This is a genomic window from Paraburkholderia nodosa DSM 21604 (genome assembly GCF_000519185.1).
Taxonomy (GTDB): domain Bacteria; phylum Pseudomonadota; class Gammaproteobacteria; order Burkholderiales; family Burkholderiaceae; genus Paraburkholderia; species Paraburkholderia nodosa.
The window spans coordinates 56,850-113,498 of record NZ_JAFA01000011.1; the positions used below are offsets into that span (position 1 = coordinate 56,850).

The 56,649-nt window shown below is 65.1% G+C and carries 50 protein-coding genes and 1 pseudogene (2 of these 51 running past the window's edge); 30 read left to right on the forward strand and 21 right to left on the reverse strand.

The window, feature by feature from the left end:
• On the forward strand, positions 1–95 hold the final stretch of the coding sequence (locus A3CW_RS46720) for an MFS transporter (RefSeq protein ID WP_051481553.1). It extends 1,264 nt beyond the left edge of the window; 95 of the gene's 1,359 nt are visible here — the last part of the coding sequence; the start codon falls outside the window, past its left edge; it ends in the stop codon at positions 93–95.
• Here A3CW_RS46720 and A3CW_RS46725 read toward each other — a convergent pair.
• The gene (locus A3CW_RS46725) at positions 92–700 is read right to left on the reverse strand and encodes a cysteine dioxygenase family protein (protein WP_051481554.1); all 609 of its coding nucleotides are present in this window, start codon (positions 698–700) and stop codon (positions 92–94) included. The genes A3CW_RS46720 and A3CW_RS46725 overlap by 4 nt on opposite strands.
• 125 nt (positions 701–825) lie before the next feature.
• On the opposite strand from A3CW_RS46725, the gene A3CW_RS0117950 reads away from it, so the two are divergent.
• On the forward strand, positions 826–1,287 hold the full coding sequence (locus A3CW_RS0117950) for an Lrp/AsnC family transcriptional regulator (protein WP_028204798.1): 462 nt from the start codon (positions 826–828) through the stop codon (positions 1,285–1,287).
• Between the two features lie 95 nt (positions 1,288–1,382).
• Positions 1,383–1,577, forward strand: a complete 195-nt coding sequence (locus A3CW_RS0117955; protein ID WP_028204799.1) for a hypothetical protein — start codon at positions 1,383–1,385, stop codon at positions 1,575–1,577.
• Positions 1,578–1,597: 20 nt separating this feature from the next.
• Here the strand turns inward: A3CW_RS0117955 and A3CW_RS0117960 are convergent, their stop codons facing one another.
• Both A3CW_RS0117960 and A3CW_RS46730 read right to left on the reverse strand, forming a co-directional pair.
• On the reverse strand, positions 1,598–4,129 hold the full coding sequence (locus A3CW_RS0117960; RefSeq protein ID WP_028204800.1) for an FUSC family protein: 2,532 nt from the start codon (positions 4,127–4,129) through the stop codon (positions 1,598–1,600).
• Between the two features lie 122 nt (positions 4,130–4,251).
• Entirely contained in the window at positions 4,252–4,923 is a 672-nt protein-coding gene (locus A3CW_RS46730) for a VC0807 family protein (protein ID WP_051481555.1), read from the reverse strand.
• Between the two features lie 232 nt (positions 4,924–5,155).
• On the opposite strand from A3CW_RS46730, the gene arfB reads away from it, so the two are divergent.
• The gene (gene arfB / locus A3CW_RS0117970; protein ID WP_028204801.1) at positions 5,156–5,560 is read left to right on the forward strand and encodes an alternative ribosome rescue aminoacyl-tRNA hydrolase ArfB; all 405 of its coding nucleotides are present in this window, start codon (positions 5,156–5,158) and stop codon (positions 5,558–5,560) included.
• Between the two features lie 21 nt (positions 5,561–5,581).
• Here arfB and A3CW_RS0117975 read toward each other — a convergent pair whose 3' ends face one another.
• The 4 genes from A3CW_RS0117975 to A3CW_RS0117990 form a co-directional block, all read right to left on the reverse strand.
• On the reverse strand, positions 5,582–6,100 hold the full coding sequence (locus A3CW_RS0117975; protein ID WP_028204802.1) for a hypothetical protein: 519 nt from the start codon (positions 6,098–6,100) through the stop codon (positions 5,582–5,584).
• An 89-nt stretch (positions 6,101–6,189) separates the two neighbouring features.
• Positions 6,190–6,450: a hypothetical protein gene (locus tag A3CW_RS0117980; RefSeq protein WP_028204803.1), complete on the reverse strand. Its 261-nt coding sequence runs from the start codon at positions 6,448–6,450 to the stop codon at positions 6,190–6,192.
• Positions 6,451–6,754: 304 nt separating this feature from the next.
• Entirely contained in the window at positions 6,755–6,982 is a 228-nt protein-coding gene (locus A3CW_RS0117985; protein ID WP_028204804.1) for a hypothetical protein, read from the reverse strand.
• Between the two features lie 159 nt (positions 6,983–7,141).
• Positions 7,142–7,864, reverse strand: a complete 723-nt coding sequence (locus A3CW_RS0117990; protein ID WP_245623680.1) for a YdcF family protein — start codon at positions 7,862–7,864, stop codon at positions 7,142–7,144.
• A gap of 285 nt (positions 7,865–8,149) precedes the next feature.
• Between A3CW_RS0117990 and A3CW_RS0117995 the strand changes: the two genes are divergently transcribed.
• On the forward strand, positions 8,150–8,464 hold the full coding sequence (locus A3CW_RS0117995; RefSeq protein WP_028204806.1) for a hypothetical protein: 315 nt from the start codon (positions 8,150–8,152) through the stop codon (positions 8,462–8,464).
• A 238-nt stretch (positions 8,465–8,702) separates the two neighbouring features.
• Here the strand turns inward: A3CW_RS0117995 and A3CW_RS0118000 are convergent, their stop codons facing one another.
• Together A3CW_RS0118000 and A3CW_RS0118005 are read right to left on the reverse strand one after the other, a co-directional pair.
• On the reverse strand, positions 8,703–8,990 hold the full coding sequence (locus A3CW_RS0118000) for a hypothetical protein (RefSeq protein WP_028204807.1): 288 nt from the start codon (positions 8,988–8,990) through the stop codon (positions 8,703–8,705).
• A 288-nt stretch (positions 8,991–9,278) separates the two neighbouring features.
• Positions 9,279–9,674: pseudogene (locus A3CW_RS0118005) on the reverse strand (transposase); the annotation flags it as partial.
• A 425-nt stretch (positions 9,675–10,099) separates the two neighbouring features.
• On the opposite strand from A3CW_RS0118005, the gene A3CW_RS0118010 reads away from it, so the two are divergent.
• The 9 genes from A3CW_RS0118010 to truB all read left to right on the forward strand — a co-directional run bounded on the left by A3CW_RS0118010 (position 10,100) and on the right by truB (position 22,543).
• Positions 10,100–11,002 carry a LysR family transcriptional regulator gene (locus tag A3CW_RS0118010; RefSeq protein ID WP_028204809.1) on the forward strand — a complete coding sequence of 301 codons (903 nt, stop codon included), beginning with the start codon at positions 10,100–10,102 and terminating at the stop codon, positions 11,000–11,002.
• Positions 11,003–11,098: 96 nt separating this feature from the next.
• Positions 11,099–12,298 carry a pyridoxal phosphate-dependent aminotransferase gene (locus A3CW_RS0118015; protein ID WP_028204810.1) on the forward strand — a complete coding sequence of 400 codons (1,200 nt, stop codon included), beginning with the start codon at positions 11,099–11,101 and terminating at the stop codon, positions 12,296–12,298.
• Positions 12,299–12,656: 358 nt separating this feature from the next.
• Positions 12,657–13,628: an SMC-Scp complex subunit ScpB gene (gene scpB / locus A3CW_RS0118020; protein WP_028204811.1), complete on the forward strand. Its 972-nt coding sequence runs from the start codon at positions 12,657–12,659 to the stop codon at positions 13,626–13,628.
• Between the two features lie 61 nt (positions 13,629–13,689).
• Positions 13,690–15,483, forward strand: coding sequence for a 23S rRNA pseudouridine(2605) synthase RluB (gene rluB, locus A3CW_RS0118025; RefSeq protein ID WP_028204812.1), 1,794 nt, complete (start codon positions 13,690–13,692; stop codon positions 15,481–15,483).
• 495 nt (positions 15,484–15,978) lie between these two features.
• Entirely contained in the window at positions 15,979–16,437 is a 459-nt protein-coding gene (rimP, locus tag A3CW_RS0118030; RefSeq protein WP_028204813.1) for a ribosome maturation factor RimP, read from the forward strand.
• Entirely contained in the window at positions 16,434–17,909 is a 1,476-nt protein-coding gene (nusA, locus tag A3CW_RS0118035) for a transcription termination factor NusA (RefSeq protein WP_028204814.1), read from the forward strand. Before rimP ends, nusA begins: the two co-directional genes overlap by 4 nt.
• A gap of 155 nt (positions 17,910–18,064) precedes the next feature.
• Positions 18,065–21,022, forward strand: coding sequence for a translation initiation factor IF-2 (gene infB, locus A3CW_RS0118040; RefSeq protein ID WP_028204815.1), 2,958 nt, complete (start codon positions 18,065–18,067; stop codon positions 21,020–21,022).
• 163 nt (positions 21,023–21,185) lie between these two features.
• Positions 21,186–21,551 carry a 30S ribosome-binding factor RbfA gene (rbfA, locus tag A3CW_RS0118045; RefSeq protein ID WP_028204816.1) on the forward strand — a complete coding sequence of 122 codons (366 nt, stop codon included), beginning with the start codon at positions 21,186–21,188 and terminating at the stop codon, positions 21,549–21,551.
• An 8-nt stretch (positions 21,552–21,559) separates the two neighbouring features.
• On the forward strand, positions 21,560–22,543 hold the full coding sequence (gene truB / locus A3CW_RS0118050) for a tRNA pseudouridine(55) synthase TruB (protein WP_028204817.1): 984 nt from the start codon (positions 21,560–21,562) through the stop codon (positions 22,541–22,543).
• 105 nt (positions 22,544–22,648) lie between these two features.
• Here the strand turns inward: truB and A3CW_RS0118055 are convergent, their stop codons facing one another.
• The 4 genes from A3CW_RS0118055 to A3CW_RS0118070 all read right to left on the reverse strand — a co-directional run bounded on the left by A3CW_RS0118055 (position 22,649) and on the right by A3CW_RS0118070 (position 27,853).
• The gene (locus A3CW_RS0118055; RefSeq protein WP_028204818.1) at positions 22,649–24,214 is read right to left on the reverse strand and encodes a DHA2 family efflux MFS transporter permease subunit; all 1,566 of its coding nucleotides are present in this window, start codon (positions 24,212–24,214) and stop codon (positions 22,649–22,651) included.
• A gap of 110 nt (positions 24,215–24,324) precedes the next feature.
• Entirely contained in the window at positions 24,325–25,593 is a 1,269-nt protein-coding gene (locus A3CW_RS0118060; RefSeq protein WP_028204819.1) for an EmrA/EmrK family multidrug efflux transporter periplasmic adaptor subunit, read from the reverse strand.
• 65 nt (positions 25,594–25,658) lie between these two features.
• Complete coding sequence (locus A3CW_RS46735; protein WP_051481556.1) at positions 25,659–27,260, reverse strand: efflux transporter outer membrane subunit; 1,602 nt, start codon at positions 27,258–27,260, stop codon at positions 25,659–25,661.
• Positions 27,261–27,349: 89 nt separating this feature from the next.
• On the reverse strand, positions 27,350–27,853 hold the full coding sequence (locus A3CW_RS0118070) for a MarR family winged helix-turn-helix transcriptional regulator (RefSeq protein ID WP_028204820.1): 504 nt from the start codon (positions 27,851–27,853) through the stop codon (positions 27,350–27,352).
• 409 nt (positions 27,854–28,262) lie between these two features.
• Between A3CW_RS0118070 and typA the strand changes: the two genes are divergently transcribed.
• From typA to A3CW_RS0118100, 6 genes are all read left to right on the forward strand, one after another.
• Entirely contained in the window at positions 28,263–30,089 is a 1,827-nt protein-coding gene (gene typA, locus A3CW_RS0118075; RefSeq protein WP_028204821.1) for a translational GTPase TypA, read from the forward strand.
• A 337-nt stretch (positions 30,090–30,426) separates the two neighbouring features.
• Entirely contained in the window at positions 30,427–33,291 is a 2,865-nt protein-coding gene (locus tag A3CW_RS0118080; protein ID WP_028204822.1) for a 2-oxoglutarate dehydrogenase E1 component, read from the forward strand.
• 105 nt (positions 33,292–33,396) lie between these two features.
• A complete protein-coding gene (odhB, locus tag A3CW_RS0118085; RefSeq protein ID WP_028204823.1) occupies positions 33,397–34,668 on the forward strand; it encodes a 2-oxoglutarate dehydrogenase complex dihydrolipoyllysine-residue succinyltransferase in 1,272 nt (423 codons plus the stop codon).
• Positions 34,669–34,824: 156 nt separating this feature from the next.
• Entirely contained in the window at positions 34,825–36,255 is a 1,431-nt protein-coding gene (lpdA, locus tag A3CW_RS0118090; RefSeq protein ID WP_028204824.1) for a dihydrolipoyl dehydrogenase, read from the forward strand.
• 115 nt (positions 36,256–36,370) lie between these two features.
• The gene (gene zapE, locus A3CW_RS0118095; RefSeq protein WP_028204825.1) at positions 36,371–37,468 is read left to right on the forward strand and encodes a cell division protein ZapE; all 1,098 of its coding nucleotides are present in this window, start codon (positions 36,371–36,373) and stop codon (positions 37,466–37,468) included.
• A 199-nt stretch (positions 37,469–37,667) separates the two neighbouring features.
• A complete protein-coding gene (locus A3CW_RS0118100; RefSeq protein WP_028204826.1) occupies positions 37,668–38,129 on the forward strand; it encodes a transposase in 462 nt (153 codons plus the stop codon).
• Between the two features lie 120 nt (positions 38,130–38,249).
• On the opposite strand, the gene A3CW_RS0118105 is transcribed toward A3CW_RS0118100, so the two are convergent.
• Positions 38,250–38,714 carry a DUF2147 domain-containing protein gene (locus tag A3CW_RS0118105; RefSeq protein ID WP_035513239.1) on the reverse strand — a complete coding sequence of 155 codons (465 nt, stop codon included), beginning with the start codon at positions 38,712–38,714 and terminating at the stop codon, positions 38,250–38,252.
• 319 nt (positions 38,715–39,033) lie between these two features.
• Between A3CW_RS0118105 and A3CW_RS0118110 the strand changes: the two genes are divergently transcribed.
• On the forward strand, positions 39,034–39,783 hold the full coding sequence (locus A3CW_RS0118110) for a DUF2968 domain-containing protein (protein WP_028204828.1): 750 nt from the start codon (positions 39,034–39,036) through the stop codon (positions 39,781–39,783).
• A gap of 142 nt (positions 39,784–39,925) precedes the next feature.
• On the opposite strand, the gene A3CW_RS53340 is transcribed toward A3CW_RS0118110, so the two are convergent.
• Both A3CW_RS53340 and hfq read right to left on the reverse strand, forming a co-directional pair.
• On the reverse strand, positions 39,926–40,114 hold the full coding sequence (locus tag A3CW_RS53340) for a hypothetical protein (RefSeq protein WP_028204829.1): 189 nt from the start codon (positions 40,112–40,114) through the stop codon (positions 39,926–39,928).
• A gap of 236 nt (positions 40,115–40,350) precedes the next feature.
• A complete protein-coding gene (gene hfq / locus A3CW_RS0118120; protein ID WP_028204830.1) occupies positions 40,351–40,851 on the reverse strand; it encodes an RNA chaperone Hfq in 501 nt (166 codons plus the stop codon).
• A gap of 533 nt (positions 40,852–41,384) precedes the next feature.
• On the opposite strand from hfq, the gene A3CW_RS52390 reads away from it, so the two are divergent.
• The 5 genes from A3CW_RS52390 (at position 41,385) to A3CW_RS0118145 (ending at position 45,109) form a co-directional block, all read left to right on the forward strand.
• Positions 41,385–41,531 carry a hypothetical protein gene (locus A3CW_RS52390; protein ID WP_154677973.1) on the forward strand — a complete coding sequence of 49 codons (147 nt, stop codon included), beginning with the start codon at positions 41,385–41,387 and terminating at the stop codon, positions 41,529–41,531.
• Between the two features lie 12 nt (positions 41,532–41,543).
• Positions 41,544–42,107, forward strand: a complete 564-nt coding sequence (locus A3CW_RS0118130) for a sigma-70 family RNA polymerase sigma factor (protein WP_028204831.1) — start codon at positions 41,544–41,546, stop codon at positions 42,105–42,107.
• Entirely contained in the window at positions 42,104–43,003 is a 900-nt protein-coding gene (locus tag A3CW_RS0118135) for an anti-sigma factor family protein (RefSeq protein ID WP_035513240.1), read from the forward strand. The genes A3CW_RS0118130 and A3CW_RS0118135 overlap by 4 nt, the downstream gene beginning before the upstream one ends.
• A 25-nt stretch (positions 43,004–43,028) precedes the next feature.
• Positions 43,029–44,630 (forward strand): FAD-binding oxidoreductase, encoded by a 1,602-nt coding sequence (locus A3CW_RS0118140; RefSeq protein WP_028204833.1) that lies wholly within the window; start codon positions 43,029–43,031, stop codon positions 44,628–44,630.
• A gap of 92 nt (positions 44,631–44,722) precedes the next feature.
• Positions 44,723–45,109 carry a hypothetical protein gene (locus A3CW_RS0118145; protein WP_028204834.1) on the forward strand — a complete coding sequence of 129 codons (387 nt, stop codon included), beginning with the start codon at positions 44,723–44,725 and terminating at the stop codon, positions 45,107–45,109.
• A 28-nt stretch (positions 45,110–45,137) separates the two neighbouring features.
• On the opposite strand, the gene A3CW_RS46740 is transcribed toward A3CW_RS0118145, so the two are convergent.
• The 4 genes from A3CW_RS46740 to A3CW_RS0118165 form a co-directional block, all read right to left on the reverse strand.
• On the reverse strand, positions 45,138–47,018 hold the full coding sequence (locus A3CW_RS46740) for an AMP-binding protein (RefSeq protein ID WP_081771717.1): 1,881 nt from the start codon (positions 47,016–47,018) through the stop codon (positions 45,138–45,140).
• A gap of 209 nt (positions 47,019–47,227) precedes the next feature.
• Entirely contained in the window at positions 47,228–48,445 is a 1,218-nt protein-coding gene (locus A3CW_RS0118155) for an MFS transporter (RefSeq protein WP_028204835.1), read from the reverse strand.
• Between the two features lie 392 nt (positions 48,446–48,837).
• Positions 48,838–50,247 (reverse strand): glycosyltransferase family protein, encoded by a 1,410-nt coding sequence (locus A3CW_RS0118160; protein WP_028204836.1) that lies wholly within the window; start codon positions 50,245–50,247, stop codon positions 48,838–48,840.
• A gap of 194 nt (positions 50,248–50,441) precedes the next feature.
• Entirely contained in the window at positions 50,442–51,548 is a 1,107-nt protein-coding gene (locus A3CW_RS0118165) for a porin (protein ID WP_028204837.1), read from the reverse strand.
• A gap of 371 nt (positions 51,549–51,919) precedes the next feature.
• Here A3CW_RS0118165 and A3CW_RS0118170 point away from each other — a divergent pair, with 371 nt between their 5' ends.
• Positions 51,920–52,693, forward strand: coding sequence for an SDR family oxidoreductase (locus A3CW_RS0118170; RefSeq protein WP_028204838.1), 774 nt, complete (start codon positions 51,920–51,922; stop codon positions 52,691–52,693).
• Between the two features lie 81 nt (positions 52,694–52,774).
• Positions 52,775–54,490 carry a long-chain fatty acid--CoA ligase gene (locus tag A3CW_RS0118175; protein ID WP_028204839.1) on the forward strand — a complete coding sequence of 572 codons (1,716 nt, stop codon included), beginning with the start codon at positions 52,775–52,777 and terminating at the stop codon, positions 54,488–54,490.
• Between the two features lie 125 nt (positions 54,491–54,615).
• Here A3CW_RS0118175 and A3CW_RS0118180 read toward each other — a convergent pair whose 3' ends face one another.
• Complete coding sequence (locus tag A3CW_RS0118180) at positions 54,616–54,978, reverse strand: hypothetical protein (RefSeq protein WP_028204840.1); 363 nt, start codon at positions 54,976–54,978, stop codon at positions 54,616–54,618.
• Between the two features lie 249 nt (positions 54,979–55,227).
• Between A3CW_RS0118180 and A3CW_RS0118185 the strand changes: the two genes are divergently transcribed.
• Positions 55,228–55,947, forward strand: a complete 720-nt coding sequence (locus tag A3CW_RS0118185) for a GntR family transcriptional regulator (RefSeq protein WP_028204841.1) — start codon at positions 55,228–55,230, stop codon at positions 55,945–55,947.
• 343 nt (positions 55,948–56,290) lie between these two features.
• A protein-coding gene (gene oxc, locus A3CW_RS0118190; protein WP_028204842.1) for an oxalyl-CoA decarboxylase crosses the window boundary here: on the forward strand, positions 56,291–56,649 show its 5' end (the start). It continues 1,390 nt past the right edge of the window; the window shows 359 of its 1,749 coding nt (coding positions 1–359); its start codon is at positions 56,291–56,293; its stop codon lies beyond the right edge, outside the window.

Here is a 56,649-nt window from a genome sequence, read left to right on the forward strand (position 1 = left end):
TTCTCGAAGCGGCCCGGCGCGATGCGGCGCCGGTCAACGAGGGCGCACAGCAGCGCGCTATGGCGCCTTCGATGGATATGGGGCAATCGCGTTAAGACACGAGCGCCGTCTTGCGCACGAGCGGCAGCACGTCGTTGACCTGTGTGCCGATGTCCTCGGCGGCAACGCCGTAAACATGCAGCGAGACGGCCTGCGCGTCGCCGCCGTTCGAAAGCCGGTGAACGCTGGTGCGGCCGCGTCCGCCGAACGACACCGCGCCGCTCGCGCGCGGATGCGAGCGAACCACGTCGGCGCTTTGGCGTGCGTCGTCCCACGCGTAGAGCGTTTCGGTCAGTGTGCCGTCGAGCACGGCGTAACCGCACCAGGTGTGATGCGCATGGATCGGGCTTGCGTGGCCCGGCTGCCAGACCAGCGCCGCGACCGTGTAGCGGCCCAGGCTGTCGGCCGCGATGACATGACGCCGGTACGTGTCGGCGCTGCCTTCGCGCTGCGCGTGCGTGACGAGCGCCGGGTCGGCGAGCGCACGCGTGAGCGCCGCGCGCATGCCGCGCGCGAAGCGTGCGCAGCGCGACGGGTCGCCGGGCGTCGCGCAGGCATCGAAGGCGGCGTCGAGTGCGGCGGTGAAGCGCGCGACGGCGGCGGCGTGCTGCTCCGCGGTGTGGAAGGCGCTCAGCAGGGCGAGTTCGGCAGGGGCGTTCATGGCGTGTTCTTCTTGCGGTTTCTACAAGAAGATTTATAGCCGTTCGCGCCTAGAAAGAGTTTTCCTATTTTTTTCCCGTTTGCCCATCGTGTAGAATAAATTTCTACGCCTCGGGGAGTGCGGAAATGGATCTCATCGACAGAAAGCTGGTTGAGCTGCTGCAGCAGGACGCGACCATGCCGGTCGCGGAATTGGCGCAGCGCGTCAATCTCTCGCAAACGCCATGCTGGAAACGCGTGCAGCGCCTGAAGGAGACGGGCGTGATCCGCGCGCAGGTCGCGCTGTGCGATCCGCGCAAGCTCGGCGTGGGGACAACGGTGTTCGTCGCCGTGCGCACGAACCAGCACACCGAGGCTTGGGCGCAGACCTTCACGCGCGCCGTGCAGGAGATTCCTGAGATCGTCGAGGCGTATCGCATGAGCGGCGAGACCGACTACCTGCTGCGCATCGTGGTCTCCGATATCGACGACTTCGACCGCGTCTACAAGCAGCTCATTCGCGCCGTGCCGCTGTTCGACGTCAGTTCGAGCTTCGCGATGGAGCAACTCAAATATTCGACGGCGCTGCCCGTGCGCAGCGGCACGTAGCGCGGTACCGGGTGGCCCGCGGCGCAAGCCGTCTGCAAGGCATGGCGGCGTAGAATGCCCGTTCCTGTCATCCAATTCGAGGCTGGGCACGACCGATGAACGAACCGCGCAAGAAGAACCCCACCGTTGGCGTTGCCGTGCTCATCGTCGTGGTGGTGCTGTTCGTGATCGGCACCGTGCTGTTCAACGCGCTGAAAAGCAAGCGCGAGTACGACGAGACCGTGGGCGCCAGCGCGGCGCATGCATCGGCGAGCACGACCGCCTCGCAAGCCAGCGGCTCCACGCAGTGACGCGCCGGGCCGCCTCCTTCTTATTCCTCGGGTAGCCGGATGATGCTCGCGTCCCGGCGAATCAGCCAGGACGCCGTGATCATCTGCTTGCACTGGTGTGCGAGCAGCTTGAGTTCCTGGGGCAGTTCCGCGGCGGCGCCGAGCGCGCGCTCGGCTTCCACCACCATCGCATCGAGTTCGCGCGTGAGCTGCTTCGTGATGTCGGCCTGATCGACGGGCGCAGCCGTGCCCGCTTCGGCGCCGACGAGATTCTCGCGCACGCACGAAAGCGCGCTCTCGAGCGCGTCGAGCTTGACTTCCGGCTGGTCGGGCCGCGCCGTGCTGCGCAGGAGCGGGGCGGTGGCGGTGATCTGCGAGGCGAGCACGTGGCTGCGCACGAGCAGGTCGTTGAGCTCGGGCACGAACTTCTGCGCGGCCTTCGGTTCGAGCATCATGCGCTGGAACGCCTGGCCGAGATTCGCGAACGCGACGTGAACGTTCTTGCGCGCGAGCCGGTAGCGGAAGTCGCGCGCGAGCGACGGCGCCGCGGCGGCTGCGCCCGCGGTGGCCTGCGCGGTTTGTGCGGTGGCTTTCGCGCCCACGGCCGACACGGGCGAGCCGGGAGCGCCCACTGTGGGCGAGTCGTCGAGGGTCGCGGTGGTGGCGGCGACGAATTCGTCGGCGACGCTCGCCGCGTTCGCCGAAGCGCTCGCCATGGCGCTCACGCCGCCGGGCAGCGGATTCGCCATGCCGCCTGCATCGGCTGCGAGCATCGCCGTGGGCGCCGCATGGGCGGCCACGCGTGCGCCGGCCTCGCTCACCGCGGCTCCCGCGAACGCCGGCTGCGGCGCGCTCGTGCGCCCGCTCCACCACCAGCTCGCCTCGAGATAGCTGCGCGTCGCGGCGATCATGTCGTGCACGAGCTTGCCCATCAGGCGGTATTCCCAGTACGGGAACAGATGGCTCGCGGCGATGGCGATCATGCAGCCCACCACCGTGTCGATCGCGCGCTCGCCGATGATGCGCATGCTGCCCGGCGCGAGCAGATGGAACATCAGGAGCACGTAGGCCGACGTGAACACCACGCTCGCCGTGTAGTTGAAGAGCAGCAGGCTGTAGCTCATCACCATCGCCGCGAACATCGAGACGAGCAGCACGAGCGGCTGCTTCACGAGCAGGATCAACGCAATGCTCGCGATACAGCCGATCAGCGTGCCGACGATACGCTGCGCGTTGCGCTGGCGCGTGAGCGAGTAGCCCGGCTTCAGGATGATGATGCTCGTCATCACGATCCAGTAGGCGTTGGTGAGCGGCAGAAGCCGCCCGAGCCAGAAACCCACCGCCACCGCGATCGTCACGCGCAGCGCGTGGCGAAAGCTCGGCGAGGCCATCGTGAGGTTCGAGAAGATCTGCAGCCAGGACACGCGGCGGTTCGTCACGAAGCGTGTGAGCGCCTCGTCGATGCGCAGCTCGGTCTCGGTCGTCGGCACTTCGCTCGCGAGGTTGCGGCGCATGCGGTCGATCAGGCGTGTCGCGCTCCAGATACGCCGGAACGACGCCGAGATCGCCGCATAGGCCTCCGGGTCGGTCGCGGCCAGGTCGCGCTTTTTCAGCTGCTCGAGCTCGTATTCGATGGCGCGCAACTCGGCCTTCACGTTCACGCTCGCGCGCGGCGCCTCGTTTTGCAGCACCGCGAGGCCAATGTCTTCGAGATCGGCGGCGGCCTTGCGGATCAGGTCGCGGTAGAACACGAGCAGGTCGGAGCCGCCGAAGGTGTTGCGCACGAGCGGGTAGTCGGTGTGCGCGCCCACGAACAGCTCATGCAGATCGACCGTGTTGATGAACAGGTTGAAGTGCATCGCGCGCCGCGCATCGATCTTGCCGGCTCTGAGCCTGGGCAGGTTGCGCAGCACGATGTCGCGCGCCGCGTCCTGGCGCTCGACGGCGGCGATCTGCTTCGCGACGAGGTTGCGATAGCACTCGTCGAGATCGTTGTCGAGGTCGAAGAACTGGGCGCGCGCGAGCAGATAGTCGGCGCAGGCGAACACGCTTTCGGCGAGTGCCTGCTGCTCGATGCGATCGAGCATGAGCTGGCTGATCAAGGTCGACCACGCCGTGTACCAGAGGCCGCCCAGCAGAATCCACAGCGCATTGACGAGGGCGAGGTGCGGCGTGAAATGCTCCTCGAGCGTCATCACCATCATGAAGAGGGTGGCGAAGCTGATCTGCGGCCAGCGGTTGCCGTAGACCACGATCAGCGAGAGCACGAAGGTGAGCGGCACCACGGTGGCCCATAGCGCGATGGGACTGAAGGTGGCGAGGCCCGTGGCGTAAGCGGAGAGAAACCCGATCACGCTGCACGCGAGCATTTCGTTGCGCTTGTACTTGAGCGGCCCCGGCATGTCGACCACGCAGGCGCCGAGCGCGCCGGTCGAGATGGTGAAGCCCAGCTCGCTCTTGTGAAAGACGAACAGGCACAGGACAGCCGGAAGCGAGATGCCGATCGCGATGCGCAGGCCGCCGTAAAAGTACTGGCTATAGAGGAATTTCCTGATTTCTACGGAGTAGCGCATCGACTGCCGGGGAGTTCGAGAGCGGACGGTACGCCGCGGACTGTGGCGCTGAGTCTATCGTATTTCGGGCGCGATCTGACCGCCGATGCGTGCCGGACCGGGCCGAAGCCGGCGCCGCCGTTTCAGTCCACGCTGAGCGTGCTCGCGTTCGTTGCCGCGGCCGCGTCGCCGAGCAGGCCGTGCGTGCCGTGAATGCGCCGCATGCGCGTGCGATACCAGAAGGTCCAGGCCATCAGGCCGCCGAACACGCCATAACCGATGATCGGCGAGACGACGAGAAAGCGCTCGATCGGCCAGGTGGCGGCTAGATAGGTGCGCAGCGCGGAATCGAGACAAAGCCCGAAGCCCCAGATGAACGTGAGGAGCCGCATCGCTGCCGCGAAGCTCGCGTTTTCCTTCCAGAGCTGTTCGAGCCGCGCGACGCCCTCTCGGGTCTCGCGCGCGACCGTCGCGCGCGTGAGATAGAACACGAGCGGGCGCTTCGCGAGAAGCGAGATCAGAAACGCAACGCCGATCGCGCCCGAGGCGAGGCTTTCGCGCATCAACAGCACGCGCGGGCTGCCGCCGAACGCCACGGCGACGAGCGAGAGCACGATGCCGAGCAGAATGACGGCGGAGAGCGCATCCACGCGCCGAAAGCGCACCAGTTCGACGATGCTCCAGGCAAGCGGCGGCGCGGCCGAGGCAATGAGGCCGCCGACTTCGCCCCAGTGCGGCTCGGCGAGACGGTAGGCGACCCAGGGAAGCAGCAGGTTGACCGCCAGTTCGGCAACGAATGCGGGACGCAGCTTCATGGGGTGCGTGCTCCTGAGGGTTCGCCCAAGGGAATGTCGCAAGTATGGTTCATGCGCCCCGCGGCGGCAAACTGGCTGCGCAGCGGGGCGGCATTTCGCATGCCCGCGGCGGGTCGGCCTGCCGCTTGCGCCAGGAGGTGTCACGCCTGTGTCATACCTGTGTCGATTCAGCCGCGCTATGCGACACTGCCGCGTGTTCGGCCCGATGCGGCCTGCCTTTTTCTATTCGCCCATGACCGCACGCGCGCCCATCTCGTTGCAGGAAATCGAACTCGTCGCCGTTCGCGCACAGGGCGCGGGCGGCCAGAACGTGAACAAGGTGTCGAGCGCGATTCATCTGCGCTTCGACATCCGCGCCTCGTCGTTGCCCGAGGTGCTCAAGATGCGCCTGCTCGCGCTCGCCGACCGGCGGATTACGAGCGAGGGCGTCGTCGTGATCAAGTCGCAGGAATACCGCACCCAGGAACAGAATCGCATGGCTGCGCTTGCGCGCCTCGAGGAGCTGGTCGACAGCGTGAGCGTGACGCGCAAGGCGCGCGTGGCGACGCGCCCCACACGTGCCTCGAAGTTGCGCCGGCTCGACAGCAAGGCGCGTACCGGTGAGCTGAAGGCGGGGCGTCGGCGCGTCTCCGAATAGCGACGAGGACGGCGCGGCGGCTTAACCCGGCACGCGCCACGGGCGCTCGCGCGGCCCGGGCTCGGGCGGAAAGTCCGCGTACAACACGTGCGTCGCGCCGCCGTAGTCGAGCGCGATAGCGGCGGTGTAGCAGAGCTCGCCGTCGTTGAGCGAATCGTGCGGACCCGTCACCGCAACCCGGCCAAGCGCGGCGAGCCCGCGCCGGAAATACTCGCGGCGCGACCAGTTGCTGTCGGTGTCGGGATAGAAAGGTGCGAGGCGCGCGGGCGGCCCGACGCCGGGAACGGCAATCGAAGGCTCGTGCTGCTCGCCGTGTTCATCCGCGGTGAATACGCGCTGGGCGTGGCTGCCGTTGTCGCCAAAAATTGCCTCGGCGGCCGCTTCGAGCGTTCCGCCACCGGTGGGTACGCGCGCGCCGCGCAGGATGGTGTGCGAGAGCGCGCCGAAATTGACCTGCTCGATGATCTCGGTGCTGCGCTGATAATCGGCGAAGCGCCGCCACATTGACTGCGCGAGCGCGGGCGCGGCGAGGCATGCCATGGAAGGCGGGATGAGGCGATGCCGCGAATAGGCGCTCGCGGCGGGTGCGAGCGCCTCGCATGCCGCCTGCTGGCGGAACGCTTTGCCGGTCAGTGCGCCGTGTCGGGCACGTCGAGAATCAGGATGATGGTCCAGTCCGCGTCGCCCTCGTGATGGTATTGACGCTCTGCCACGATGAACGGCTGCTGTTTGCCAGCCGGGCCGAGAAACAGCACGTCGCCTTCCATCGGCAGGCATTCGACGGGGGGCAGCGCGAGATACGCGTCCTGGTTGCCGCCGCGCGGCATCAGTTTTTCGATCTTGCGTGAGGCCGCTTCGGTCCATTCGATGTCGAGCTGGATGTTGCTCATTGCGTTTCTCCGCGCGTGGCGCGCACAAAAGGTTGGGTCTATGCCGACCGCGTCTGGCCGACCGCGTCTCGCCGACCGCATCTAGCCGACCGCGTCTGGCCGACCGGGGCGTTTTCGAGGTGCGCGACTTTAGCATACCGCGCCGGCGCACCGGCGCGGTGGTGATCCGCGCGCGGGGCCATACACGCAGCGGCGCGGCGTGGCGAATAAAAAAGCCGATGGCGGCTCGACCGGCATCGGCTTCATTCCAGGGAAGGCGCTGCCCGCATGAGCAGGGCAGCACGTGGCCAGGCCTCGCCCGTTCTTACTGGGCGGGGGCCTTCTTGTGATGCGGATGCCCCGACTTGTGATGCATCATGGGCGCCGGCGCGGGCGCGGCTTCCTGTTGCTGCTGCAGGGCCTGCGCGCGTTGCAGGACGTCGTCGGCCTTGGCCGGGTCGGTGCTCATCGTGATGCCGTTATCCGACTGCGCATGCGCAGCGCCCGCCAGTGCGGAAAGTGAAATCAGGACTGCGAGGGACACTTTTTTCATCTTTACCTCCGAAGGAGCGGTTTATGGACCCAGCCGTTACCTGTCCAAGCAGGATGGACATGCCATTCTAACGATCAAATACTCGCGCCAGATGACATCGTGTAAGCCGTTCGCACGGGAGTTACATCTCGTTACATCTGGCGCCGCCTAACGGTCATACTAGAACCAGCCGATCATCCGATACACATAAAACTGCGCAACCCCAATCGATTCGTGGAGCGCTGTTTCGGCGGACTTGAGATTCGCGATGCGCGGGAGCAGGCCGCGCTCGACGCGGCGCACGCTGGAAACCGCAGGCAGCGGGTTCATGTCGAAGCGCCGGAAATCGAGCATCGCGCGGCGCATCTGGTACGAGGACGTCACGAGCAGGAGCGTTTCGTCGTTGCCGGCCCGGACGATGGGCGCGACGTTGCGCGCGTTCTGATACGTCGTAAGGCTCTGGTTCTCGAGCACGAGATCGGCGCTCGGCACGCCGGCGCGCAGCAAGTAGGGCGCGTAGTTGTCGGCCTCGGCGCTCGCATGGTGCTCCGGGTTGCCGCCACTCACGATCACGCGGCACATGCCGCCCGCGCGCGCGCACTGCGCGTACAGTTCGGCGGCAAGGGCAATGCGTGCGTAGACGTCGCGCGCGGGGAACAGTTGGCCGTGGCGAGATTCGGTGCCGCCGCCCAGCATGATGATGGCGGTGCGCGCACCGAAGCGCGCCGGGCCGATTTTCGCCTGATCGTAGGGAGTGCGATACAACTCCGGCTGGGCGATATCGAGCAGCACCCCGGTGAGCCAGCCGGCCGCGAGCAGCCAGAAGACCCCGGCCGCGCAGGCTGCGACACGCCAGCGCGCGCTGCGCCACAGCAGGCCGAGCGCAACAAATAGCACAAACAAAACGAATAGAATCAATTTGGATGAGGTAACGTATTGTTTTCGGGAAAATGCGCGTCCGACCGACCTCTGCGCCGCGAGCGTGGCGCGGCGTTGGCCGTGCGGGAAGCGGTGATGCTGCTTTCACGGGGCCCGGATAACCTGCAGTCCCTGCCGCTGCACAGCGCACGGATGGGGCGCGTGGGCCCGCCAGGGCACAGTCCGCGCCGTTCTCAGGTCCGCATTGCGCCGCAGCCGGCCCGCGCGAGGCTCAATGATCGCAGGACTGCATTTTAAGAAAGAAGTGAGATGACCACGTATTCCAACGAAGCAGTACTCGAAGCGCTGAGGCGGGTGCAGTATCGGCAGGTCCCGTGGGCGCGTCGTCCTGAAGTGTTCCAGTATTTGCGCGATCTCGGCATGATGGACATCGTCCGGCAGCGCACGGTTGCGCCGGCGCCGGGTTTTCATGCGCCGGTCGATATCGCGGTGCTGACCGATCGCGGCCGCGCCGAATTCGCCCGGCTCGCACGCGACGAGCGCACGCTGCAGTGGAGCGCGCATCGCGTGGCCGACTACGTCGCGGAGCGCGTGCCCCAATCCGGCCTCGAAGCCAGCCAGTAGCGCTGAATCCTCTTAGTCCCGCCAAAAAAAAGCCCGCATCGAAAGATACGGGCTTACCGGAATTACTGCTGCCACGCTGTGCTTGATGGCGTAAGGGTAGACCGCACATGAAGCGCGGTGGTTCCCCGGGGCAGGGTATATGCTGAGCCGCGACGTGCCGGGCGGTCTTGCCGGCGCCCGTCATCGCGGCGCTTTCATCGGTTCCGGCCGTCCCCTCGATGGTGTTTCGCTGGCCGGCTTACCGGCGTTGCGTCGGTTCCTGCTTCTGCGGCGCGCTGCGGCGGGCATTGTCCGCAATGTCGCCGCGCAAGTCGCCGCGCGGCACGGGCGGCTTGCCCGCGTTCGGGCCAGGCGCTACGGGCGGCATGGCGCGCGCGCCGGTGCGCGATATCGACCATGTCGGTGCGGAGGCATGCGGCGGCTGGGCCGCGGCGCTGAACGACACGAACGAGGCCGTTGGCGCGAAGAGGGCGAGGGTGGACAGCGAAACCATGATGCCCCGAATGTGCAGGTTCATGGATTTCATGGTGGTTCCCGTCAATCCGGTTGCTTGACGTTAGTGGACATGCTCCTAAGCTAACGTCAGCCGCGAAAGCGCGCTGTAAATATTGGTAAAGAGATGTATCGCGCGGTGCCGGTCGTCTGGTTGCGGACGCAGCAATGTCGATGCAGCCTGCATCGGCTGGAGAGGGGCGGCGCTATTGGCGCATGACCGGAAAGCAGTCTGCACTGACCGCGAAATGCGGAAGGAGTCAGAGAAAAACACGCCGGGCGCACGAGGCGCCCGGCGGAAAAGCAAGTGAAGCGTGGCTCAGGCCATCTTGACCGGCGCGCGCCACGATTCCGGATTGGTCCAGAACGCGCCGCGCAGGCGATCACGGCTGGGCGGCGCCGGCGGCTTGGTCGCCGTGGCGCCGATACGGCCGCGCAGCGAAATTTCACGTCCGCTCGTGCTAAGCCGCTTGACGATCTCTGCAAGCGTGCCGTCTGCCTGCCACTCGTCGAAACGACGGCGGCAAGTCGGCGGCGAGGGGTAGCGGCCCGGCAGCTTGGACCAGCCCTCACCCGTCGAAAGCACCCAGAGCACCGCGTTGACCACAGCACGCGCTTCGACGCGAGGCCGTCCGCGCCGTTCGCTCCGTGCCGGTTCGGCACAGAACAACGCCTCGACCAGCGCCCATTCGTTGTCTCTCAAATCGTCGAACAGCATCATGTTTCACCTCAGCGAAGCTATCTCCGGTGCGCTGCCCCGCGCTGCGCACTCTTCATGTACTCCCGGCCGGATGCCGGAGTACCAGGCGGGCCCGGCTGGATCGTCCCGGACTCCATGCTTCCGGTACGTCCATCGAACCTGTGCGTGCCTTAATGCGAAAACCGTGCCAGCACGTACGTTCTCGTCTTGAAGCCGCGTGGCGCCAAGCCCGCGCGGGAGATTGCCAGGGGCGTATAAGACTCGAAAACACTTATCGAGAAAATCGGGAGAATCACCAATCTTGTGCAGGCAAGCCCGTCCGACGTGCGTTTGCGCCGTATTGCTGCATTGCGGCGAACAATGGGCAGTGAGGGTCATCGACCCGTAACAGTGGGTGTCCGGCATAGAATTGCATGAAAACGGACAATTCATGAGGCGAGTGGATGAATGTGACGCTGCGGCAGTTGCGGGTGTTCATCGAGGTCGCCCGGCTGCAGAGTTTTAGCCGGGCAGGGGACGAAATCGGGCTCACGCAGTCTGCGGTGAGCCGCTGCGTGCGCGAGCTCGAAGCCGAGATTGGCGTGAAGCTCGTCGACCGGACCACGCGCGAGGTGCAGCTCACCGATGTCGGCGCGAACCTGATCGCGAGCATTCCGCGCCTGCTCAACGATCTCGACGACGCCTTGCGCGAGATTCGCGAGATCGGCGAGCAACGGCGCGGCCGCGTCGTCGTGGCGGCCAGTCCGACGGTCGCGTGCCGCTTGATGCCTCAGGTCGTTGCCGCGTGCGGGCGGCAGTTTCCCTACATTACGCTTGGATTGCGCGACGACGTGCAGAGCGACGTCGTCCGCAAGATCCGCTCGGGCGAGGTGGACTTCGGTGTCATCATCGGACCCTTTGCCGCTGAGGATCTCGAAACGGAATGCCTGACCACGGACTCGTTCTGCGTGGTCGTGCGCGGCGATCACGCGCTCGCGTTGAGCCAGGAAGTCCCGTGGAAGGAGCTGGACGGCGAGCGTCTGGTGATGCTGGACTACGCCTCGGGCAGCCGCCCGCTCATCGACGCCGTGATGAGCGAGCAGGGCGTGCGCGCACGCGTGGTGCAGGAGCTGGGTCATCCGGCCACGGTCTTCGGCCTCGTCGAGGCGGGCGTGGGCATCAGCGTGCTGCCCTGGCTCGCGCTGCCGGTGCCGGCGGGCGCGCCCCTGCTTGCGCGGCCGCTCGTGCCGCGCGCGGAGCGCACCGTCGAGCTCGTGCGGCGGCGGGACCGCTCGCTTTCGCCTGCCGCCGAAGCCGTCTGGTCGCTGATCCGTCAACTTGCCGGCCAGCCCGAAGCGCAACGCTGAAGCCGCTGCGCTGACGCTTGCAGGCGCGATCCTCATCGCGCGGGGCCGCGCGCTACACTCCATGTTTTCCCACATTCTGTGCCACCCGGAACCCCGATGAGCGATTTCGACCCGTCGTCCTCCATCTCCCTGCCGCGTGAAGCAGTGCGTGCGTTGCGCTCGTCGCAGATCCGCGAAGTGGCGAACGCCGGCTTCGGCGTTCCCGACGTGCTGCCGTTCTGGTTCGGCGAGTCGGACCGCGTGACGCCGCCGTTCATCCGCGAGGCGGCCGCCGAGGCGCTGGGGCGCGGCGACACGTTCTATACGCACAACCTCGGCATCGCGCCGCTGCGCGAATCGCTCGCGCGCTACGTGAGCGAACTGCACGGCGCGACGTCGGTGGACAACGTGGCGGTCACGAGCGCCGGCGTCAACGCGCTGATGCTCGCGGCGCAGCTCGTCGTCGGCGCGGGCGACCGGGTGGTGGCGGTGACCCCGCTGTGGCCGAACCTCGTCGAAATCCCGAAGATCCTCGGCGCCACGGTCGAGACGGTCGCTTTGAGCTACGGCGAGCGCGGCTGGACGCTCGATCTCGACCGGCTGCTGGCGGCGCTCACGCCCGGGACGCGCCTGCTCATGATCAACTCGCCGAACAATCCGACCGGCTGGGTGATGACGCGCGACCAGCAGCGTGCGGTGCTCGAGCATTGCCGGCGTCTCGGCATCTGGATCGTCGCCGACGAGGTCTACGAGCGCCTTTATTACGGCGACGCGAGTGAGCGCACCGCGCCCTCATTCCTCGATATCGCGTCGCGCGACGAGCGCCTGATCTGCGTCAATTCGTTTTCGAAGGCCTGGCTCATGACCGGCTGGCGGCTCGGCTGGATGGTCGTGCCGCGCACCTTGACCGACGATCTCGGCAAGCTGGTCGAGTACAACACCTCGTGCGCGCCCTCGTTCGTGCAGCAGGCCGGCATTGCGGCTGTCGAGCACGGCGAGCCGTTCACGCGCGCGCTGGTGGCCGATCTGCGCGCCTCACGCGACCACCTCGCAGCGGCGCTCGCGAAACTGCCCGGCGTCGACGTGAAGGTGCCACACGGCGCGATGTACCTCTTTTTCCGGCTGGCAGGCGCGCAGAATAGCCTCGAGCTGTGCAAGGCGCTGGTACGCGACGCAGGCCTCGGGCTCGCGCCGGGCAGCGCGTTCGGACCGCAAGGGGAAGGCTTCGTGCGCTGGTGCTATGCGTGCGATCCGGCGCGGCTCGACGCAGGCGTCGAGCGACTCGCGCGCTATCTGGAGGCGGTGCGAGCGTATTGAGCCGGCACGGGCGTGCGTAGGGCCGGCATGCGCCGCGCCATGCGGCCGTGTGGCGCGAGCGCACATAAAGCGATGGCGGGGCCCGGATTAAAATGAGGCCGCTCATGCGGAATGGCGTCTTTACGCACCCAGCGTTTTTGCGTAATATGGCGCTCAGTCAAGCGAATCCCTGCGGGAATTTCGCGGCTCCCTCCGGCTGGGTCTGGCTCTTGCCTGAATTTCGACCCCCCGGTGCGTGCTCCCATCAATATGACCGATCAGAATCGGGCGAGCGCGTCTCCAGTTCCATATCGTCTTTCGTCTGTCTGATCCGGTTCCTTGAACCTGATTTACCTTACTTAGGGTCTGACCTGGCTGCATGAATACCCAAGAGGCGAAAATCGTCCTCGAGACTGCATTGATCTGCACGCAGGAGCCGTTGAAGATCGGCGAACTGCGCAAACTGTTTGCCGACGACATTTCGGCCGACACGGTCCGCAACCTGCTCGAAGACCTGCGGCATGAATGGTCCGGGCGCGGCGTCGAGCTGGTGGGGCTCGCGTCGGGCTGGCGCTTTCAGAGCAAGCCCGCCATGCGGACGTACCTTGACCGGTTGCATCCCGAAAAGCCGCCGCGCTATTCGCGCGCGGTCCTCGAAACACTCGCGATCATCGCGTACCGGCAGCCGGTCACGCGCGGCGACATCGAGGAAATTCGCGGCGTCACGGTCAACACGCAGGTCGTCAAACAGCTCGAGGACCGTAACTGGATCGAAGTCATCGGTCATCGTGACGTGCCGGGCCGCCCGGCGCTCTATGCAACGACACGGGAGTTTCTCGACGATCTCGGACTGAAGTCGCTCGACGAATTGCCGCCGCTCGACGATCCGTCGGGCCAGTTCGGGGAGCAACTGCTTGCGCAGCATGCGATCGAGTTTCCCGATAGCGCCGCGGCGCAGTTCGTCGCGGAAGGCCAGCCCGAGGCGGTCACCGAAGCAGCGGGCGCGGAAGATGCGCTGACGCTGGTAGCCGAGGGCGAAGCGTCGGGCGTCGAAACGTCGGGCGTCGAAACGCCCGCACAGCCCGAAAGCGCAGCGTACGAGACGCACGCGACGGAACAAACGCACGAGGCGGCAGGCGCAGACGTTGCATACGCAGCCGATGCCTCGGGCGAAGCGGTACCTGAAGAAACAAGCCTCGCGCAGGACGGGCTAGCCCCGGACACTCACGCGCAGGATGCCGCGCACGCAGCAGATGCGGCGGGCGAAGAAGAACACGAAGACCGCCGCGACGCGGCGCAGGACGACCCCGTCTCAACGACGGACGACGAAGCCGCACGACGCGGCATCTGAAGCAACAAGCATTTTTGACGCGCCCCGCAAGCGGGCGCGCAACCTGACATTTGAGGTTGTTTTGACTGATATCCACGACACCGATTCGACCGACGCGTCTGAATCCGCGCGCCGCGCGTCCTCCGCGCGCGACGACGACACGCGTGCTTCGCAGGTCGAAGGCGAAGCACAGGGCGGCGAGGGCGAAGAGCGCCCACGCCGCGGCCTGCGCCGCGGGCCGCGCAGCCTGATCGCGCGCCGCCGCGCGGGCGCGAAGGCAAAGTCCGCCGAAGGCGCGGAAGGCGCCGACGCGTCCGAAACGCCTGCTGCCGCGCCGGAAGCGGCGGCTGAGCGCGCTCCCGCCGGGCGCGCACCGCGCAAGGACGCAGGCGCGAAGAAGCCGGCCCGCCGCCAGAACACGGGCGCCGCCGCTCAGGGTGAGCGTCGAGGCGAACGCCAGCAGGGCGAGCGCCAGCAAGGCGCGGGCAAACGCCAGAAGGGCCAAGGTCAGGGCCAGGGCCGAGGCGAAAGCCAGCCGGCAGCCGCCGCGGGCGAGTCCACGCAGGACGACCTGTTCCTCTACGTGACGTCGCCGGCGTTCGACGCCGACAACGGCGCCAGTTCGGGCGTGCACGCACCGATGCTGCGCCGCGGCCGTGCCCAGCAGCCCAAGCGCGTGCTGAGCCCGGACGACGACGCGCCCAAGCTCCACAAGGTGCTGGCGGATGCGGGCATGGGCTCGCGCCGCGACATGGAAGAGCTGATCATCGCCGGGCGCGTCTCGGTGAACGGCGAGCCCGCGCACATCGGCCAGCGCATTCTGCCGACCGACCAGGTCCGCATCAATGGCAAGCCCATCAAGCGCAAGCTGCAGAACAAGCCGCCGCGCGTGCTGATCTATCACAAGCCGACCGGCGAAATTGTGAGCCACGCCGATCCGGAAGGCCGTCCGTCGGTGTTCGACCGCCTGCCGCCGATGAAAACGGCGAAGTGGCTGGCTGTCGGCCGTCTGGACTTCAACACCGAAGGTCTGCTGATGCTGACCACCTCGGGGGACCTGGCCAACCGTTTCATGCACCCGCGCTACAGCGTGGAGCGCGAATATGCCGTGCGCGTCGTGGGCGAGTTGACCGAGGGTAATCGCCAGAAGCTGCTCAAGGGCGTCGAGCTCGAGGACGGCCCCGCGAGTTTCCTGCGCATCCGCGACGGCGGCGGCGAAGGCACGAATCACTGGTATCACGTCGCGCTGGCCGAAGGGCGTAACCGCGAAGTGCGCCGGATGTTCGAGGCAGCGGGCCTGATGGTGAGCCGCCTGATCCGCACGCGCCACGGCCCGATCGCGCTGCCCAAGGGCCTCAAGCGCGGCCGCTGGGAAGAGCTCGAAGACAATGAGGTGCGCGCGCTGATGGCAGCGGTCGGCCTGAAGGCGCCGAGCGAAGAGAAAGGCGGTCGTGGCGGCAAGGAGCAGGAGCGTCGCCAGCCCGATCCGATGCAGACGTCGATGGGCTTCATCAACCGCGAGCCGGTGCTGAGCTCGCACGGTGCGATGGGTCAGCCGCGTCAGGGCCAGGGCCAGGGACGGCGCGGCGCGGCGGGCGGTTTCGGCGGCGGCGCGGGCGCCGGTCATGGCAATTTCGGCGCGGGCTCCGGCTTCGGCGGCCGTGGCGGCAACCGTGCAGGCGGCCGTGAGGTCGACGGCAACCGTGCACCCGGCGCGCAGGGCGCGCAGGGCAAGCGTGCGGGCGGCAATGCCAACGGGAATCGCCGCAGCGGTGCCGGCAACGGCGGCAATGCCAACTCCAGTGGCAACCGCGCGGGCGGCAACAGCCGTGGCGGCCAGCGTGGCACGCCGCGCAACCGCACTCGCGGGCATTGACCCGCATGGCGCGACGCCTGGCCGCGCCATGCGGCGGACGTCGCGGCTACGCAACGGCGGCGATACGCGTGGTTAGCGCGCAAAACACCGGAAAATCCCCTTGCGAGCCCATAAATAACGGTAAAAGGCTGCTCCGGCTTGACCCGTGATTTGCGTTAATGTGTAAAAAAGGCTAGAATCACAAAGTCGCTGGGCGTGCGGCTGTTATTTGCGCCCCAGGTGCGACCACCTGGCTAAGTGAGAAGATGGGCGTTTCGCCCATTTTTTTTTTGGTTCGCCCCAAACTGGTTACCAAAATGCCGACGTTTCACGTTCGGCATTGTCAATTTGGGGGCGTCTAAAGTCACCAACGCGCCAGGTCGTTCGTCATCGTGGGGCAGGTAGGTGAGAAGCGCGCGCGCTCACCTGGCGCGCGGCCCGCGAATCCCTAGCGAAGCAAGAATTAGAGCGAAGGAAGTTGCTGGCCCGCTGCGCAGAACATCTGGAGTGGGCATTGTGCAACTGACGGAACTGATTGAAACCACGGTCACCGGGCTCGGTTACGAGCTGGTCGACCTCGAGCGCACCGGGCGCGGCATGCTGACCATCTTCATCGATCAGCCCGCGGGGATCGCGATCGAGGACTGCGAGAAGGTCACGCGTCAGCTGCAGCACGTTCTGACGGTCGAGAACATCGACTACGAGCGACTCGAGGTTTCGTCGCCGGGTCTCGACCGTCCGCTGAAAAAACTGGCGGACTTCGAACGCTTCGCAGGCTGCGAAGCGGTAATCACGTTGAAAAAGCCATTAGACGGACGGAAATCGTACCGGGGCATCGTGCATGCTCCCGAAGGCGAATCCATCGGTCTGGAATTCGAAGGGAAGGCGGGTCCTGCGATGCTCGATTTCACGCTCGCGGACATCGACAAAGCACGCCTTGTCCCCAAAGTTGACTTTAGGAGCCGCAAACAATGAGTCGCGAAGTGTTGATGCTGGTGGATGCGCTGGCACGCGAGAAGAATGTCGACAAGGACGTGGTGTTCGCCGCCCTTGAAGCGGCGCTTGCGTCGGCCTCCAAGAAACTCTTCGACGAGGATGCGGATATCCGCGTGCATATCGATCGCGAAAGCGGCGAACACGAAACGTTCCGCCGCTGGCGCGTCGTGCCGGACGAGGCGGGCTTGCAGGAGCCGGACCAGGAAATCCTGCTGTTCGAAGCGCGCGAGCAAGACCCGGAAGCGCAGATCGACGGCTTCGTCGAGCAGCCGGTAGCTTCGGTCGAGTTCGGCCGTATCGGCGCACAGGCCGCCAAGCAGGTCATCCTGCAGAAGGTGCGCGACGCCGAGCGCGAACAGATCCTGAACGACTTCCTCGAGCGCGGCGAAAGCATCATGACCGGTACGGTCAAGCGCATGGACAAGGGCAACTTCATCGTCGAATCCGGTCGTGTGGAAGCGCTGCTGCGCCGCGACCAGCTGATTCCGAAGGAAAACCTGCGCGTGGGCGACCGCGTGCGCGCCTGGATCGGCAAGGTCGACCGCACCGCGCGCGGCCCGCAGATCGAACTCTCGCGCACGGCGCCCGAGTTCCTGATGAAGCTGTTCGAAATGGAAGTGCCCGAAATCGAACAGGGCCTTCTCGAGATCAAGGCGGCGGCGCGCGATCCGGGTGTACGCGCCAAGATCGGCGTGGTGGCTTACGACAAGCGCATCGATCCGATCGGGACCTGCGTCGGCATCCGCGGTTCGCGCGTGCAGGCCGTGCGCAACGAGCTCGGTGGCGAAAACGTCGACATCGTGCTATGGTCGGAAGATCCCGCCCAGTTCGTGATCGGCGCGCTCGCGCCGGCTGCCGTGCAGTCGATCGTCGTCGACGAGGAAAAGCACGCGATGGACGTCGTGGTCGACGAGAGCGAACTCGCAGTCGCGATCGGCCGTAGCGGCCAGAACGTGCGTCTCGCCAGCGAGCTGACCGGCTGGCAAATCAATATCATGACGCCGGACGAATCTGCGCAAAAGCAGAATCAGGAGCGCACGGTGCTGCGCGACCTGTTTATGGCGCGTCTCGACGTGGATGAGGAAGTCGCCGACATCCTGATCGACGAAGGCTTCACGAGCCTCGAAGAGATCGCCTACGTGCCGCTCAACGAAATGCTGGAAATCGAGGCGTTCGACGAGGACACCGTGCACGAGCTGCGCAACCGCGCTCGCGACGCGCTGCTCACGCAGGCGATCGCGAACGAGGAGAAGGTGGAAAGCGCCGCGCTGGACCTCAAGAGTCTGGACGGTATCGACCCGGACCTGCTCGCGAAACTGGCGCAGCATGAAGTTCACACCCGCGACGAGCTCGCCGAGCTGGCCGTGGACGAGCTGGTCGAAATGACGGGAATGGAAGAGGACGCCGCCAAGGCGTTGATCATGAAGGCACGTGAGCACTGGTTCCAGTAACCCGCCGACGGGAAACTGCATCAGGGCGCGACGAGCAGGAAGCGACCATGACCCACTGAACTGAACGCGGCGGAGCCTTGCAGAACGCGAGGCACCGAAGGCCGCATGACCCGATGTCAACCGCAAGGAATCGGTCCTTGCATTAAGAGGAATGAATGGCGAGTAACAACGTAGCCCAATTTGCCGCGGAACTGAAGATGCCTGCCGGCGTGCTGCTCGAGCAGCTGCAGGCGGCGGGCGTCACGAAAGCGAGCGAGAGCGATGCCTTGTCGGAGACCGACAAGGCACGTCTGCTCGATCACTTGCGCAAGTCTCACGGCTCGACTGATGCAGACAAGCGCAAGATCACGCTGACGAAACGGCATACGTCGGAGATCAAGCAGTCCGATTCGACGGGTAAGGCACGCACCATTCAGGTCGAGGTGCGCAAGAAGCGCACGTTCGTCCGCCGCGACGAGTCCGCCGGTGAAGCGGATGCATCGAATCATGCAGCCGACGCAGCCGCTGCCGCCGAAGAGGCGGAGCTGCAGCGCCGCGAGGAAGAAGCGCGCCGCGAGGCAGAACTGCTCGAGCGTCAGGCCCTGGAGCTCAAGGAGCGCCAGGAACTGCTCGCGCGTGAAGAGTCGGAGCGCCGTTCGCGCGAAGAGGCCGCCGAGGCCGAGCGCCGCCGTGCCGAAGAAGAAGCTGCAAAGAAGAAGGCTTCGGCCGATGCCGCCGCTCGCGAGCTGGCCGCTCAGGCCGTGGCTGCGCAGCGCAATGCCGAAGCGGAAGCGAAAGAAGTGAAGCAAGCGCAGGATCAGCAAGAAGAACAGCGCGCTGCAGCCGAGCGCGCCGCGCAGCGCGAAGCGGCCCAGAAGGCCGAAGCCGCCGCACGCGAAGCCGCCGAAAAGGCGCAGAAGGAACAGGACGAGATCGCCCGCCGCCGTGCGGCTGCCGAAGCCGAAGCGCGCGCGATCCGCGAAATGATGAACACGCCGCGCAAGGCGCAGGTGAAGGCGCCCGAGCCGCCCAAGCCCGTCGAGCCGCCGGCCAAGCCGGCCGAAGCGAAGGGCACGCTGCACAAGCCGGCCCGTCCGGAAGGTGCTCCGGCCCGTCCGACCGGTGCAGGCGCCGCGGCGAAGAAGCCGGCCACGACGGCCGCGCCTTCGACGAGCGCGCCGGGTGCCGGCGCGGGCGACCGCAACAAGAAGCCGGGCGCAGGCAAGGGCGGCTGGCAGGACGACGCGGCCAAGCGCCGTGGTATCAAGACGCGCGGCGACTCGTCGGGCGGCGTGGACCGCGGCTGGCGCGGCGGCCCGAAGGGCCGTGGCCGTCACCAGGACGCTTCGACGTTCCAGGCGCCGACCGAGCCGATCGTGCGTGAAGTGCACGTGCCGGAAACCATCACGGTGGCCGACCTCGCGCACAAGATGTCCGTGAAGGCATCGGAAGTCATCAAGGTGATGATGAAGATGGGCCAGATGGTCACCATCAACCAGATGCTCGACCAGGAAACGGCGATGATCATCGTCGAGGAACTCGGCCACCGTGCGGTCGCCGCGAAGCTCGACGATCCGGAAGCGCTGCTGGTCGAAGGTCAGGGCACGGCTACGGACGCCGAGCAGCTGCCGCGTCCGCCGGTCGTCACGGTCATGGGTCACGTCGACCACGGCAAGACGTCGCTGCTCGACTACATCCGCCGCGCCAAGGTTGCCGCTGGCGAAGCGGGCGGCATTACGCAGCACATCGGCGCTTACCACGTCGAAACGCCGCGTGGCGTCATCACGTTCCTCGACACGCCGGGTCACGAGGCCTTTACGGCCATGCGTGCTCGCGGTGCGAAGGCAACCGACATCGTTATTCTGGTGGTCGCAGCCGACGACGGCGTGATGCCGCAAACGAAGGAAGCGATCGCGCACGCCAAGGCTGCGGGCGTGCCGCTCGTCGTGGCGATCAACAAGATCGACAAGCCGGACGCGAATCTCGAGCGCGTGAAGCAGGAGCTCGTCGCAGAAGGCGTCGTGCCGGAAGAGTACGGCGGCGACTCGCCGTTCGTGCCGGTGTCGGCGAAAACCGGCGCGGGCATCGACGATCTGCTCGAAAACGTGCTGCTGCAGGCTGAAGTGCTGGAACTGACTGCACCTGTCGTAGCGCCGGCCAAGGGTCTCGTGATCGAAGCGAAGCTCGACAAGGGTAAGGGTCCGGTTGCAACGATCCTCGTCCAGTCCGGCACGCTGAACCGTGGCGACGTCGTGCTCGCTGGCAGCGCCTACGGCCGCGTGCGCGCGATGCTCGACGAAACCGGCAAGCCCACGAAGGAAGCGGGCCCGTCGATTCCGGTCGAGATCCAGGGTCTTTCGGAAGTGCCGGGCGCGGGCGAAGAAGTCATCGTGCTGCCGGACGATCGCAAGGCGCGTGAAATCGCCATGTTCCGTCAAGGCAAGTTCCGCGACGTCAAGCTGGCGAAGCAGCAGGCCGCGAAGCTCGAAAACATGCTCGAGCAGATGGGCGAAGGCGAAGTGCAGAACCTGCCGCTCATCGTCAAGGCGGACGTGCAGGGTTCGCAGGAAGCGCTGGTGCAATCGCTGCTCAAACTGTCGACCAGCGAAGTGCGCGTGCAGATCGTGCACAGCGCGGTCGGTGCGATCAGCGAGTCGGACGTCAACCTGGCAACGGCTTCGAAGGCGGTCATCATCGGCTTCAATACGCGTGCAGATGCGCAGGCGCGTAAGGTTGCCGAGGCGAATGGCATCGACATCCGCTACTACAACATCATCTATGACGCAGTGGATGAGGTGAAGGCGGCGATGTCGGGCATGCTGGCGCCGGAGAAGCGCGAGACAGTCACGGGCATGGCCGAGGTGCGTCAGGTGATTCGCGTGCCGAAGGTCGGACTGATTGCGGGTTGTATGGTCACGGACGGTTTCGTCAAGCGTTCGTCGTCGGTGCGCGTGATCCGCAACAACGTGGTCATCCATACCGGCGAACTCGACTCGCTCAAGCGCTTCAAGGACGACGTCAAGGAAGTCAAGCAAGGCTTCGAGTGCGGTATGTCGATCAAGAACTTCAGCGACATCGTCGAAGGCGATCAGTTCGAAGTGTTCGAGATCACCGAAGTCGCGCGTACGCTGTAATACAGCGGCGCCCGCGGGCAGACCTTCAGGGTTGCCCGCTTGGCCGATAACGGGCGGGGCAGGCGCTGGCCAGCCCCGCCCGTTTTGTTTTTTGCGCGGTCGTGTGCGCCTTCGTGGACGCAACGCCGCCTGAATGCCTCGCAGATAAAGAGGTGGAACCATCATGCCGAAAAAACGTACTTCCCCGAATCGCAACGTGCAGATCGCGGATCAGATCCAGCGCGATCTGTCTGAGTTGCTGCGCGAAGTGAAGGACCCCCGAATTGGGCTCGTGACGATCCAGAGCGTCGAACTCACGCCCGACTACGCGCACGCCAAAGTCTACTTCACGACCCTCACGGGCGACCCGAAGACCACGCAGGAAGCGCTCAATCACGCCGCAGGCCATCTGCACAACCAGCTCTTCAAGCGCCTGCACATTCACACGGTGCCGACGCTGCATTTCCACTATGACCAGTCGGTCGAGAAGGGTGTCGAGATGTCGCGCCTGATCGACGAGGCGAACGCCACGCGCGCGAAGGACGACTGACGCGGGCAATGACTGCATCATCGAAACAGAATCATGGCGGGCAGCGATCTGACGCGGCGCGACCGAAAGTCCCGCGCCGCCTGCTCGACGGCGTGCTGCTGCTGGACAAGCCCGTTGGCCTGTCCAGCAACGACGCGTTGATTCGTGCGAAGCGTCTGTACCGCGTGAAGAAGGCCGGCCACACCGGCACGCTCGACCCGCTCGCGTCGGGCCTGCTGCCGCTGTGCTTTGGCGAGGCGACCAAGTTTTCGCAGGATCTGCTCGAAGCCGACAAGACCTATGAGGCGACCATGCGCCTCGGCATTCGCACGGCCACCGGCGACGCCGAAGGCGAGGCGATCGAAACGCGCGAGGTCAGCTGCGACGAAGCCGCCGTGCGTGAGGCGATGACGCGCTTCCTCGGCGACATCGTGCAGGTGCCGCCGATGTATTCGGCGCTCAAGCGCGACGGCAAGCCGCTCTATGAATATGCGCGTGCGGGCCAGACGGTCGAGCGCGAAGGGCGCGAGGTGAAGATCCTTGCGCTGGAGATGATCGCCTGTGCGCTTCCCGAGGTTCCCGAGGTGACGTTTCGCGTGACCTGCAGCAAGGGCACGTACATCCGCACGCTTGCCGAAGATATCGGCGAGGCGCTTGGCTGCGGCGCGCATCTCGTGATGCTGCGGCGTACGGGTGTGGGCGCGCTCACGCTCGAGCATGCGGTGACGCTCGACGCGCTCACGGCCGCCGACGAGCCCGAGCGCGACACCTGGCTGCGCCCCGTCGATGCGCTGCTCTCCACGTTCCCCGCCGTCACGCTCGACGCGGAAGCGGCGCGCCGCTTCACGCATGGCCAGCGCTTGCCGCTCAACGAGCTGGTGCTCGATCGCGCGGTTTGCGAAGCGGCCGGGCGCGTGCGCGTGTACGCGGAAGATGGGCGCTTGCTCGGTGTCGCGAAGGCCGCGAACGGCGTGCTTGCGCCGGAGCGGCTAGTGGTCAGCGGCGCGGCCTGAGCGTACTCGCACCGCGCCAGGAGCGCAAAAACAAAAACGGCACGCCGGTGAACAACCGGACGTGCCGTTTTGCTATGGACACCCGCGAGCGCTAGCGCATCAACCTCAGTGCGCTGCCGAAGCCGCTGCACCCGCGTCCGCACCGCCGGCACGCTCGGGCCGCGTGATCCAGATGAGTGCGATCAGCACGATGAAGATCATCGAGGAAATCCAGAACAGGTCGTTCACACCGAGCTGCGCGGCCTGCTGCGAGAGCATCCGGTCGAAGAGCCCATGCGCCTGCGAAGGATCGAGACCCGCGCCCTGGAATTGCTGCATCGACTGGTTGAAGACCGGGTTGGTCGGCGTGGCCACTTCGTTCAGGCGCGCGTGGTGAAACGTCGTGCGGTGATCCCACGCCGTCTCGAAGATCGACGTGCCGATACCGCCGCACATGATCCGCACGAAGTTCGACAGGCCGGACGCCGCGGGGATACGGCTGCCCGGCAGCCCCGAAAGCGTGATGGACACGAGTGGAATGAACAGACCCGCCATGCCGATGCCCTGAATGAGCGTAGGCAGCGTGAGCGCCCACGTGTCCACGCCTGTCGTGTATTGCGAGCGCATCCAGAAGCATAGTGCGAACACGATGAAGGCTGTCGTCGCGATATAGCGCGGGTCGGTGCGCGGCAGGATCTTGCCCGTAATGGGCGAGAGCAGGATGGCGAAGAAGCCCACCGGCGCCATCACGAGTCCCGCGTCCGTTGCGGTGTAGCCGAGCGTGGTTTGCAGCCACAGCGGCAGCAGCACGAGATTGCCGAAATACAGCCCGTAGCCCACCGAAAGCGCAATCGTGCCTCCCGTGAAATTGCGCCGCGCGAAGAGCGACAGGTCGACCACAGGGTGATCCGCGGTCAGCTCCCACACCACGAAGAACGCGAATGCGATCACGGCGGTGAGCGCCAGCACGACGACCGTGGTGGACGAGAACCAGTCGAGGTCCTTGCCCTTGTCGAGCATCACCTGCAGCGAGCCCACCCAGATGATGAGGAGCGCAAGACCCACGCCGTCGATCGGCGCCTTCTTCACGACCGAATCACGATTGCGGAAGATCATCCACGTGGCGAGCGCCGCGATGATGCCAACGGGGATGTTCACGTAGAAAATCCACGGCCACGAAATGTTGTCCGAGATCCAGCCGCCAAGAATCGGGCCGGCTACCGGCGCGATCAGTGTGGTCATCGACCACATCGAGAGCGCCATGGGCGCCTTCGCGCGCGGATAGCTCGCGAGCAGCAGCGTTTGCGAAAGCGGGATCATCGGGCCGGCCACGGCGCCTTGCAGCACGCGCGAGGCGAGCAGGATGGGCAGCGTGGGTGCGAGGCCGCACATCCACGACGAGATCACGAACAGGATGATCGACGCCATGAAGAGGCGCACCTGGCCGATGCGGTCGGTGAGCCAGCCCGTGAGCGGCACCGAAATCGCGTTGGCCACCGCGAACGAAGTGATGACCCACGTGCCCTGGTCCGACGACACGCCGAGGTCGCCCGAGATCGACGGGATCGACACGTTCGCGATCGAGGTGTCGAGCACGTTCATGAACACCGCGAGCGACACCGCGATGGTGCCGATCACGAGTTGCGCGCCCTGTAGCGGCGGATGTGCGACGGGTTGTTGTGCTGCTGCCATTGCGTCCTTTCTTGTTGACCTGTTTGAGGCAACACGAAGCAAAGCGGCGCGGGCTGAGGATCAGCCCGCGCCGGCGCTTGCGAGTGCTTTTATCAGGGCTTCGATCAGCCTTACGCGCCCGGCTTCGCCGAGTGAGCGGACGACACCTGCGCCTTGGCGGCTGCGTTGCCGGTCGCGCTGCTGGCGTTGTTGCTAGCCGCCTTGTGCGCATTCGGACCGGCGTTTTCGGCGATGATGCGCGCGATTTCCGCATCGGCTTCTGCGCCGTACTTGGCGAACACATCGGTCTCGTAGACGGTGTTCTGCGCATTGCCGAGCTGCGAGCCCGAATCGTTGCGGATGCTCACGTCCACCTGCATCGAGAGGCCGATACGCAGCGGGTGCTTCTGCAGGTCTTCGGGATCGAGCGAGATACGCACTGGCAGGCGCTGCACCACCTTGATCCAGTTACCCGTCGCGTTCTGCGCGGGCAGCAGCGAGAAGGCCGAGCCCGTGCCCGCCGAGAAGCCCACCACCTTGCCGTGATAGACGACCGACGAGCCATACACGTCGGCCGTCATCTCGACCGGCTGGCCGATGCGCATGTGCTTGAGCTGCACTTCCTTGAAGTTGGCGTCGACCCACAGCGAGTTCAGCGGCACCACCGACATCAGCGGATTGCCCGGCGAGACGCGCTGGCCCACCTGCACCGAGCGCTTGGCCACGTAGCCGGTAACGGGCGCGGGCAGCGTGTTGCGCGCATTCGCCAGATAGGCGTCGCGCACCTTGGCGGCGGCGGCCTCCACGTTCGGGTGATTGGCGATGGTGGTGTTCGCGGTCAGCGCGCGGTTCGCGGCGAGCTGCTGCTGCGAGGCTTCGAGCGCGGCTTCGGCACTGCGCACGGCGTCGCGGGCGTGCGAAATCTCTTCCTGCGAGACGGCGCCCGTCTGCGCGACCTGCATGCGGCGGCGCAGGTCGTCCTGCGCACGCGAGAGGTCGGACTGACGCTGCGCGACTTGCGCTTCGTACTGGCTGTCGTCGGCGAAGAGGCCGCGCACCTGGCGCACCGTCTGCGCGAGCTGCGCTTCCGTTTGCTCGAGCGTGACGCGCGCGTCGGCCGGGTCGAGCAGCACGAGCGGGTCGCCGACGTTCACCGTTTGCGTATCGTCCGCTTTCAGTGCGATCACCGTGCCGGTGACCTGCGGCGTGATCTGTACGACGTTGCCGTTCACGTAGGCGTCGTCCGTGCTTTCGGTAAAGCGCGCGACGAGGAAGTAGTACAGGCCGTATGCAACGGCTGCAATCACGATCACGAGGACAAGCAGCGTCATCATGCGCTTGCGCTTGCCGCTGTTCGCGTTCGGCTGCGGATTGGCCGCCGGCTGCTGGGGGGTGCTCATGGAAGGATCTCCGGATGCTTGCGTGCTGTTCGTTCAGTTTTTGATGTTCGTGTGCTGCCCGGCGCTCAATTCGACGCAGGCGCAGCGTTGGCCGCGCTCGTCGATGCCGCCGCGTTCTGCGGCGAGCGCGTACCGCGCCACGGGGCGCCGTTCACGTCGCTCTGGCCGCGTGCTTCGCTGCCGACTTCGGCGGGCGGCGTGAGCCCCGCGCCTTGCGCTTCGAAGCCGCCGCCAAGCGACTTGATGAGCGCCATCTGCTGGTCGCGGCGCTGCGCCTTCAGGTTCGACACCGTCTGCTCCGCGGCGAGGCGGTTCTGGTCGGCGGTGAGCACCTGAAGCTGCTCGGAGAGTCCCGCCTTGTAGCGGATTACCGCGAGCTGCCAGGCCTTGGTCGACGCGTCGAGCGCGCGATCGGCGTCCACCAGTTGCCTGTCGGCCGAGTGGATCGTCGACACGTTGGTCGCCACGTCCTGGAACGCGCCGATGAGCGTCTGGTTGTAGTTCGCCACATCGAGCTCGAAGTCGGCGTAGCGGCCCTTCAGTTGCGCGCGCAACGCGCCCGCGTCGAAGAGCGGCAAGTGCACGGCCGGGCCGATATTCATCTGGCGGCTCGTGAAGTTCAGGAATTTGCCCCAGCCGAACGCGTCGAAGCCGAAGCCGGCTGCGAGGTTCACGTCGGGATAGAACTCGGCCTTGGCTTCCTTCACGTCGTGCATCGCGGCTTCCACCTGCCAGCGCGCGGCGACGATGTCGGGGCGGCGCGCGAGCAGGTCGGCGGGCAGGTTGTCGGGCAGGGCGACGTTGGCGACCGGGTTGAGCACCGGTTGCGCGATTTGCAGGCCGCGGTCCGGGCCCTTGCCGAGCAGCGCGCCGAGCTGATAGCGCACGGATTCGATCTGGCCGTCGATCTGCGAGAGGTTCGCCTGGCTCGTCGCGATGTTGCCGTTCGCGGTCTGTTTCTCGACGTTGGTGTCGAGGCCCGCCACCACGCGGCCGTCCGTGATCGTACCGATGGTCTTGCGGTTGTCGATCTCGTGCACGGCGATGTCGCGCAGCTCGTAGAGCTGGGCGAGCTGGTTGTACGTGCGCGCAACCGACGAGGCGAGCGTGATGCGCGCCTGCTGCATGTCCGCCTCGGCGGCACGCTGCGTGGAAACCGCTTGCGCGAGGCGCTGGCGGTTCTTGCCCCAGAGGTCCAGATCCCACGAGGCGCTGGCGAGCACGTTGTTCTCGCTATACCAGGTGCCGCCGTACGGGGGCGGGAAAAGGGCGTTGGCCGAGTACAGCTCGCGGGTCCACGAATAGCTCAGGTTGGCCTTCGGGAAGAGCGCCGAGCGCGAGGTTTCGATATACGACGACGCCTTGGCGAGGCGCGCCTGCGCCTGAGCGATGCTCGGGCTGCCTTCGAGCGCCTCATCGATCAGTTTGGGCAACTGCGGGTCGCCGAACTGGTTCGCCCAGTCGAGCGTCGGCCACTGGCCGCCTTGCGACGGAATGCTCTGCGAGCTTTCGAACTGCTGCGGCTGATCGATGGTCTTGTCGCTCTTGATGCCGATGTAGTTCGCGCAACCCGCAAGGGCGAGCGCCGCGACCGCGGCGGCGACCGCCGCCCGGCAGGACAGTGCCCGCACGGCCGGAACAGGCGCAAACTCGGTTTGGGATTTCATTGCTCGTCTCGATGCGTGAGAGTGTGTGGTGATACTGGACGATGCAGCTATTTTCTTGTTCGGCGATTTCAAATTTGCTTGCCCCGTCATCAATTCTCGGACGGATTCGGGTTCGAACTCTGGCTAGCTTCGCAGCTATTCGAAAGGATCCGCCGCAACATGCTCTTCAGGAAGCCGACTTCCTCAGGCGTGAATCCGGCGGAGAGATGCTCCGTGACGCTGCGGAAAATCGCCGGCATGCGCGCGGCGATGGCAAGGCCCTCGGGTGTGAGCGCGAGGCGTACCGCGCGGCGGTCTTCGGAGCTGCGCACGCGCTTCAGGAGCCCGCGCTTCTCCAGCCGGTCGACCAGGCGTGTGACGGCGCTCGCGTCGATGCCGTACTCGCGGGCGAGTTCGGCCGCGAGTGTGCATTTGCCGGTCGCCACCATAAAGAGGATGCTGGCCTGCTGGCTCGTAACGCCGAGTTCGGCGACGGCGCGCTGGGTGACCATGTTCGACATGGTCGATTTCACCCGCGAGATCAGGTAGCCGACGCTTTCGCCGAGGTCGTAGTCGCGAACTTCGGGCGGGGGCGTGGGAGTCGGATCCGTCATGATTCTGCTGCGACTGCAATGGTTGACCAGGCAGGGATTATAGGGGCGGTTAGTTGACGCGGCAAGGTTTATTCTGCCTTTGCCGAGAAACCTTTGCAGAGTAGGGGCTTAATCCGGCCCCATGGGCATGAGAAAATACGGCGTGGACGGCGCGCCGCGGCGCCCGTTACATCTTTGCCCGCGTTGCGCCGTTGCGACGCCGGCCACCCCGATCCAGGGTGCCCCCTTATATGCGCAAGATCAATTCATCTGCGCGTGCTACAATTTCAGGTTCCCAAAAGTGCGTCATCGCAGCGATGCTGAATTGACCCGCCGGCAGTAATCCGGGGCGGATCGAAGCGGCGGCCGCGCGCCCTCGCCGGGCCTGCCAGCAGGCATGCGCGGCGCACTCAACTGTACCCAGGTTCCTATGTCCCGCGCTCTTCGCAACATCGCCATCATTGCCCACGTCGACCACGGCAAGACCACGCTCGTCGACCAACTGCTGCGCCAGTCCGGCACCTTCCGCGACAACCAGCAGATCGCCGAACGCGTCATGGACTCGAACGACATCGAAAAAGAGCGCGGGATCACGATTCTCGCGAAGAACTGCGCGGTCGAGTACGAAGGCACCCACATCAACATCGTCGACACCCCGGGCCACGCCGACTTCGGCGGCGAAGTGGAGCGCGTGCTCTCGATGGTCGACTCGGTGCTGCTGCTCGTCGACGCCGTGGAAGGCCCGATGCCGCAAACGCGCTTCGTCACCAAGAAGGCGCTCGCGCTCGGCCTGAAGCCGATCGTCGTCGTCAACAAGATCGACCGTCCGGGCGCCCGTATCGACTGGGTGATCAACCAGACCTTCGACCTGTTCGACAAGCTCGGCGCGACCGAAGAGCAGCTCGACTTCCCGGTGGTGTACGCCTCGGGCCTGAACGGCTACGCGTCGCTCTCCGACGACGCGCGCGAAGGCGACATGCGTCCGCTGTTCGAGGCGATCCTCGAACACGTGCCGGTGCGCGACGCCGATCCGGAAGGTCCGCTCCAGCTGCAGATCACGTCGCTCGACTATTCGACCTACGTCGGCCGTATCGGCGTGGGCCGTATCAAGCGCGGCCGCATCAAGCCGGGTCAGCCGGTGGCACTGCGCTTCGGTCCGGACGGCGAGGTGATGAACCGCAAGATCAACCAGGTGCTGTCGTTCAGCGGCCTCGAGCGCGTGCAGGTCGAATCGGCTGAAGCCGGCGACATCGTGCTGATCAACGGCATCGAAGACATCGGCATCGGCGCGACGATCTGCGCGGTCGACACCCCCGAAGCCCTGCCGATGATCACGGTGGACGAGCCCACGCTGACGATGAACTTCCTCGTCAACTCGTCGCCGCTCGCCGGCCGCGAAGGCAAGTTCGTGACGAGCCGCCAGATCCGCGACCGTCTCACGAAGGAGCTGAACCACAACGTCGCGCTGCGCGTGAAGGACACCGGCGACGAAACCACGTTCGAAGTGTCGGGCCGTGGCGAACTGCACCTCACGATCCTGATCGAAAACATGCGCCGCGAGGGCTACGAGCTGGCCGTGTCGCGTCCGCGCGTGGTGTTGCACGAAGTCGACGGCGTGAAGCAGGAGCCGTACGAAATGCTGACCGTGGACGTCGAAGACGGCCACCAGGGCGGCGTGATGGAAGAACTGGGCCGCCGCAAGGGCGAAATGCTCGACATGGCGTCGGACAGCCGCGGCCGCACGCGTCTCGAGTACCGCATTCCGGCCCGCGGCCTGATCGGCTTCCAGGGCGAGTTCATGACGCTCACGCGCGGCACGGGTCTCATGAGCCACGTGTTCGACGCCTACGGCCCGATCAAGGAAGGCACGCTCGGCGAGCGCCGCAACGGCGTGCTGATCTCGCAGGACGACGGCGCCGCTGTCGCCTACGCACTGTGGAAGCTGCAGGACCGCGGCCGCATGTTCGTGAAGCCGGGCGACGCGTTGTACGAAGGCATGATCATCGGCATTCACAGCCGCGACAACGACCTCGTCGTGAACCCGATCAAGGGCAAGCAGCTCACCAACGTGCGCGCCTCGGGCACCGACGAAGCCGTGCGCCTCGTGCCGCCGATCCAGATGTCGCTCGAATACGCCGTGGAATTCATCGACGACGACGAACTCGTGGAAGTCACGCCGCAGTCGATCCGTCTGCGCAAGCGTCACCTCAAAGAGCACGAGCGTCGCCGCGCGAGCCGCGAAGGCGCTGCCGAGTAATTTGCAGTCACCGCTTTTTTCCGCACTGCAATGCAAACAGAAATACAGGAAAGCCGCCGCTTTACGGGCGGCTTTTTTGCGTCTGGCGGGGATTGCATTGCGGTGCAGGAAGAGAGCATTGCGAACGCCGCAAAAGCCCATATAAAAAGGGTTTGCGCGTGATGTTCGGTCGCATTGCATCCTGTGGCGAGATGCGCATATGCGCTATACTCCGCGGATGCATGATTTAGGTCCTTCCAAGCAGACTTGATTCGCAATCCGCTAAACGGTCAGGCCGTGGCGCGGAAGGTTGAGTAACCCGCTATTTCTCGAGAAACTCGAAGAAAGGTGAGCGTAAATGTCGGAAACGATGAAGCAATTCCAGCTGAACTCCTATTTGTTCGGCGGCAATGCTCCGTATGTCGAAGAGCTATACGAAGCATATCTTGACAACCCTGCGTCCGTTCCGGACACCTGGCGTGAATACTTCGACGCACTGCAAAACGTGCCGTCGTCGAGTGGCACGGCCGACAACGACATCGCCCACGGGCCGATCGTCGAATCCTTCGCTCAACGCGCGAAGGCCAACGCATTTGTTGCGCGCGGCGGCGGCGAAGATCTCGCCACGGCACGCAAGCAAGTCTACGTTCAGTCCCTGATTGGTGCTTATCGATTCCTGGGCTCGCAATGGGCCAATCTCGATCCGCTCAAGCGCCGCGAACGTCCGAACATTCCCGAACTCGAGCCTGCGTTCTACGACTTCACCGAAGCCGACATGGACCAGACGTTCAGCGCCACGAACCTCTATTTCGGGTTCGAGCGCGCGACGCTGCGCGAGATCGTCAAGGCGCTGCGCGATACGTACTGCGGTACGCTCGGCGCCGAGTACATGTACATCAGCGATCCTGAACAGAAGCGCTGGTGGAAGGAGCGTCTCGAGTCGATCCGCTCGACGCCGAACTTCTCGAACGACAAGAAGAAACACATCCTGCAGCGCCTGACGGCCTCCGAAGGCCTCGAGCGCTTCCTGCACACCAAGTACGTCGGCCAGAAGCGCTTCTCGCTCGAAGGCGGCGAGTCCTTCATCGCCGCGATGGACGAAACCGTCCGTCACGCAGGCGCGAAGGGCGTGCAGGAAATCGTCATCGGCATGGCTCACCGTGGCCGTCTGAACGTGCTGGTCAACACGCTGGGCAAGATGCCGGCTGACCTCTTCGCCGAATTCGAAGGCAAGCACGTCGACGACCTGCCGGCAGGCGACGTGAAGTACCACAAGGGCTTCTCGTCGGACGTCTCGACCGAAGGCGGTCCGGTTCACCTGTCGCTCGCGTTCAACCCGTCGCACCTCGAAATCGTCAACCCGGTGGTTGAAGGTTCGGCCAAGGCCCGTATGGACCGACGCGGCGACGCGGACGGCCTGCAGGTGCTGCCGGTGCAGATCCACGGCGACGCGGCCTTCGCAGGCCAGGGCGTCGTGATGGAAACGCTGAACCTCGCGCAAACGCGCGGTTACGGCACGCACGGCACGCTGCACATCGTCATCAACAACCAGATCGGTTTCACGACGTCCGACCCGCGCGATGCGCGTTCGACGCTCTACTGTACCGACGTGGTCAAGATGATCGAAGCGCCGGTGCTGCACGTGAATGGCGACGATCCGGAAGCGGTCGTGCTGGCTATCCAGCTCGCAGTCGATTTCCGTATGCAGTTCCACAAGGATGTCGTCGTCGACATCATCTGCTTCCGCAAGCTCGGCCACAACGAGCAGGACACCCCGGCTGTCACGCAGCCGCTGATGTACAAGACGATCGCGAAGCACCCGGGCACCCGTGCGCTGTACGCCGAGAAGCTCGTGCAGCAGGGCGTCATCACGGCTGAAGACGCAGACAACTACGTCAAGGCCTACCGCGCCGCGATGGACGAAGGCCACCACACGGTCGACCCGGTGCTCTCGAACTACAAGAGCAAGTACGCGGTGGACTGGGTTCCGTTCCTGAACCGCAAGTGGACCGACGCAGCCGATACGGCCGTGCCGCTGGCAGAACTGAAGCGCCTCGCTGAGCGCATCACTACGATCCCGGAGAACTTCAAGGTTCACCCGCTGGTCGAGCGCGTCATCAACGACCGCCGCGCGATGGGCAAGGGCGAAGCGAAGCTCGACTGGGGCATGGGCGAGCACCTCGCGTTCGCGTCGCTGTGCGCGTCGGGCTACGCAGTTCGCCTGACGGGCCAGGACTCGGGCCGCGGTACGTTCACGCACCGCCACGCCGTTCTGCACGATCAGAACCGCGAGCGCTGGGACGACGGCACGTACGTGCCGCTGCAGAACATCGGCGAGAACCAGGCGCAGTTCACGGTGATCGACTCGGTGCTCTCGGAAGAGGCAGTGCTGGGCTTCGAATACGGCTACTCGACCGCCGAGCCGAACACACTCGTCGCGTGGGAAGGCCAGTTCGGCGACTTCGTCAACGGTGCGCAGGTCGTGATCGACCAGTTCATCTCGTCGGGCGAAGTGAAGTGGGGCCGCGTTTCGGGTCTCACGATGCTGCTGCCGCACGGCTACGAAGGCCAGGGTCCGGAGCACTCGTCGGCGCGTATCGAGCGTTTCCTGCAGCTGTGCGCCGAGCACAACATGCAGGTCGTTCAGCCGACCACGCCGGCCCAGATTTTCCACGTGCTGCGCCGCCAGATGATCCGCCTGTTCCGCAAGCCGCTCATCATCTTCACGCCGAAGTCGCTGCTGCGTCACAAGGAAGCCGTCTCGGACCTGTCCGAACTCGCGAAGGGCACGTTCCAGCCGGTCATCGGCGAAGTGGACGAAGCCATCGACGCGAAGAAGGTCAAGCGCGTGGTCGCCTGCTCGGGCCGCGTGTACTTCGACCTCGTCGCGCATCGCCGCGAAGCGAAGGCGAACGACGTCGCGATCATCCGTATCGAACAGCTCTATCCGTTTGCTCACAAGCAGTTCGAAGCGGAGCTGAAGAAGTACGACAACGCGACCGAAGTGGTCTGGGTGCAGGACGAGCCGCAGAATCAAGGCCCGTGGTTCTACATCGAGCACCACCTGAAGGAAGGCATGAAGGAAGGCATGAAGCTCGCATACAGCGGCCGTCCTGCTTCCGCCTCGCCGGCTGTTGGCTACTACGCGAAGCACTACGAGCAGCAGAAGGCGCTGATCGAAGGTGCATTCGGCCGCCTGAAGGGCGCGCAGGTCGCGAAGTAAGCACTAGAGCAACCGAACCGGGAAAGCCTCGCGCTTTCCCGCGCTCATGTGCGCGACCGGTTCGTCATACGGGGATGTCCCCGATAAAGTATTCAGGAAAATCACATGGCTATCGTAGAAGTGAAGGTCCCGCAGTTTTCGGAGTCGGTGTCGGAAGGCACGATGCTGCAGTGGAAGAAGAAGGCGGGCGAAGCGGTTGCCCAGGACGAAGTCGTCATCGAGATCGAAACCGATAAGGTCGTGCTCGAAGTGCCCGCGCCGGCAGCCGGCGTGCTGGCCGAGATCCTGGTGGGCGACGGCGCAACCGTCGAGAGCGAACAGTTGATCGCGAAGATCGACACGGAAGCCAAGGCTGGCGCCGCTGCGGCCCCCGCAGCCGCTGCCGCTCCGGCGGCTGCCGCAGCTCCCGCAGCTGCACCGGCTGCTGCTGCCGCCGCAACGACGGCAAGCAGCACGGTTGCCTCGCCCGCAGCTTCGAAACTGATGGCAGAGAAGGGTCTCGCAGGCGGCGACGTCGCCGGCACGGGCCGTGACGGCCGCATCACGAAGCAGGACGTGCTCGGTGCTGGCGCACCGAAGGCCGCTCCGGCTGCCGCACCGGCTGGCAAGCCGGCTGCCGCCAAGCCGTCGCTGCCGCAAGTCAGCGCACCGGCGTCGGCGACGAACTGGCTCAACGACCGTCCGGAACAGCGCGTGCCGATGTCGCGTCTGCGTGCGCGTATCGCAGAGCGTCTGCTCGAGTCGCAGCAAACCAACGCCATCCTCACGACGTTCAACGAAGTGAACATGGCGCCGGTCATGGACCTGCGCAACAAGTACAAGGACAAGTTCGAGAAGGAACACGGCGTGAAGCTCGGCTTCATGTCGTTCTTCGTGAAGGCCGCGGTTCACGCCCTCAAGAAGTTCCCGCTCGTGAACGCGTCGATCGACGGCAACGACATCGTCTACCACGGCTACTTCGACATCGGTATCGCGGTCGGCTCGCCGCGCGGTCTGGTGGTGCCCATCCTGCGCAACGCAGACCAGATGAGCCTCGCCGACATCGAGAAGAAGATCGCCGAATTCGGCCAGAAGGCCAAGGACGGCAAGCTTTCGATCGAAGAAATGACGGGTGGCACGTTCTCGATCTCGAACGGTGGTGTGTTCGGCTCGATGCTCTCGACGCCGATCATCAACCCGCCGCAGTCGGCGATCCTCGGCGTGCACGCCACCAAGGAACGCGCCGTGGTGGAGAACGGCCAGATCGTGATCCGCCCGATGAACTACCTCGCGATGTCGTACGACCACCGCATCATCGACGGCCGCGAAGCCGTCCTGTCGCTGGTCGCGATGAAGGACGCGCTGGAAGATCCGGCTCGCCTGCTGCTCGACCTGTAATTGCATGACGCGCGACGGCAGCGTGCGGCTTGAAACCGGGCGCCGCCGTCGCGACGCGATGTCAACTTAGGCAGCAAGTCTCTCGCATTTCCGCAGTACTGAAGCCACGCGCGCCGCGAAACGCGGCCGCGCTGGCTCGCCATCAAAAGGATAGTCATGTCCAAAGAATTTGACGTCGTCGTGATCGGCGCCGGCCCCGGCGGCTATATCGCGGCAATCCGCGCCGCGCAGCTCGGCAAGTCGGTTGCGTGTATCGAAAAGTGGAAGAACCCGGCCGGCGCGCTGAAGCTCGGCGGCACCTGCCTGAACGTCGGCTGCATTCCGTCGAAGGCGCTGCTCGCCTCGTCGGAAGAGTTCGAAAACGCCGCGCATCATCTCGTTGACCACGGCATCAGCGTGGGCGAGGTGAAGATCGACGTCGCGAAGATGATCGAGCGCAAGGAAGGCATCGTCGAGAAGATGACGAAGGGTATCGAGTTCCTGTTCCGCAAGAACAAGATCACTTGGCTCAAGGGCCACGGCAAGTTCACCGGCAAGAACGAAGCCGGTGTGCAGATCGAAGTGAGCGGCGAAGGCGAAACCGAAGTCGTCACGGCGAAGAACGTCATCATCGCGACGGGTTCGAAGGCGCGCCATCTGCCGGGCATTCCGGTCGACAACAAGATCGTCTCCGACAACGAAGGCGCGCTCACGTTCGACTCCGTGCCGAAGAAGCTGGCTGTGATCGGCGCAGGCGTGATCGGTCTGGAGCTGGGCTCGGTGTGGCGCCGTCTCGGTGCCGACGTGACGATCCTCGAAGCGCTGCCGGAATTCCTCGGCGCGACCGACCAGGCGCTCGCGAAGGAAGCCGCGAAGCTCTTCAAGAAGCAAGGCCTCGACATTCACGTTGGTGTGAAGGTCGGCGAAGTGACGACGACCGACAAGAGCGTCACGATCAACTACACGGACAAGGACGGCAACGCGCAGGTGCTCGAAGCCGACCGCCTGATCGTGTCGGTTGGCCGCGTGCCGAACACCGACAACCTCGGTCTCGAAGCGATTGGCCTGAAGGCCAACGAGCGTGGTTTCATCGACGTGGACGACCACTGCGCAACGAGTGTGCCGAATGTGTACGCGATCGGCGACGTGGTGCGTGGCCCGATGCTCGCGCACAAGGCCGAAGACGAAGGCGTGCTGGTGGCCGAGATCATCGACGGCCAGAAGCCGCACATCGACTACAACTGCATTCCGTGGGTGATCTACACCGAGCCGGAAATCGCATGGGTCGGCAAGACGGAGCAGCAGCTCAAGGCAGAAGGCCGCGACATCAAGACGGGCCAGTTCCCGTTCATGGCGAATGGCCGCGCACTGGGCATCAACAAGTCGGACGGCTTCGTGAAGATGATCGCGGACGCCAAGACCGACGAGCTGCTCGGCGTGCACATCATCTCGGCCAACGCATCGGACCTGATCGCGGAAGCCGTGGTGGCGATGGAATTCAAGGCTGCCGCCGAAGACATCGGCCGCATCTGCCATCCGCACCCGTCGCTGTCCGAAGTCATGCGCGAAGCTGCACTCGCCACTGACAAGCGCGCGCTCAACATGTAAGCGCCAAGGGCAGGGCGGCCGACTTTTTGGCCGCGCTGCCCCGCAGTACCCAGCATCACGTACGGAGGCGGGTGGGCTTTTGCTCTCCCGCCTTTCCTCATTTGCGGCCCAGAAAATGAACGTCACCGAATACTACGAAAACGAACTGCAGAAGCGGGGATACAAGCCCGATACGGCGCAACGCGACGCGATCGACCGGCTGCAGCGGTGCTACGACGAGTGGGCCGCGTACAAGTCGCGGCGTTCGAACGCCTTCAAGAAGTTTCTCATTCACCCGGACCTGCCGCGCGGCGTGTACATGTGGGGCGGGGTTGGGCGCGGCAAGAGCTTCCTGATGGACAGCTTCTATGCCGTCGTGCCGCTGCAGCGCAAGACGCGTCTGCACTTTCACGAATTCATGCGCGAGGTGCACCGTGAGCTCGAAGAGCTCAAGGGCCAGGCCGATCCGCTCGACGAACTCGCGCGCCGCATTGCGAAGCGTTATCGGCTGATCTGCTTCGACGAATTCCACGTCTCGGACATCGCCGACGCGATGATCCTCTACCGTCTGCTCGACCGCCTGTTCGAGAACGGCGTGCAGTTCGTGATGACGTCCAACTACGATCCCGATCTGCTGTATCCCGATGGCCTGCATCGCGACCGCATGCTGCCTGCGATCGAGTTGATCAAGAGTAAGCTCGACGTGCTCAACGTCGATGCGGGCGTCGACTATCGCCAGCGCACGCTCGCGCAGGTCGAGGTCTATCACACGCCGCTCGGCGCCGCCGCCGACAAGGCGTTGCGCCACTCGTTCGCGGAGCTTGCCGCCGTCCCCGACGAAAGCCCGCTGCTGCGCATCGAGAAGCGCGAACTGAAGGCGCTGCGCAAGGCCGACGGCGTGGTGTGGTTCGATTTCGCGACGCTGTGCGGCGGTCCGCGCTCGCAGAACGACTATCTGGAGCTGGCGAGCCGCTTTCACGCCGTGATCCTTTCCGACGTGCCGCAGATGACGCCTCGTATGCAGTCCGAAGCACGCCGCTTCACCTGGCTCATCGACGTGTTCTACGACCACAAGGTCAAGCTGCTGATGTCGGCCGCGGTGCCGCCCGAGGAACTCTACGTGGAAGGCCCGATGGCCAACGAGTTCACGCGCACGGTGTCGCGCATCGTCGAAATGCAGTCGAAGGAATATCTCGAAACGCCGCGCCGCATCGTCGATACGGCGCTGACCTGAGCGCGCGGCGCCCGCACCGCAAGCGCGGGCCGTGGGCGCATCTGCGGCGACGCACCGGTCAAGCGTGGTGCCACGCAGGCGCCAGGCCAGTCTCAAAATAGCGCGGCGGCACCTTTTTCAAGATTCGGACTCGTCTGATTTGGGCGGCGGGGGCGAGTGGATATCGTTTGTCAGCACACCCTCTGACAAAGGACCCTCCATGACCCCGCATCGCGATATTACCGACGAAGAATGGCAGCGCGTGATGCTGCTCCTGCCCGAACTGCGCCCGCGCACCGAGTTGCGCGGCCGGCCGCTCGCCAATACGCGCTCGGTGCTCAACGGCGTGCTGTGGGTCATGTATAGCGGGGCGAACTGGTCGGCCATGCCGCGCCGCTACCCTTCGTATCAAACCTGCCATCGGCGCTTCAAGACCTGGCATTACAACGGCGCGCTCAAGCGCGTGATGGGCGAGTTGTTCGGCGAAGACGGCGTGAGGTTGTGCGGCACCATCGAAACGCGCATGCGCAAGCACGTGAGCCGCGCAGAAAAAGCGGCGCGCAAGCAGGAAGCGGCGCGCAACACGCCGCGCCATTCGCCGTTCGTGTCGGTGGCGAGCGCGTCCACGTCCACGTCATCGCAGCCTTTCAACTATCGCTCCGTGTATCGTCACACGGCGTAATACCGGCGCTTACGAAGTCCGGCCGAAGCAGCTCATGCGTGCGCTTCGGCCGGTTTCGTCTCTCAGGTCCCCTTGCCGGTTTGCGCACCGGTCCTCAGGTCGATCCACTCACTCATTCACTCACTGCTGACGCACCCACGTCTGCGAGCGGCCAAGCAGCGAAATCCCCATATAGCCGCGCACGACGAGTTTCTGGCCGCCGTCTTCCGTATGCATCTTGCAGCGGTACACCTTGCCGTTCTCAGGGTCGAGAATGTGGCCGCCGTCATACCCCTCACCGGTTTTTTTCATGCTGTCGATGATCGTCATGCCGAGGATCAGCTGATCCTTGCGTGAATCGGAGCAGGCCGTGCAGCGCCGATCGGGCTGGTCGTTCGCACTGAGTCCCTTGATGACCTTGCCGCTCAGATCGCCGTTGGCGTCGGCGCTGATCTGCACGAGCGCTTTCGGCTGGCCGGTATGGTCGTCGATGGTCTGCCAGACGCCGACGGGCGTGTCGGTTTGAGCGTGCGCGACGAGGGCGCCGCACAGCAGTGCACTCGCAAGCGCGACATGGCGCGCCGCGCGTCCCATGACTCGGTTCATGTCTTCCTCCACTGATGTTGTTTGTCGTGTCGATGCTGACCGTGCGTCGCGCCTGGCACGCCGCAAGGTCAGGGCAGGATACTGGAAAGCACTGCGCGCGTTTGAGAGAAGGAACTCTAGTTTGGTCGGCCCTTTCGCCGCGCTGGACCAAAACGGCTGGCGATGCAAGGACACGGCGCAATTCCCAGGAAATTCTTGCTATGTGTTGTGGGAAAAGATACGTAATCGGCAAATTTTCTACGAGGGGCCCGAAACATGTGAAAGTGAGTAATAATTGTGCCGATTTGTAAAAATTAGAACTGTTCAAAGCAGGTACTACATGGACTACAAGTGGAGAGTTCGTCGCACCGCCCTGGCGGCGCTGGTATTAATCGGGGGAATCGGTACGGGCTGCGCACAGACGCCGCCTGACAATTCAGCAGCAGCGAATGCAGCAGCAGCGGCGCCCGTAGCACAGACCACCGCCGCACCCGCAGTGCAGGACGAGCAGGCCGCGACCCCTGCGCTGCCTTTGGCAGCGAGCCAGCCGAGCGTGCTCACGCCGGATGAAGCGAAGCAGAACGCCGCGGGCAACGTCGCCGAGCTGCAGCAGATGCTGCGAGGCTCGGAGCTCGCCGAGTTGCGCACGACCTACAACGGCTCGTATGGCGCGAGCTTGCTGTTTTACGGCAAGGAAATGACGTACTACGTCACGCTGTTCCAGAACAAGACGTTCTGGCGCGTGATCAAGACGAGCGACGAGACGCGCGCCGAAGCCATCTATCGCGACTTTGCGGTGAAGTCGGGGCAGCTCGCCGAAGTGGAAATCCGCCGCACGCGCCTCGAAGCGCAGAAGGCGTTCACGGACCGCATGATCGCGCTCACGCAAGACCACGCGAACCGGCTCCAGGCGGATCTGGCCATCGCGCGCGAGCAGCAGGCGCTCGTCGCGGATCAGCAGAAGCAGGGCCGCGATCAGGCGACCGCATTGCAGGCGCAGAAGACAGCCGCCCAGGCGCAACTGCGCACGGTTCAGCGTCAAGTGCGCGAACTGCAGCAACAAGTGGAAGGTGGTCTGCCGATCCGCTGATCGCCGGTACACGGCGTGGCACGCGCCTCGCCGTGCGACGGGTTGTGCGATGGGTCGTGCGAAATACGCAGATGCGGCACGCAAAAGGCGGAGCGTCATGGGCGCTCCGCCTTTCTTCATGGGGCGATCGTTCAGGGCGCGCTCAGTGCTTGCCGTGGCGATGCGTGTCGCGGCCCTTGCGGCTTTCGTCTGCGGAATGGGGCTTCTGTTGAGAGCCGGTGGGCGAGGGGGCCACGGCGATCGGATCGCTCGCGGGGAAGGTTTCGTCGAGCGCTTCGTCGAGCGGGTCTTCCTGCGAGGGTTGCGGGGCTTTCGGCTTGGATGCGCTCATGGCGGTCTCCGTGGCGATATGCGTCACGCCCAGAATAACGCAAAGCCAGAATCGTGACTGCGAGCCACGGCTTCCAGAGCGCTTCGGAAGACGGTGGAACGAAACTGAACGCAACTGCACCGCAGTTGTATAAAACTACGCGCGCAAACAAGCGGGCGCGCCAAGGCGCGCCCGTACTGTACTGAAGATCGGCGTGACCGGCGTACCGTGCAGCGAGTGCGCCAGCCAGCAGCGGCTTAGCTGTTGCCCGAGCCTTCGCCGCCGTTGCCGCCGTTGTTCACCGCGCCGTAAAGGCGGCGGCGGCGCGTGACGACGACCGGGCCGTCCTGGGCGCCACGGTCGTTGCCGGGGGCGCCCGATGCGCCCGATGGCGCGCCGGACGGCGCCGACCAGTTCTCGCGCGGCTCGCGCGATTCACGCGGTTCTCGTTGTTCACGCGGGCCATGACCGCCGTGACTGCCGAGCGGGCCGCGGCTCGTATGCTCGCCGTGCGAGCTGCGAGCGCCGCCCGGGCGCGGACCCGGACGGGTGCCGGTATCGAGCTGGATGGTCGAAATGGCGCGCTTGTAGATGCCTTGCAGGCCGACGGGCGTGCGCAGCATCACCAGGTACTGATCGAACGACTCGATGCATCCGGTCAGGCGAATGCCGTTGACCAGATAGATTTCGACGCGCTTTCTTTCCTTACGCGCGGCGTTCATGAAGTCGTTTTGCGGGTGCGATTCTGCGGAAGGCATGGACTAGATTTGGCCAGGCGGCGCAATGCCGCAATCAGTTGGAAACGTTTGCTCGCCGCGATTCTACCTTGTGTCGGCGAAGCGCGCGTGCGGGAAAGTAAGCTTACTGCAGAACTATACCGGCTCGCGGCCGCGACCGCAGATTGACGAAAAATGCATCGCTGCGTCCCTTGTCGTCGGCTGCCGGGAAGCGGCGCGTCCGGATGACAGGTTGCGATGGACAGCGACAGCGGTTTTCGGAAAGAGGCCTGCTGACGATACGCCCGCGGATTGCCAGACCCGCGCGACCTTTCGACGCGCATGCACTCACTCACACAGCGTAGTCCATGACGGCGGGCCATGCTCGACCGATTCGAGGCCGAATCACACCCTTACACGATGTATTTCGATCCGCTTGCGACGATTCTCGCGGTGCCAGTGAGCTTCGTTCCGTGCGGCGGCACACGCAAGCAGAAATCGCCGCGCGTGCGGAATAAGCGCACCGGCTGCAACGTTTAACGCGATATCGGGGATGAACCTCAACGGAGGTGATCATGGAGCGGTTTCGGAAAGTTCTCGTGTGTCTCGTTTGTGCGGCGCTGGCCGGCGTCGCCGGGGCCGGCCTCACGGCCTGCAGCGACATGAATTCAGGCGGGGCGTCGTCGACCAGTTCGGGCGGCTCGTCGGGTGGCGGCTACTGAGCGGCGTGCGGCGTGTTGCGTCATCCGTCGCCGGAGTTCGAAGCGCAGGTCGTGGCACAGCTCGGGCCTATGCGCCGCTATGCGCGCGCGTTGACCGGCGACGCCGCCTGGGCTGACGACCTCGTGCAGGACGCCGCGGAGCGCGCGCTCTCGCGCTGGACTTCGTTTCGCCCGCAGAGCAATCTGCGCGCGTGGCTGCTCACGATCCTGCGCCATCTCTACATCGATCAGTTGCGCGGCCGGCGCGAGATCGCCGTCGACGACGAAGCCGCGCCGTGGCGCACGCTCGAAGCGCCGCACGGCGAGGTGGATGGTCTCGTGCTGCGCGATCTGCAGCGCGCGCTCTATGCGTTGCCGGCGGCGCAGCGCGAGGTGCTGCTGCTCGTGTGCGTGGAGGAGTTGAGCTACAGCGAAGCGTCGGCGGTGCTCGGAGTGCCGGCCGGGACGGTGATGTCGCGCCTGTCGCGGGCGCGCGAGCATCTGCGAGCGCTGCTCGACACGGGGCCGGTGCAGGATCCGGGGCGCGATTCGGCGCAACGCACCGCGCCGCTCAGGGTGGTGGGGACGCTACGATGAACGACAACGATCTCGGCCCCGAACGCGATGGCGAAGGCGTGCCGCCTGCTTCGCCTGAAGAGGACCTCACGATGCTGGGTGCTTTCGTCGACGGCGAACTGCCCGCGGGCGAGAGCGAGGCGCTGCAGGCGCGCCTCGCCGACGATCCGCGCGCCGCGGCGCGCGTCGCGGCCTATCGCGCGCAGAAGGCTGCGCTGCAGGCGTTGTGCGAAGGCGCGCGCGTGGCGGGCGAGGATGCAGCGCCCGGCGCCGCCGAAGCGGCAGGCAGCGCGCCCGCCGTGCTCGTTCTGCGTCCGGGCGTGCCGTGGTGGTGGCGCGCCGGCATCGCGGCGGCATGGGTGGCGGTGGGTGCGGGGCTCGCGGTGGCGGCCACGGCGCTCGTGCCGCGACTCGCGCCGGGCCTGGCTCCGGAACTGGCAGCCGTCTCGGCGCCGGCGGCCGCGCGCAGCGAAACGCCCGAAGCGTTCGCGCGCCGCGCCGACATCGCCTACGCGGTGTATTCGCCGGAGCAGCGGCATCCCGTGGAGGTGGGCGCGGCCGACGAGGCGCATCTCGTCGCGTGGCTCTCCAAGCGGCTCGGCAAGCCGCTCTCGGTGCCGTCGCTGGCCGAGTACGGCTACACGCTCGTGGGCGGGCGTCTCTTGCCCGGCAACACGGGGCCGGCCGCGCAATTCATGTACGAGAACGATGCGGGCGAGCGCCTCACGCTCTACGTGGGCAGTTCGGCCAGGGAGCGGGACCCCGTGCGCCTCTTGCGCGACGGCAACCGCCGCACGTTCTACTGGAGCACCGAACGGACCGGCTATGCGCTCTCCGGGCCGCAGACAGAGCCGAAGCTGCGCGAGATCGCGCTGGACGTATGCGGCGCGCTGGGCGGCAAGCCCGGGCAGTGGTGATGTGCGGCGCCACTAGAGCGGACTCATGAGCGACACCGCACGCCATGCCGCTCCCGTCTTGCCTCACGGCATCGACGAGGCCCGTTTCGCGCGTGCGCTCGCCGCGTTCGAAGGCATCGTGGGCGCGCCGAACGTCTGCCGTGGCGGCGCATCGCTCGAACCGTATTTCGATCCGTTCGTGCCGGTTGCGGATGCGCATGCCTTCGCGCCTTCTGCTGCGATCCTCCCCGCGAGTGTCGAAGAGATCCGCGCGATCCTGCGCGTCGCGAACGAAACGCGCGTGCCGCTGTGGACCGTTTCCACGGGGCGCAACTTCGCCTACGGCGGCGCCGCGCCGCGTCTGGCGGGCTCGGTCGTGCTCGACCTGCAGCGCCTGAACCGCATCCTCGAAGTGGACGAGCGCCTCGCCTGGGCGCGCGTCGAGCCAGGCGTGAGCTACTTCGATTTGCACGCGCATCTGCGCGAGCAGCATCTGCGCCTGTGGGTCGATCCGCCCGCGGCGGGCTGGGGCAGCGTGGTCGGCAACACGCTCGAGCGCGGCTTCGGTACGACCGCCTACGGCGACCACGCCGCGTCGCAGTGCGGCATGGAGGTCGTGCTCGCCAACGGCGACGTGGTGCGCACCGGCATGGGCGCGATTGAAAACGGCACGGCGTGGCAACTCTACCGGGCGGGCTATGGGCCTTCGTTCGATGCGCTCTTTACGCAGTCGAACTACGGCGTCGTCACGAAGATGGGGCTCTGGCTCATGCCCGCGCCGCAGGCGTTCGTGATCGGCGAGATCCAGTTCGCGCGCGAGGACGATCTCGGCGTGCTCGTCGATACGCTGCGCGCGCTGCAGCTTGGCGGCACGATACGCCAGCACGCAGCGATCGAAGGCGCGATCCGCCGCGCCGCGAGCCTCGCGCCGCGCGCGCGCTGGTACGAAGGCGAGGGCGCGATGCCCGAGGCCGCCGTCGCCGCGATGCAGCGCGATCTGGGCGTGGGCCGCTGGAATCTGCACTATGCGCTCTATGGCGCGCCCGAGGTGATCGACGTGGAGCGGCGCATCGTCGAGCGTGCGTTTGCCGGCGTGCCGGGTGTGCGTTTCTCGGCGCAGCGCTACGCCGAAGGCGACGAACCGCAGGGCGGCGCCGACCGCAACCTCGCCGGCATTCCGGCGATGAGCGCGTTTCGCATGCTCGACTGGCGCGGCGGCGAGGGGGCGCACGTGGACTTCTCGCCGCTGTGTCCCGCCGACGGGCGCGACGCGCTGCGCCAGTACGCGCTCGTCAAGGCGCGCGCGGCCGAGTACGGTTTCGATTACTACGGCGGCTTTACCGCGGCGGGGCGCTATCTGCATCACGTATTTGCGGCGATCTTCGCGCGCGAGCGCCGTGACGATGCCGCGCGCGCAGGGGATTTGCTACGCGCGCTGATGAGCGACGCGGGTGCAGCCGGCTACGGCGTGTACCGCTCGCATCTGCTGTACATGGATTACGCCGCGGCGCAATACGCCTTCAACGACGGCGCGCTGTTGCGCCTCGCGCAAACCGTGAAAGGCGCGCTCGATCCGCAGGGCGTCCTCTCGCCGGGCAAGCAGGGCATCTGGCCCGAGGCGTGGCGTGCGGAGCGCGGTTATACGTGATCGAGTTAATCAAGACTGCGTAGCGTTTGGCTGCAAGGATTTGCAGCAAGGATTTGCAGGAAGGATTGGCAGGAAGGCGCACGGAGGACCCGATGGACAGGCGGGCTTTTCTCTACGATGCCGGTGCCGTGGTGCTAGGCGCGGCATGCCAGGCGCATCCGCTCAGCGTTGCGTTTGGCGAACGCGTGCCTCGTGCGGGCGCAGTGCTGGATGCGCCAGACGCCGTGGTATTCGACCCGGCGCTCGCGCAGGGCCGCGTGCTCGCGCGCGAAGCGGCGCGCGCGGGATGCGTTGCGTGGGCCATCGGCGACGGCTGCGCCGATACGGCCAATAGCGACATCGGCACCCTGTGGCACGCGCGCATCGCGCGGCGGCTCGAGCCCGGCGCGGCCTTGACTGGCGCGTTGCGTGCCTCGGACCGTTTCGTGCTCGCGCGGCTAGCAAGCGCGCGCGGGGTGACGCTGCGCGACTTCGCTTAGGTAACCTTAGCGATAGCGCATCGACATCTCAAGTCTGCGGCTTCTTCGCCGCTTTCGCGATTTCCTCGTCGCGCAGCTGGCGGCGCAGGATCTTGCCGATGGTCGACTGCGGCAGGGACTCACGGAACTCCACGATGCGCGGCACCTTGTAGCCCGTGAGCTGCTGACGGCAGAACTGGATCAGCGCGGCCTCCGTGAGCGCGGGATCGCGCTTCACGATGAACACCTTCACGCGCTCGCCCTGCACCGGATCGGGCACGCCGATTGCCGCTACCTCGCGCACGCCGGGGTGCATCGCCACCACGTCCTCGATCTCGTTCGGATACACATTGAATCCCGACACGAGAATCATGTCCTTCTTGCGGTCGACGAGGCGGATATAGCCGCGCTCATCCATCACGCCGATGTCGCCGGTCGTGAGCCATCCGTCGGCGAACACCTTCGCCGTTTCGTTCGGGCGATTCCAGTAGCCCTTCATCACTTGCGGGCCCTTGACACAGAGCTCGCCGGCTTCGCCGATGCCGGCCCAGGTGCCGTCGTCCCTACGAAAGCGCACCTGCGTGGAAGGCGCGGGCAGCCCGATCGAGCCTTCCGGATGCGCCTGGCCCGCGTTCCCACGCGCGAGATCGACGGGATTCATCGAAACGATCGGCGAGCATTCGGTGAGACCATAGCCTTCCACGACGGGCTTGCCCGTGACGGCCCGGAACCGGTCGGCGACGGCCTTCTGCATGGCCATGCCGCCCGCCATCGCGAGCTTGAGGCCCGAGAAGTCGCGCTGGCGGAACGCCGCGTTATCGAGCAGCGCGCTATAGAGCGTGTTGACCGCGCTGATACAACTGAACGTTTCGTGTTGCAGCACCTTCATCACGCGCTTCATGTCGCGCGGATTGGCGATCAGGATGTTGCGTCCGCCGAGGGCGAGGAAGATCAGCGCATTGATGGTGAGCGAATAGATGTGATAGAGCGGCAACGGCGTGAGCACCGTTTCGGCGTTGGCGTCGAGCTGGTTGCCAACCCAGGCCTTGGCCTGCTGCACGTTCGCGAGCACGTTGCCGTGCGTGAGCATCGCGCCCTTCGCGACACCCGTGGTGCCGCCCGTGTACTGGAGGAACGCGAGATCGTCGGCGTGGGTCGCCACCGGCGCGTGTGGGGTGCGCGCACCTTGCGCGAGTGCATCGAGCAGGCGCACTGCACGCGGCAGGTGGTAGGGCGGCACCATCTTCTTCACGTGGCGCAGCATGACGTTGACGAAGCGGCCTTTGAGGTTCAGCCCTTCGCCCAGCAAGTCGCCGAGCGCCGTCACGACGATGCGTTGCACCTGCGTGCCGGGCAGCGCCGCTTCGAGCGTGGCGGCGAAATTCTCGAACACGACGATGGTCTGCGCGCCGCTGTCCTGCAACTGATGCGCAAGCTCGCGCACGGTGTAGAGCGGGTTGACGTTGACGACCACGGCGCCGGCCTTGAGCGCCCCGAAGAGGGCAACCGGATACTGCAGGGTGTTGGGCAGCATGATCGCAACGCGCTCGCCTGGCTGCACGCCCGCGCCTTGCAGCCAGGACGCGAACGCCGTGGCCCTGCGGGCGAGCGCGGCGTAGGTCATGGGCGAGCCGGCGCTCACGTAGGCGACGCGCTCGCTGAAGCGCGCCGTGCAGTCGTCGAAGAAATGGGTGAGCGAGGCGTACTGGCTTGCGGGGATTTCGCGCGGCACGCCGGGCGGGTACGAGGCATACCAGATGCCGTCGGTGTTGGGAGGGGCCGGCTGAGGTGCGGCCGGCCGAGGTGGGGCCGCCTCAGGTGCGGCCGGCTGAGGAGGGGCCGCCTCAGGAGCGGCCGGCTGAGGTGGGGCCGCCTGAGGTGCGGAAGCTGCCACGGGGCTCGCCGGATCGGGCTGGGGCGTTTCGCTCATAGTGGATCTCCGGACAGTAGGGCAACCGAGTGCCTTTCATCTTTCATCATGCAACGCCGCGCGCCGTGCGGCCAGGAGGTCTTACCCGGTGTGCGGGCGCGGGCGCTTGGCGATCGTCAAAACCAGCAAAAAGGCCGTGCGGGCGAACCCGGCACGGCCTTTCATCGTCTGCTGCGGTGCGGCGTTACGGGGCCGCCGCGTGCGGCACGTCAGACGCCCGACACCTCTTTCGCGGTCTGCGTCATGTCGATGCCTCGACGTTCGCGGCTGAACGGGATCAGTACGGCGATCACCACAGCCACTGTGCCGGCGACGATCGCCATGGCCATCGAGTAGTTCTGGTTGTGCGTTTCGGCGAGCGACGCTTGCAGCGTGGCGTTCACCGAAGCGAACAGGTTACCGAGCTGATAGACGAGGCCCGGGAAGGTCGCACGCACTTCGTCAGGCGAAATTTCGTTGAGGTGAACCGGGATCACGCCCCAGGCGCCCTGCACCGAAATCTGCATGAGGAACGCGCCGAGCGCGAGCAGCACCGGGCCTTGCGAGAATGCCCAAAGCGGCAGCACCGGCAGCGCGATCAGCGCGGCGATGAAGATTGCCTTGCGGCGGCCGATTTTTTCGGACATCTGACCGAAGAAGAGGCCGCCCACGATGGCGCCGATATTGAGCACGATGGTGATGATCGACACGGTGTGCGGGTCGAAGTGATGCTGTTCGCGCAGGAAGGTCGGATACAGATCCTGCGTGCCGTGCGAGAAGAAGTTGAACGCGGTCATCAGCACGATGGCGTACAGGGACAGCTTCCAGTTGTGCTTGAGCGTGGTGAGCAGGGTCGGGCGCACACGCTTTTGCATCTCCTTGAAGGCCGGCGACTCGGGCACGTGCATACGCACATAGACCACCAGCAGCGCGGGCAGCACGCCGACGAAGAACATGCCACGCCAGCCAATGTACTGATACAGCACGCCGAACACGATCGAGGCGAGCAGAAAGCCGCTCGGATAACCCGCCTGCAGCAGGCCGGAAACGATGCCGCGCGACTTGGGCGGAATGGTTTCCATGGTGAGCGCAGAGCCCACGCCCCATTCGCCGCCCATCGCGACGCCAAAGAGCGCACGCAGGACGATGAAGGTTGCGAGGTTGGGCGAGAAGCCCGTGAGCAGTTCGAGTATCGAATAGCACGCGATGTTGACCATCAGCGTGGGACGGCGGCCGTATTTGTCGGCGAGACGGCCGAATATCAGCGCGCCGAGCGGGCGCATGGCCAGTGTCAGCGTAATGGCAAAAGCCACTGCCGGGATTTTGGTGTTGAATTCGGTGGCGATGTCTTTCAGAACGAAAACCATCAGAAAGAAATCGAATGCATCGAGCGTCCATCCCAGGTACGCAGCGATCGTGACGTTCTTCTGTTCACGCGTCCAGCTCATGTTGATTGTTCTCCTGTGATACTGGGGGCAATGCCATGTCTCCTGTCGATCGCAATGGGCGCTTGTGCGCCTCGCGCGATCTCATGCACGTGTCGGCATTGCCTTGTGTGGCTTGGTTGTGTAGCTTGGTGCGGCCCCCCCGCAACGGGCCATGCGCGAGCAGTGTACGCCCGGCATTAAACATTTGCATGCATCTTGACTGGAACCCGTAGTAATCCCTGGGGAATTCAGCTAGAGGCGAAAGCTTTTTGTTTTAATCGTAATTTAAATGTAATTAAATTGAAGGTAATTAAATGAACGAGTGGGTGAGTCAATGCGCAGGAACAAATGCAAACGAGCGGGCATTTGGCCGCTCGTTTGCATTGAAAGTGACGCGTTGACAATCGTGTGGTCTAGCCGCGAAGCAACCAGCCGATGGCGCGCGAAACGACGTCGTGCCATTCGCCCATTCGCGTCTGGCGCAGGACCGTCGCCGCGCTCATCCACGGCGTGCGCGCGCCAGTCTGGCCCCAGCGCCATTCGCCCGCCGGGTTGACGAGCACGGCGGTTGGCTTGCCCACCATCGCGCTCAGGTTGGCGGCGACGGCGTCCACACTCAGCACCGCGTCGAGCTGCTCGATGCAGGCCGCCGTGTCGGCAAAGCTTGCGATGCCGGGCCCGTAGTGGCTCACGGCGCCTCGGGGCGTGCCGTTCGCCAGCTCGGCAACGGGGTGGTGCAGGCTCACGAACTGGACTTCGCGCGTGAGCGCGGGGTGGGTAGTGAGGCGCTCGACTTGCGCGAGCGGCACGCTGCGCAAGCCGGCCCAGCAACGTTCCTTGCTGCCGATATCCGTGGCGTGTCGCTGCGCGCAGTCCCAGAAGAGGCCGACGAGCCGTTTGCCTGGTTCGCGCGCGCGCAGCGTTTGCGACCACGTGGACGCGCGTTCGCGCGCCGCCGCGGGCGCACGCAGATAAGCGTCGAAATAGGGTTGGGGCCGCGGTGAATCATCGGCTGCGAGCAGCGGCAGATGGAGCAGCGTGGCCTGCAGGGTCGGCGTGAAGCTTTTGATCGTCTCCTGCGCTTCGGTCGGCAAGGGCGCGCTCACCGCGAGCGGGCGCGCGGCGGCAAGCACGGTGCACCCCGGCAAGGAAGCCTGAATGAGGCCATGAATCGCGTGGTCGCACGTGAGCATGATGTCGGCGCCTGCGTCACGCCACTGGCGCACGGAAGCGAACAACAGGAACTGATCGCCAAAGCCTGTCTGGTGAGTCACGAGCACGCGCTCGCCGCGCAGGTCGCGTTGGCCGTTCCACATCGGCGCCTCGGCGTAGCGATAGTTGCCGCTGTCGCCATGATTGCGGCCGAGCCAGTGTGTGAAACCGCGCGTGTCGCCGAGGCTCAGCAGCGCTTCGGCCAGCCACTTGCGCGCTCTTTGAGCGTCGCGTGAGAGATCGGCCGGATGGTTGCTCAACGCGGTCTCGAGGTGTTCGATGGCGCGCTGTGTTTCGCCGCTCAGGTAGAGGTCGCGTCCGATCCGCGCTTCGCAGAACAGCGGGCTCCACGGCAACGACTGGTGCGCGAGCCAGTTGGCGGCCGCCTCGGCGTGGCGCCCGCGCAGGCGCAACGCGCGGCCTCGCGCGTGGATGAACCCGCGGTTGCCGGGATCGAGCGCGAGTCCTTTGTCGGCCCAGGGCAGCATCTGCTCGTCGCGTCGCGCATGGACCAGCGTTTGACAGATCTGCATGAGCAGGTCCCTATTTTCGGGCGCGCGTGCGTGGGCCTCGAAGGCTTCGAGAAGTTGTTGCTGGACGGATTGGGACATGGCGCGGGCTGACGTTGAATGTTTCCGGGAGCCGGAAAAATTCTATCGACGCCATCCCGCAGGGGAATCGGACAAATCTGAGATGTCGCGTGGACTGGCGCTGTCGGCGCGTCGCAAAGAAAAACGGCGGCGCCGCGCTGGAAGCGCTGCGCCGCCGTTGTGCCGGCCATCAGACCCGGCGATGCAACCCGCTATCAGAAGATGTTGCGAAAGCCGACGGCGACGCCGGTCTGGTTGTTGCGACCCGGGAAGTCGGCCGTTGCCGAGCCGGTGCCGCGCATGAAGTCGACCGTGCCGTACACCTCGGTGCGCTTGGACAGCGAGTACTCGGCCAGCAGTACTGCCGAGTAGCGCACGCCGGTGCTGAGCGTCACGCCGTCTTCATTCAGGCCGTTCTTTGCGTGGTCGTAGTAGTACGCTGCAGTCAGCAGCAGCGGCGAGCTAACCTGCCACGTTGCGCCGGCGTAGAGACCGTTGTCGATACGGTTGGTTTTCGTCACGGGCGTCATGAAGTTGATCGCTGCAGGCGAGTTCGCGGCTGCCATGTACTGGTCCACCACGCCCGTATTGTCCTGGCCCCACAGCCAGCCGCCGTATAGGTGGACCGGACCGAGCGCATAGACTGCGCCGAGGTTGGCCACGCGGTACTTGTTGTTGTGGGCGTCGCTATTCTGCTGATAGCCCGCGAGCAGCGAGACCGGGCCCGCTGCGTAAGTGGCCGTGAAGCCGTACATGTTGCTCGCGCCGACGCTGCCCGCCACGCCGCCGAAACTGTACATGCCTTCGACTTCGAGGCCGCCGAACTTGCCGTCGTACTTGACCGAGTTGTTCTCACGCAGACCGTAGCCGAGTGCGCCCGGCAGCCAGCCGTCCTGGTCGAAGTTGCCAACGGTCAGCGGGTCGAAGGTGTTACCCAGTTGATCGAACAGGGGCGTGTTCTGACGGCCCATCGTGACCGTGCCGTACTTGTTGCTCGATATCCCCACGTACGCCATCCGGTTGAACAGCGTGTTCGAGCTCGCCAGTTGGCCGTTCCAGAGGTTGAACCCGTTCTCGAGGCGGAACACGGCTGAGAGGCAGCCGCCCAGATCCTCGGAGCCCTTCAGGCCCCAGCGGCTGCCGGTGATCGGGCCTTGCGTCATCTGCAGCTCGTTGTCGTTGTGCGCGTTGGCGTTCGTGAGGTAGCGGATGCTGGTGTCGACGATGCCGTACAGCGTGACCGAGCTTTGCGCGAAGCTGTGCTGGCAAGCGAGTGCGAGGGCGAGGCCGCCGACGGCCGATGCGATCTGGGTGTGTCTCACGGTGGGATCCTTTTTCTTCTGCTGCGTGTTGTTAGTGTCTCGGACCGCCGGGGTACCAGGGTCCGTATTTCTTGTATGCCGAGCCAGTGGGTGCTGGCTGGGACGCGATCATAGACGCTACGGCGGTCGGGTGAAAACGCTGGCGTCGCGCGATTGCAACAGTTGCGCGCGCAATTAACTCCTCATGTGTTTCCTTTTTCAGCCTACCCAGCCCGCATACGGCCGGCCGCAAAAGCACAAATACCGTTTAATGAACGGTCGTGCTTTTCCCTGGTTGCCAAGCTGGCGGGCCTCGCTAGAATCGTTGGCATCTCATCGCGTTCCGCAATGCGGAGCGACGGCCGGTCGACAGACATCAAGGAGACGAAAGCATGCGGGTCAGGGAAATGTTCGAGTTGGGTGGTCAGGTCGCACTCATCACCGGCGGCTCGCGCGGGCTGGGTTTGCAGATGGCGCAGGCGCTCGGCGAGATGGGCTGCCACGTGGTGATCACGGCGCGCAAGGCCGACGAACTCGCCCAGGCTGCAAGCCATCTGCAGGCGCTCGGCATCAAGGCGACCACGATCGTGAGCGACCTGCAGCGCGCCGAGGCGGTGAAGCCGCTCGTGGACGAGACGCTGGCGGCCGGCGGTCAGATCGACATTCTCGTGAACAATGCGGGCGCCACGTGGGGCGCCCCCGCGGAGGATTATCCCGACGAGGCGTGGCACAAGGTCATGAACCTGAACGTGACCGCGCCGTTCTTCCTCGCGCGTGAAGTGGGCAAGCGCAGCATGATCCCGCGCCAGCGTGGCAAGATCATCAACGTGGCTTCGATTGCCGGCCTGAAGGGGTCCCTCGGGGCCATGCAGACCATCGCGTACAACACCTCGAAGGCGGCGGCCATCAACTTCACGCGTGCGCTGGCTGCCGAATGGGGCAAGTACAACATCAACGTGAATGCGATCTGCCCGGGCTTCTTTCCCTCGAAGATGTCGGCGGGCCTGCTCGACAAGCTGGGGCAGGTGGTGATCGACCATACGCCGCTGCACCGTCTCGGCGACGACGACGATCTCAAGGGCGCCGTGGTGTTTCTCGCGAGCCAGGCGTCGCGGCATATGACGGGCCAATATCTCGCCGTGGATGGCGGCGCGAGCATCGTCTGATTACGCATGGTACGTGGCGCCGGCCCTCAGCGAGCGGTTGGCGTCCGCGTTCTTCACAAGTCTTGCCTGACGGAGCCCGCCATGTCCACGTCCGCCCCGACGCTTTCCGCAGATTCGCCGTCATCGCCGCAGCCGGCCTCGCCGCATTGGCCCGCGCATCTTTCGCCGCATCTGAGCATTCCACAAACGAACCTCTTCTATAACGCAAAGGTCTCGGCGGCGCGTTATCCCGACAAGCCGTTCATCGTCTTCTACGACACGCCCGTTACGTTCGCGCAGTTCAAGGACGAGGCCGAGCGCGTAGCCGGCTATCTGCAGCAGGAATGCGGCGTGAAGGCCGGCGACCGCGTGCTGCTCTATATGCAGAACAGCCCGCAGTGGGTCATCGCTTACTACGGCATCCTGCGCGCCAACGCCGTGGTCGTGCCGGTCAACCCGATGAATCTCACCGAGGAACTCGCGCATTACGTAGAAGACAGCGGCGCGACCACGGCTTTCGTCGCGCAGGATCTCTATCCGCGTATTGCGCCGCTCGTGCAGGAGGGCGAGGGCCTGAAGCATCTGCTCGTTGCGACCTATAGCGATTATCTGAAGTGCGAGCCCTTTTCGCCGCCGCCCGAATTCGTGAGCGCGCCGCGCTCCGTGAGCGGTCCGGGCGTCGCGCACTGGGCCGACGTGCTCGAGGCGCGTTGCGTGCCCGGAGCGCTAACCGCCGGCCCCGGCGACCTCTGCGTGATGCCATACACCTCGGGCACGACGGGCAAGCCCAAAGGCTGTATGCACACGCATCGCAGCGTGATGGCGACGGCCGTGGGCGGCTGCAACTGGTTTGGAAGTAATCAGGATGCCGTACAACTTTCGGTGCTGCCGCTCTTTCACGTAACCGGCATGCAGGGCGGCATGAACAGCCCGATCTACAACGGCTCGACCGTGGTGTTGCTGCCGCGCTGGGATCGCGACGCCGCGGCGCGCGCGATCGAGCATTACCGCATCAACGGCTGGCAGGCGATCTCGACGATGGTGGTGGACTTCATCTCGAACCCGCGCATTCACGAGTACGACCTGTCGAGCCTCGCCTGGATGCGCGGCGGCGGCGCGACCATGCCCGACGCGGTCGTGAAGAAGCTCAAGGACCTCACCGGGCTCGACTTCGTCGAGGGCTACGGCATGTCGGAAACCATGGCGGGCACGCATATCAATCCGCCGCAGCGTCCCAAGCCGCAGTGTCTCGGCATTCCGGTATTCGACGTCGACTCGCGTGTGATCGATCCGATTACGCTGGAGGAGGTGACGCCAGGCGATTCGGGCGAGCTGATCATGCATGCGCCGCAGGTGATGCAGGGCTACTGGCGCAACCCCAAGGCGACGAGCGAAGCGTTCATCGAACGCGACGGCAAGCGCTTCCTGCGCACAGGCGACCTCGTGCGGCGCGACGAAGAAGGCTATTACTTCATGACCGACCGCCTCAAACGCATGATCAACGCGTCGGGCTACAAGGTCTGGCCGGCCGAGGTCGAGGCGCTGATGTACCGGCACCCGGCGATCAACGAGGTGTGCATCATCGGCACCCAGGACGCACGCCGCGGCGAGACCGTGAAGGCCGTGGTCGTGCTCGATCCGAAGCAGGTCGGCAGCGTGAACGAAGACGACATCATCGCCTGGTCGCATGACAACATGGCCGCGTACAAAGCGCCGCGCATCGTGCAGTTCGTGGACGCGCTGCCGAAGTCGGGCAGCGGCAAAATTCTGTGGCGCAAGCTGCAGGAAGAAGAGGCAGAGGCGCGCGGCAACGCCTGAGCGCGCGGGCCTGCGCAGTTCTCCTTCGTAGTCCTTCAATATCGAGCCCGTCTGGATAGCGCGCTAGTGCGCGCCAATCCAGACGGGTTTCGTTCTTAACGGGCTGGCACGTTCGTGCGTACGCATCAGGCGCCGGCAAGCGCGGGCAAACCGCCTTCGCGCCAATCCTGCTCCATCGCGGCTGCCTTGCTCCATTCCTGTGAACCGCGTTGAGCGGCCGCGGTCAGCGGCCATTCGCCCGGCGCCTGCGCGTTCTTGCGAGCCAGGATCGCCTCGCACAGAAATTCCATGCTGTACGCCTTCAGCAGATGCGGGTGATTCGTCTCGATATAGGCGGCGACGCGCGCATGTTCACCGGCGATCGATGCGAGCGAGTCGAGCGTGCGCGCGTCCCAGCGAAAACGCAGGCCCAGTTCGGCAAATGCCGTATTGAATGCGCACAGCTGCGCGTCCAGTTGACGATCGTGGCGGGTGTCCAGGTGGCTCATGGCTGTCTCCTCAAGTCGAGTGGCGTGAAGCAAGAGTAGAAGCGCCAATGAATAAACGATAGTTAAAGTTTTTTTCGAAAAATATAAGTGAAGCTGTATGGATTGCGGGTAAGCCCGCGAATCGAGCGCGATACGCGCCCGGTACGCGTAAACCCCGCTTAGCCATGAGCGTGTCGCTGATATATTGTATTGGAAATATGAAATTCCCCGCCAGCGCCGGCTAAACAGAACGTTGGAGACAAACGACCGATGTCCGCCGAAAGAGAACTCGTCACCGGAATGCCCCCGGTCACCCTGACGCTGGAGCCGATTAACGCGACCGCTTCGCTGCGCGATCAGGCTTACGCGAAGCTCAAGCAGGCCATTGCCGAAACCGACATCTACCGCTCGCGAGACGAGATCCGGCTAGACGAGAAGGAATTGACCGAGAAGCTCGGCGTGAGCCGAACGCCGGTTCGCGAGGCGATGACGCTGCTGGAACAGGAGGGCTTCCTGCGCACGGTGCCGCGACGCGGTGTTTACATCCTGCGCAAGACGCGCAAGGAGATCGTGGAGATGATCTATATGTGGGCCGCGCTAGAAAGCATTGCCGCGCGTCTCGCCACGCAGCGCGCTTCGGACGACGACATCGCAAGTCTGCGGCGGATGTTCGCGACCTTCGGCGATTCGACGCCCTCGGACCATATAGAGGAATACTCGGAAGCGAACATCATGTTTCACCAGTCACTGGTGGAGCTTTCGAAGTCGCCCCTCATCGTCGACACCATCAAGAATATCTTCATGCATGTGCGCGCGATCCGGCGCATGACGATCGCGCAGAGCGATCGCGCGTCGCGCTCGATCGTCGAGCACATGCGCATTATCGAGGCGCTCGAGGCGCGCGACACCGAGCGCGTCGAGCAGCTCGTGCGGCAGCACTCGATCGAACTCGCGCTGTTCGTGGAAGCCAACTGCGATTTTCTGGACTGAAACGTAGGGCGCGCCGCGTCGAGCCGCCGGTTCATATCGGCTCGACGCATGAGTCAGCGGCATCGATACGCAAATCTTCTGAATGAGCGTCGGGATGCTGAAAGAAAGATATGGAGTCCGTAACAAATTCGTCAGGATGTTTGGGCCGATTGAAAGTGCTTGCCCATGGTGTGCCGCATCAAAGCTTGTCGCTGTGCGAGCGATCGCACGAGAGCGCAACGGTGCAGCGCCGCGCGACGCAGTGCAGCAAACGCGGCATGGGTAAAAAAACGTCTTGACTAATATTGTGTGTGGAATATTGTATATCACGAATCACACAACGCCCCGCCAAAGAGGAGACGTCATGGCAGAAGCAGGCATCAACGAGGCACAGCAGAACCCTGTGCCCGAAGCGCAGCAAACGACCGATGGCTTTCATCTCGTCATCGACGCGCTGAAACTCAACGATATCGACACGATCTTCGGTCTCGTCGGTATTCCGATCACCGATCTCGCCCGTCTCGCGCAGGCCGAGGGCATGCGCTTCATCGGCTTCCGGCATGAGCAGAACGCCGGCAACGCCGCGGCCGTGGCGGGCTACATGACGAAGAAGCCGGGCATCTGCCTGACGGTTTCCGCGCCGGGTTTCCTGAACGGCCTCACGGCGCTGGCCAACGCGACCACGAACTGCTTCCCGATGATCCTCATCAGCGGTTCGAGCGA

What these genes read in the sequence shown, in the direction of transcription:
- A3CW_RS46740 (WP_081771717.1), bottom strand. Translation starts at nt 47,018, where the DNA reads ATGAGCGAAACGCCCCAGCCCGATCCGGCGAGCCCCGTGGCAGCTTCC.
- A3CW_RS0118070 (WP_028204820.1), bottom strand. Translation starts at nt 27,853, where the DNA reads ATGACGGATCCGACTCCCACGCCCCCGCCCGAAGTTCGCGACTACGAC.
- A3CW_RS0117995 (WP_028204806.1), top strand. Translation starts at nt 8,150, where the DNA reads ATGACCACGTATTCCAACGAAGCAGTACTCGAAGCGCTGAGGCGGGTG.
- A3CW_RS0118185 (WP_028204841.1), top strand. Translation starts at nt 55,228, where the DNA reads ATGTCCGCCGAAAGAGAACTCGTCACCGGAATGCCCCCGGTCACCCTG.
- A3CW_RS0118180 (WP_028204840.1), bottom strand. Translation starts at nt 54,978, where the DNA reads ATGAGCCACCTGGACACCCGCCACGATCGTCAACTGGACGCGCAGCTG.
- truB (WP_028204817.1), top strand. Translation starts at nt 21,560, where the DNA reads ATGACTGCATCATCGAAACAGAATCATGGCGGGCAGCGATCTGACGCG.
- A3CW_RS0118160 (WP_028204836.1), bottom strand. Translation starts at nt 50,247, where the DNA reads ATGTCCCAATCCGTCCAGCAACAACTTCTCGAAGCCTTCGAGGCCCAC.
- A3CW_RS0118010 (WP_028204809.1), top strand. Translation starts at nt 10,100, where the DNA reads ATGAATGTGACGCTGCGGCAGTTGCGGGTGTTCATCGAGGTCGCCCGG.
- A3CW_RS0118175 (WP_028204839.1), top strand. Translation starts at nt 52,775, where the DNA reads ATGTCCACGTCCGCCCCGACGCTTTCCGCAGATTCGCCGTCATCGCCG.
- A3CW_RS0118110 (WP_028204828.1), top strand. Translation starts at nt 39,034, where the DNA reads ATGGACTACAAGTGGAGAGTTCGTCGCACCGCCCTGGCGGCGCTGGTA.
- infB (WP_028204815.1), top strand. Translation starts at nt 18,065, where the DNA reads ATGGCGAGTAACAACGTAGCCCAATTTGCCGCGGAACTGAAGATGCCT.
- A3CW_RS0117960 (WP_028204800.1), bottom strand. Translation starts at nt 4,129, where the DNA reads ATGCGCTACTCCGTAGAAATCAGGAAATTCCTCTATAGCCAGTACTTT.
- zapE (WP_028204825.1), top strand. Translation starts at nt 36,371, where the DNA reads ATGAACGTCACCGAATACTACGAAAACGAACTGCAGAAGCGGGGATAC.
- A3CW_RS46725 (WP_051481554.1), bottom strand. Translation starts at nt 700, where the DNA reads ATGAACGCCCCTGCCGAACTCGCCCTGCTGAGCGCCTTCCACACCGCG.
- A3CW_RS52390 (WP_154677973.1), top strand. Translation starts at nt 41,385, where the DNA reads ATGGAGCGGTTTCGGAAAGTTCTCGTGTGTCTCGTTTGTGCGGCGCTG.
- A3CW_RS0118155 (WP_028204835.1), bottom strand. Translation starts at nt 48,445, where the DNA reads ATGAGCTGGACGCGTGAACAGAAGAACGTCACGATCGCTGCGTACCTG.
- hfq (WP_028204830.1), bottom strand. Translation starts at nt 40,851, where the DNA reads ATGCCTTCCGCAGAATCGCACCCGCAAAACGACTTCATGAACGCCGCG.
- A3CW_RS0117950 (WP_028204798.1), top strand. Translation starts at nt 826, where the DNA reads ATGGATCTCATCGACAGAAAGCTGGTTGAGCTGCTGCAGCAGGACGCG.
- arfB (WP_028204801.1), top strand. Translation starts at nt 5,156, where the DNA reads ATGACCGCACGCGCGCCCATCTCGTTGCAGGAAATCGAACTCGTCGCC.
- A3CW_RS0118055 (WP_028204818.1), bottom strand. Translation starts at nt 24,214, where the DNA reads ATGGCAGCAGCACAACAACCCGTCGCACATCCGCCGCTACAGGGCGCG.
- odhB (WP_028204823.1), top strand. Translation starts at nt 33,397, where the DNA reads ATGGCTATCGTAGAAGTGAAGGTCCCGCAGTTTTCGGAGTCGGTGTCG.
- A3CW_RS46735 (WP_051481556.1), bottom strand. Translation starts at nt 27,260, where the DNA reads ATGAAATCCCAAACCGAGTTTGCGCCTGTTCCGGCCGTGCGGGCACTG.
- nusA (WP_028204814.1), top strand. Translation starts at nt 16,434, where the DNA reads ATGAGTCGCGAAGTGTTGATGCTGGTGGATGCGCTGGCACGCGAGAAG.
- A3CW_RS0117955 (WP_028204799.1), top strand. Translation starts at nt 1,383, where the DNA reads ATGAACGAACCGCGCAAGAAGAACCCCACCGTTGGCGTTGCCGTGCTC.
- A3CW_RS53340 (WP_028204829.1), bottom strand. Translation starts at nt 40,114, where the DNA reads ATGAGCGCATCCAAGCCGAAAGCCCCGCAACCCTCGCAGGAAGACCCG.
- A3CW_RS0118140 (WP_028204833.1), top strand. Translation starts at nt 43,029, where the DNA reads ATGAGCGACACCGCACGCCATGCCGCTCCCGTCTTGCCTCACGGCATC.
- A3CW_RS0117980 (WP_028204803.1), bottom strand. Translation starts at nt 6,450, where the DNA reads ATGAGCAACATCCAGCTCGACATCGAATGGACCGAAGCGGCCTCACGC.
- scpB (WP_028204811.1), top strand. Translation starts at nt 12,657, where the DNA reads ATGAATACCCAAGAGGCGAAAATCGTCCTCGAGACTGCATTGATCTGC.
- A3CW_RS0118105 (WP_035513239.1), bottom strand. Translation starts at nt 38,714, where the DNA reads ATGAACCGAGTCATGGGACGCGCGGCGCGCCATGTCGCGCTTGCGAGT.
- lpdA (WP_028204824.1), top strand. Translation starts at nt 34,825, where the DNA reads ATGTCCAAAGAATTTGACGTCGTCGTGATCGGCGCCGGCCCCGGCGGC.
- A3CW_RS0118145 (WP_028204834.1), top strand. Translation starts at nt 44,723, where the DNA reads ATGGACAGGCGGGCTTTTCTCTACGATGCCGGTGCCGTGGTGCTAGGC.
- rbfA (WP_028204816.1), top strand. Translation starts at nt 21,186, where the DNA reads ATGCCGAAAAAACGTACTTCCCCGAATCGCAACGTGCAGATCGCGGAT.
- A3CW_RS0118170 (WP_028204838.1), top strand. Translation starts at nt 51,920, where the DNA reads ATGCGGGTCAGGGAAATGTTCGAGTTGGGTGGTCAGGTCGCACTCATC.
- A3CW_RS0117975 (WP_028204802.1), bottom strand. Translation starts at nt 6,100, where the DNA reads ATGGCATGCCTCGCCGCGCCCGCGCTCGCGCAGTCAATGTGGCGGCGC.
- A3CW_RS0118015 (WP_028204810.1), top strand. Translation starts at nt 11,099, where the DNA reads ATGAGCGATTTCGACCCGTCGTCCTCCATCTCCCTGCCGCGTGAAGCA.
- typA (WP_028204821.1), top strand. Translation starts at nt 28,263, where the DNA reads ATGTCCCGCGCTCTTCGCAACATCGCCATCATTGCCCACGTCGACCAC.
- A3CW_RS0117985 (WP_028204804.1), bottom strand. Translation starts at nt 6,982, where the DNA reads ATGAAAAAAGTGTCCCTCGCAGTCCTGATTTCACTTTCCGCACTGGCG.
- A3CW_RS0118000 (WP_028204807.1), bottom strand. Translation starts at nt 8,990, where the DNA reads ATGAAATCCATGAACCTGCACATTCGGGGCATCATGGTTTCGCTGTCC.
- A3CW_RS0118080 (WP_028204822.1), top strand. Translation starts at nt 30,427, where the DNA reads ATGTCGGAAACGATGAAGCAATTCCAGCTGAACTCCTATTTGTTCGGC.
- A3CW_RS0118100 (WP_028204826.1), top strand. Translation starts at nt 37,668, where the DNA reads ATGACCCCGCATCGCGATATTACCGACGAAGAATGGCAGCGCGTGATG.
- A3CW_RS0118135 (WP_035513240.1), top strand. Translation starts at nt 42,104, where the DNA reads ATGAACGACAACGATCTCGGCCCCGAACGCGATGGCGAAGGCGTGCCG.
- A3CW_RS46730 (WP_051481555.1), bottom strand. Translation starts at nt 4,923, where the DNA reads ATGAAGCTGCGTCCCGCATTCGTTGCCGAACTGGCGGTCAACCTGCTG.
- A3CW_RS0118060 (WP_028204819.1), bottom strand. Translation starts at nt 25,593, where the DNA reads ATGAGCACCCCCCAGCAGCCGGCGGCCAATCCGCAGCCGAACGCGAAC.